The sequence below is a fragment of the Pontibacter mangrovi genome (assembly GCF_006385705.1).
GTDB lineage: Bacteria > Bacteroidota > Bacteroidia > Cytophagales > Hymenobacteraceae > Pontibacter > Pontibacter mangrovi.
Genome location: NZ_VFRQ01000001.1, coordinates 1 through 57,671, shown reverse-complemented (window position 1 = coordinate 57,671; position 57,671 = coordinate 1). Strand labels below are relative to the sequence as shown.

The following is a 57,671-nucleotide window of genomic DNA, read 5'->3' as shown; positions in this document are numbered from 1 at the left end:
GTAATTGATTTTCGAACTCACCTCCATCATTATTCATTATTGATTAATCATTATTAACTATTCATTAAGTTCTTTACTAGTTCTACAGCTTTGGCAGGCACGGCGTTCAAGCCACTTGCGTCTTTGCCGCCTGCTGTAGCATAGAACGGCTGTCCGCCGCCGCCGCCTTTGATCTCCTTGGCCAGTTCGCGCACCATCTGGCTTGCGTTCAGGTTCTTCTCCTGCACCAGGTTATCCGACAGCATCACCGCGATCTGTGGCTTGCCATCTATCTCAGCGGCAAGTATAAGCACCAGGTTCTCCACTACCTGACGCATGTCGAAAGCCAGCTTCTTCAGGTAATCGGCAGAGCTCAGGTCCACGCGCTCGGTGATCAGGTTAATGCCATCCAGCTGCTGCGCTTTCTGAGCCAGAGAATCTTTCAGGCTGCTTAGTTGCTTCAGCTCGTATTGCTCCAGCTGCTTTTGCATGGCCTTCAGATCGTCCTGCATCTTCTGTACCGCTCCTGATACATTGCTCTGCGTGTTTAGCACCTCGCGCACCGCGTTCAGCTCGTTCAACTGCTGCTGCATGTATTCCTCTGCTGCCCCAGCGGTGATGGCTTCAATACGACGCACGCCGGCGGCCACTGAGCTTTCGGAGATGATCTTGAAGTAGCCGATGTTGCCGGTGTTGTGCACGTGCGTTCCGCCGCAAAGCTCCACAGAATAATCGCTACCAAAAGTGATCACGCGCACGAAGTCGCCATACTTCTCACCAAACAAGGCGGTGGCGCCCATGCCTTTTGCTTCGTCAATCGGCACGTTGCGGCGCTCGTCCAAAGGGATGGCCTGGCGCACGCGTTCGTTCACGATATGCTCGATCTGGCGCAGTTCGGCATCCTCTACCTTGGCAAAGTGGGAGAAGTCGAAGCGCAAAATCTTTTCGTTTACCAGTGAGCCGCGCTGCTGCACATGGTCGCCTAATACTTTTCTTAAAGCGGAGTGCAGCAAGTGTGTAGCCGAGTGGTTTTTACGGATCAGGTTACGACGCTCCGCATCGATCTCGGCGACAAAACCAGCCTCCACGTTCTGCGGCAGCTTACTGGTGATATGAAGTATAAGATCGTTCTCTTTCTTCGTGTCCAGCACCTCCACGCGCTCATCGTGCGATACCAGGAAGCCCACATCGCCCACCTGTCCGCCGCTCTCGGCGTAGAACGGTGTTTTGTCCAGCACGATGTGGTACTCGTTTTTATTCTTGGTTTTTACCTGGCGGTAGCGCACAATATGGGAGTCGGTTACATCGCAGTCGTATCCCACAAACTCGTTCACCACGTCCGGCTGAAGTATAACCCAGTCGCTCTGCTCGGTGGCGGAAGCCTTGCGGGAACGGTTCTTCTGCTGCTCCATTTCCGTGGCAAAACCCAGCTCGTCAACTTTCAGCCCCTTCTCGCGGGCGATCAAAGCGGTTAGGTCCAGCGGGAAGCCGAATGTATCATATAGTTCGAAGGCCGTTTTGCCGTCGATGGTGTAGTTGTTCTGCTTAAAGCTTTCCTCCAGCGCATCCAGGCGCTTCAGGCCGTTCTCCAGCGTGCGCAGGAAAGCGTTCTCCTCTTCCTCGATCACGCGCTGCACAAAGCTCAGCTGCTGCTTCAGCTCCGGGAACACATGCGATGTCTGCTCTGCCAGCACCTCCGTTAGCTTGTAAAGGAATGGCTTTTTGAAGTCCAGGAACGTAAAGCCGTAGCGCACCGCACGGCGCAGGATGCGGCGGATCACGTAGCCGGCCTTGTTGTTAGACGGCAGCTGCCCGTCGGCAATGGTAAAGGAAATGGCGCGGATGTGGTCGGCGATTACACGGATGGCAACGTCTGTCTTCTCGTCCTGGCCGTAGGTTACGCCAGCCTCTTTGGCAATAATCTGGATCAGCGGCTGGAAAACATCCGTGTCATAGTTGGAGCGCTTGCCCTGGATGGCCATGCACAGACGCTCGAAGCCCATACCTGTATCTACGTGCTGGGCAGGCAATTTTACCAGCGTGCCGTCGGCCAAACGGTTAAACTCCATGAATACGTTGTTCCAGATCTCCACCACCTGCGGATGGTCGGCGTTCACCAGTGTTTTTCCATCAACTTTGGCGCGTTCCTCCTCAGAGCGCAGGTCGATGTGGATCTCAGAGCACGGACCGCAGGGGCCGGTATCGCCCATCTCCCAGAAGTTATCTTTTTTGTTGCCCATCAGGATGCGGTCTTCGGCGATCATCGTCTTCCAGATGTCATAAGCATCCTGGTCCATCGGCAGGTTCTCCGACGCATCGCCCTCAAACACCGAAACATACAGCCTGTCCTTAGAGAGTTTGTATACTTCCGTCAGAAGCTCCCATGACCAAGCCAGGGCATCCTTTTTAAAGTAATCGCCAAACGACCAGTTGCCCAGCATCTCGAACATGGTGTGGTGATAGGTATCGTAGCCTACTTCCTCCAGGTCGTTGTGCTTTCCACTCACGCGCAGGCACTTCTGCGTATCGGCCACACGCTTGTAAGGCGCGGGTTTGTTGCCCAGGAAGTAATCTTTAAATGGCGCCATGCCCGAGTTGATAAACATCAGGGTGGGGTCATCCTTCACCACGATGGGCGCAGAAGGCACGATCTGGTGCTGTTTGGAAGCAAAGAAGTCCAAGAACTTTTGTCTAATCTCAGCTGAGTTCATGTATGAGTGTTAAGCCTTTAGATACTAAGTGCTATACTTGTTGTTTAAGAGCGAAAAATATCTAATTTTTGCCAAACGGTAATGCCATTAACCTGACACTTACCTACAAGCACATTATAGGCAAAAGTAGCATATTTAGCCGTAATCAGGAACAATTGCTTAAAAATTACGCCTGCATTGCCTTATTAAAGACAGACCATTATGCCATACAAGGAAAAAGAAATAGAGAAGCAATACTATACCATCGGCGAGGTAGCCGGCATGTTCGACGTAGCCCCATCGCTCATTCGCTTTTGGGAAACCGAGTTTGAGCAAATCAAACCGAAGAAGAATAAGAAAGGCAACCGGCAGTATACTTCCAAAGACATAGAGACGCTGCGCACCATCTATCACCTGGTAAAGGAGCGCGGCTATACCATACAGGGTGCCCGTGAGGTGATGAAAAACAAGCCGGTGCAGGCCAAGGACAAGATGGAGATGGTGGAATCTTTGGAGAAGGTAAAGGCGTTTCTGCTGGGCATCAAAGACCAACTGAACACCAAAGCCTAAAAGCTGCGTAGTTCTTTACCTATGGTAGAGGAACAGAATATCTACGAGGTTGCCATTACCCGCATGCCCGGTGTGGGTGCCCAGCTAACGCGCCAGCTCGTGAGCTATTGCGGCTCGCCAAAGGCTGTTTTTGAGGCACCGCCGGCCAGGTTGCAAAAGATCCCGGGCGTGGGGCCCAAACTCATCCAAAGTATAAAAGAGAACGCCAGAGCCACGCTGCTGCAGGCGGAGGAGTGGGTAAAGCGTGCGGAGGAAGAGGAGGTGCAGCTGCTGTTTTATACTTCGCCCAGGTTTCCGGACCGGCTGAAACAAACTCCGGATGCGCCCACGCTTTTATACTTCCGGGGCAACGCCAACCTCAACCAACGCCGCATCATCAGCATGGTAGGCACCAGGCAGATAACCACTTATGGCCAGACGGTAACGGAGCGCATTGTGGAGGAACTGAAGCCCTATAGCGCCATGATCGTGAGCGGACTGGCTTATGGCGTGGACGTGGTGGCGCACCGGGCGGCGCTGCAGGCGGGCTTGCCTACCATCGGTGTGATGGCCAGCGGACCCGAGACGATTTACCCGGCCGTGCACCGCAAGTATGCCGAACGCATGCTCACGCAGGGTGGCTTGATAACCGAAAACCCCTTCGGCACCAAACCCGATGCCCCGCGCTTTCCGGCCCGCAACCGCATCATCGCCGGCATGAGCGACTGCACCATTGTAGTAGAAGCTGCTATGAAAAGCGGCACCCTTATCACCGCCGACATCGCCCACAGCTATGACAAGGAGGTAATGGCTGTGCCGGGCAATATCACTTCTCCTGTTTCGGAAGGTACCAACCACCTGATCAAATCGCTGAAAGCCGTGGCTTATACTTCGGTGCAGGACCTGGTGGAGCTGCTGAACTGGGATTTGGAGGATGAGGCCGCTGCCAAAAAGAAAACCTCCGCCTTCGACCCCACTGAATTTAACGAGGATGAACTCAAAGTACTACAAGTGCTGCAGCAAAGCCGCGAGGAGCACATGGACAACCTGAGTTGGAAGGCACAGGTGCCTATAAGTCTGCTGGCCTCGGTGCTGTTAGGGCTGGAGTTTAAAGGAATGGTAAAGGCGCTGCCGGGTAAGCGGTTTATGCTGTTGTGATTGTTGGTTGTTAGTTGTTGGTTGCTGGTTGTTTCTTGAGTAAATAAAGCACGAAAGCAATAATTAGCACTCATGAAATTCTTACTCTAACTGAACCAACCATTTAACAATCTAACAATTTAACAATTAAAGACCCTTCAGCTCCCGGTATACCTGCTCATAAATCGGCACCTCCACCCTGTACTTCTCGGCCTCCCGCACAATGTAGCCGGTCAGGTTTTCCAGCTCGGTTCTGTTGCCGTCCGCAAAGTCGCGCTCCATGGAGGAGGTAGCCCCCTGCGGCAGTTTCTCCACCACCGCTAGGTTGCGCGCCACCATGTCCTGCGGCAGGTGTATACCTTTGGCTTTTGCCACCTGTACCAGTTCCTGCATCAACTGCTGTAGTTGCTGCCGCAGCGGCTCCTGCTCCATGATCCGGCCCATACTTTGATGCGTAAGCGAGGTAAGGCTGGCCACCGGCGAGATAAACGAGAATTTCTCCCATACCTTCGCCTCTACCTCCTGCTCATAGTATTCGTGATTGATACCGGCATCGTCGAAAAGCCATTTTATATGCTGTAGTTTATCCTGCGGGAGCTTTGGGTTGCCCCACACTAGGCGGTTATACTTGCCCTGCACCTGCACCACGCCGGGTGCTTTGATGCTGGAGATGATGTACACGCAGCCCCACAGCACCTGCGCCTCCGGGAAGCGCCGCTGCAGGTATTCTATACTTTCCACGCCATTCAGCAAGGGCAAAATCATGGTCTCCGAAGTTATACTTGGGGCAAACTGCTCGGCCACCTGCTCCAGGCTGTAGCTCTTCACGCAGAACAGGATGAGGTCGAGTTGTCCGAGCTCTCCAGGCTTGTCCGTCACCACATCTGGGAGCACTGTCAGGGTTTCCTGCTCCAGTTCCAGCTTCAGCCCTTCCTGCTCTATTTTCTCTTTGTGCGCGCCTCTGGCTACAAAGATGATTTCATACTTATCGTCTCCGGCAAAGCGCTGCGCCAGCCTGCCGCCGTAGTAGCCGCCCACGCCGCCAATGCCCACGACAGCTATTCTATACTTTTGATTTTCCATTTAGTACAAGCCATGTTTACGGTCCGCGATCACTTTCTCGAAATCCCACTCCACCCGCTCCCGGAATGGCTGCCGGCGCACCTGGCAATCGGATTTAGTGCACACCGCACAGGACGGCAAAATGCAGGGGTCAGTATGAATGAAGAGCTCTATGCTTGGGTCGATCTTCTCCCGCACCAGCTGCGCCACGGCCTCCACCTCGTCGTGCGCCTCCTGCACGTTCAGGTACCAGGGCACCGTCAGGTGGCAGTCAATGTGGAGCGTGGAGCCATACTTGATAACGCGCAGGTTGTGTATGTCGATCCAGTTCTCGCGGCGGTTTTCGCTCAGGGCCTGCACAATGCGCTGCAGTAGCTCATAGTCTGCTTCATCCATGATGCCTGCAATGGAAGACCTGAGAATGCGGTAGCCGGTAAAGCCGATCATCAGCCCGAAAGCAATCGCCACCACACTATCGAGCCACACCATGCCGGTAATGTATATGAGCAAAAGCCCAATGAGAATACCCACCGTAGAGTAAGCGTCAGTTTTAAGGTGCTTGCCACCCGCAGCCAGCACCAGCGAGTTGTTCTGCCTGCCTTTCCGCTCCGTAATAAATCCTACAATATAGTTTACCAGTCCCGCTGCGGCGGTCAGGATAATGCCCAGGTCCAGTTGGTAAAGCGGGATAGGCTTGATCAGGTTAAGTATGGATTTGACGATAATGGCACCGCCGGCCACCAGAATAAGCGCCCCTTCCAAGGTGGCGGCCACAAACTCGATTTTGCCGTGCCCGTAAGGGTGGTTCTCATCTTTGGGCCGGGCCGAGAGCACCAGGCTGTACAGGGAGAAAGCACCGGCCACCACGTTGATGATTGATTCCAGCGCGTCGGTAAGGATGGCGTTGGAGTTTGTGAGCATGAAGGCCAGGAATTTGGCGATCAGAAGCACCACGCCCACCAGCACAACAAACAGCTGCAGCCGAATATTCTCGCTGAGGTTATTGATTTTTTTTAGCAAAGTAGATAAATCTTAAGAAGGCATACAATGGAAAAGATGCCTTGCCACGCAGACATGGGCAAAGGTAAACAACTGAAGCACCAAAGTCCACTGGAATGCGGCGTTTCGGCGCAAAAGCTGCTAAGCGCAAAGCCGAGCCCTAATCAACCAACGTATCGCTCAGGTCTAGCCAGTTGGGGTTCATCGACTCCACTAGGCGGATGGTGGCGTCGTGGTTGCCCTTTTTCAGCTGCTGCTCGCGGCTTCGCGCCTCCTCCTCCTGGCGGTAATGCTCGTAGTACACCAGCCTTGCCGGTTGAGAAGGCAGGCTACTCTCTGTTGGCAGTGCCATAGTGTGCGACAGTTCCTGCAGGTCTCCTGAAACGCCTATCTCCACCTTCTCGCGGGGTTGGTCGCTAAAAATATACACAAAGTAGTGCGGCTGATGTGCTTGCATAAAATTCCCTTCCGTTCGTTCATACTATACGATCCATAGAACGCAGCGTTAGCCGATAATCGCATGGAATATCCAAACATTCCCTTAGTTTTAGAAAATCTTACCCAATACTTTACACCTATACTTCGCTTACGTAGTAATAATCTATAGAAAAACATCGCACACCTCTTCTGAAAGCCTGCCTATGCTTGTGTTACAAAAAGAGTACGCCACCGTGGAAGTAGAGCCCGGATTAAGCCTGCTGAAGCTTACCTGGCTGAGGCAGCCAACGGATGAGGAGTTTAAGCAAGCTTTTTCGAAAAGTCTGGAGGAATGCCTGGAGCACGGCCTAAGGCTGTTTCTTTCGATCAACAGCGCGGGCATTAGTATGGATGTGGGCCTGCAGCGCTGGGCCTCCGCGTTTGGCGCCGATTTCCTGAAGAGGCTCCGGCTGGAGCGCTATGCGCGCGTGATCCCCTCTGATGCCATGCAGGAACTCATAACCTTGAAGATGTTTGACCAGGTACAGGAACTGCGCCCCGGACAAATCGATCTCAGAACTTTTTACAGCCCTGATACGGCATTTAAGTGGCTAACCAGCGGTGCGTAACTACTTTTACTAAACAGCGGTACACTTACCAGAAGTATAAGATACATATTGATACAACGTGTCACCCATGCCGATCAGCCCCAAACTCGAAAAACTTTTAGAGAAAGTATATGAGCCGCAGCAGCGCTTTGATCAGAAATTCTCCGGAAAAGACATCACGTTTATCACCAACGAACTGGGCGAGCCTGTGACGTTGTTTATAGGCAAACGCAACGAAGACGGAAGTATAGCCGGGGAGCGTTTTGTGCGCCGCATCGTGCGGCAACCACAGGGCAATGTGATCTTAAAAAGCCACTGGGAGAAAAAAGGCAGCGTTAGCCGCGGCTAGGGCTACAGCTCTTCCAGGTCGTAGTCTTTGCCTTTGCCATACTTGATCAGGTCGTTCAGCAGGTATGTCTCCAGCGTCAGCAGGTCCTTTACACGGTACACCTCCTCCTGCGGCATCTCCACCACCTGAAACTCATGGGTTTCGCCATAGTTCGTAAGCCTGTACTTCTTGCCTCTGCGGAGGTTGTCGAGTGAAATCGCCATAAATGCCTTCTGTGCTGTTTAAATTTCAGCAAATATACGTAGCCCGATACAATATGACTGGGAAAGTATAAATAATACGCGCAGCCCCCCTTTCCGGCACCGGAACATGCAACATTTAACATTTTAGAATTATCTTAGCACTTCAACTTTAAAGTATAAGTATAGCGATACAAGATGTCAGAGTATAATTTCAACCAGATTGAGAAGAAGTGGCAGCGTTACTGGGAAGAGAACCAGACGTTTAAAGCCACGGCCACCAGTGATAAGCCAAAGTACTACGCCCTGGATATGTTCCCGTACCCTTCCGGCGCGGGCCTGCATGTGGGCCACCCGCTTGGCTACATCGCCTCTGACATCGTGAGCCGCTACAAGCGCCTGAAAGGTTATAATGTGCTGCACCCGATGGGCTTCGACGCCTTTGGTCTGCCAGCCGAGCAGTACGCCATCCAGACGGGCCAGCACCCGGCCATCACCACCGAGCAGAACATTGAACGCTACGTGGAGCAGCTGAAGAACATCGGTTTCTCTTTTGACTGGGAGCGCGAAATCCGCACCTATGAACCCAACTACTACAAATGGACGCAGTGGATCTTCATGCAGCTGTTTAACAGCTACTACAACTACACTTCTGATAGAGCGGAAAGCATAGACAAGATCATCGCTGCGTTCGAAGCCAACGGAAACGCCAACGTGAACGCTGCCTGCGACGAAGACACCCCCGCCTTTACCGCTGAAGAGTGGAAAAGTATGAACGAGCAGCAGCAGTCAGAAATTCTGCTCAAGTATAGACTGACATACGTGGCCGAAGCCGTGGTGAACTGGTGCCCTGCCCTGGGAACGGTGCTGGCCAACGACGAAGTAGTAGGCGGCGTGTCGGAGCGCGGCGGCTACCCGGTAGAGCGCAAGAAAATGCGCCAGTGGATGATGCGCATCACCGCCTATGCGGAGCGTTTGCTGCAGGGCCTGGAAACTATAGACTGGCCGGAGCCGATCAAGGAGATGCAGCGCAACTGGATCGGTAAATCCGTGGGCGCCGAGCTGGATTTTTCTATAGAAGGCGCAGCGGATAAGATCAAAGTATTTACCACCCGTATCGATACAATTTTCGGGGTGTCGTTTGTGGTGCTGGCGCCGGAGCATGAGCTGGTGGAGCAAATTACGACAGCGGAGCAACGCGCTGCGGTGGAGGAGTACGTGAACGTGGCCAAGAACCGCTCGGAGCGCGAGCGCATGACGGATGTAAAAACCGTAAGCGGCGTGTTTACAGGCGCTTACGCCGTCAACCCGCTTTCCGGCGATAAAGTACAAATCTGGATTGCCGATTACGTACTAGCTGGTTACGGTACAGGAGCCGTCATGGCCGTTCCGGGCCACGATAGCCGCGATTATGCCTTCGCCAAGCACTTCGGCCTGCCGATTCCGCAGGTAGTGGAAGGCGGCAACATTGAGGAGGAAGCCTACGCAGGCAAAGAAGGCAAGATCATCAACTCCGGCTTTTTGAACGGGCTGGAGGTGAAAGAGGCTATCAAAGCAGGCATCGCCAAAGCCGAGGAGCTGGGCGTAGGCAAAGGCCGCACGCAGTACCGCATGCGTGATGCCGTGTTCAGCCGCCAGCGGTATTGGGGCGAGCCGGTGCCGGTATACTTTAAAGACGGCGTGCCGCACCTGATCAAAGTGGAGGAGCTGCCGCTGGAGTTGCCAAAGATCGACCAGTACCTGCCCACCGAAACAGGCGAGCCGCCACTGGGCCGCGCCGTGGACTGGAAGTATGAGAATCAATATGAGTATGAACTGAGCACTATGCCGGGTTGGGCAGGAAGTAGCTGGTACTGGTACCGCTACATGGACCCGCAGAACGACAGTGCCTTTGCCGATGAGGATGTTGTAAAGTACTGGCGCAACGTGGACCTCTACATCGGGGGCTCTGAGCACGCCACGGGCCATTTGCTGTACTCTCGCTTCTGGAACAAGTTTATGTATGACTTGGGGCTGGTAGTGGAACAGGAGCCGTTTAAAAAGCTCATCAACCAGGGCATGATCCAGGGACGTTCGAACTTCGTGTACCGCATCAACGGCACGAACAAGTATGTTTCCTTCGGCCTGAAAGATCAATATGAGACATCGCCGCTGCACGTGGACGTGAACATCGTCGACAACGACGTGTTGGACCTGGAGGCTTTCAAGAGCTGGAGACCGGAGAACGCCGACGCCGAATTTATATTGGAAGATTGCAAGTATATCTGCGGTGTGGAGATCGAGAAAATGTCGAAGTCGAAGTATAACGTGGTGAACCCAGACGACATTGTGGAGCGCCAGGGAGCAGACACGCTGCGCATGTACGAGATGTTCCTAGGTCCGCTGGAGCAGTTCAAGCCCTGGAACACCAACGGCATGGACGGCGTGCACAAGTTCCTGAAGAAGTACTGGAAGCTGTTCTTTGACAAGCAGGGAAACCTGCAGGTAACCGACGAGGAGCCGACGGCTGAGGAGCTGAAGTCGCTGCACAAGACGATCAAAAAGGTGGAGGAAGACATCGAGCGCTTCTCGTTCAACACGTCTGTTTCCACCTTCATGATCTGCGTGAACGAGCTGAACCAGCTCAAGTGCCACAAGCGCGCCATCCTGGAGCCGCTCACCGTCATCCTCTCCCCTTACGCGCCGCACATCACCGAGGAGTTGTGGGAGCAGTTGGGCCACAAGGAAAGCATCAGCTATGCCGAATTCCCGCAATGGAAGGAAGAGTACCTGGTGGAGAACACCTTTGAATACCCGGTATCGGTAAATGGTAAGATGCGCGCCAAGCTTACTTTTGCCCTGGATGCCCCGCGCGAGGAAATTGAAAAGGCGGTGCTGGCCGAGGAACAGGTTACGAAGTTTTTTGACGGGAAAGCACCAAAGAAAATTATTATTGTCCCTAACAAAATCATCAACGTGGTGGTATAAATAATCCCCATTTACCAACTAACGACGTAAAAAGCCGCTTCAGCAAAATGCTGGGCGGCTTTTTTCTTTTAGCAGCACCTGCACTACAACTTGTCTATCAGCAGCTTACGCAGTGCAGTATGAATCCTCTCCCTTTGCTGCGCCGAAGTTATTTTTTCCCTGCCCCGGAGCGACTGGCGCAGTCTTGCATCTTCCACCGACAATACCACCCTGCTCTCCTACCTTGGCATTGCCATACTTCTGTTTGGGGTGGCATCCAACCGGACAAAAATAAAATAGAGGTGACGGAAAAGGTTGCAGCCTCTTCCATCACCTCTTTGCGCTTTAAGGTGAGCAAGTATACTTTAAGAACTAAAGATTGTTAAGCGCTTACAGCTTCCACTGTTGCATTTTCCTCCACTTGTTTAATAGACTGGCGCACTTTGCCAAGCAGCTCTACCAGCGTATCAGCCTCCTCCAGCGTCAGCCCCTGCATCATGGCATCCAGTTGATGCAGGTTTCGTTCGATCTCCTGGCAAAGCCCCTCTCCTTCCGGAGTGATCAGGATATTAACCAAGCGTTTATCAGAAGGGTTTTGGGTAACCGACACGAGGCCTTTGGCACTCAGCCGGCTTACTAGCCTGGATGTGTCCGACATTCTGTCCAGCATCTTCTCGCGGAGAAACGAAGTAGAGACAGGCTTGGGAAACTGGTCTCGCAAAATCCGAAGGGCATTATACTGCTGGCTCGTGATCTTGTGCCTTTTAAAGAAGCTCTCATGCCCGTGGCTCAGAAAGCCATACGTGTAAATGATGCTCAGACTAGCTTTCTGCCACTCGTTCCGAAACGAGTGGATTCCAATTTCTGTGTTAAAGGTCATAGTGTTTAAAGGTGAGTTTCTCAATAATAATAAATTTTATCGAAAAATCTCAGCCTCTGCACAATAATTTAACCTCTAAAACGATACAATATTCCTAAAATCCACAAATAGCTCAATTACAATGGCGCAACAACCATGTCTGCACACTGAGAATGAAGAAAAAAAATTCTCAAACCCTAGGCAAGCCCTATGGAAGCTTTCTGCGCTTTCGTGAGCTTGGCGGCAACCAGCAAGTATGAATCATCTATCCACTGCCGCAGCAACAGATCGGGCAGGCCGCTCTCCGGCTGCACCATGTTCCAGTGCACTTTGCTCATGTGGTGACCGGGCTGCACCTGTGGGTACTGTTCTCTCAGCTCCACAGCCTTTTCAGGGTCGCACTTCAGGTTGATGCCTTTGTTGAACTCAGCAATACTGCACAGCGCATACATTTTACCGCATACTTTAAAAACCAGCGTGTCTTCGTCGAAAGGCATTTCTTCGGTTGTACCAGCCTTTTCTAGACAATAGTCCCTGAGCTCCTCTATGTTCATGGGCTTTAAATGTGGGTGATGATGAAGTATATAGCGCCAGCCAAAAACATCAAGATGGATATTTTATTGATGGTGTGCATGGTGCGCAGGTTGAAGTTGGTCTTACGGTTCGGGTCTTTCTTCCGAAAAAAATATGTAGCCACTTCAGTAAAGTCGAAAAGTCCCTTTTTCATGATACATGGTGTTATGGATGTGAAAAGAAGTATAAAGTGCTGCGGGCACTTTATACTTTTGGTATTGTAAAGCGGGCGCGGGATAAAGAACTGCGGAGGCTTAATAAGTATAAGTTATACTTCCTCCTCCAGCTTCACCGGCTCAATCCACCTGCTGTCTTCTCTAATCAGCTCAATTAGTTCGTCTACGGCACGCTCGGCAGGCACCGACTTCTTTACCACCGTTTGGCCGCGGTAAAGCGCGATCTTGTCTTTGCCCACACCTACGTAACCATAGTCTGCATCTGCCATCTCGCCCGGTCCGTTCACAATGCAGCCCATAATACCGATCTTCACGCCTTTCAGGTGGTCGGTGCGCTTGCGGATCATAGCGGTGGTTTCCTGCAGGTCGAACAAGGTGCGGCCGCAGCTCGGGCAGCTGATATACTCGGTCTTGCTCATGCGCGTGCGGGCGGCCTGCAGTATACCGAAGCTCAGCTTGTTCAGCGTGTCAATGGTTTGCAGTTCTTCCTGTTTCTCCAGCGCCGGCAACAGCTCCGTGCTCAACAGCACACCATCCCCCAAACCGTCAATCAGCAAGCCGCCCACGTCGGTAGCGGCATACAACTGCACCTGGTCCGGCGTCAGCTCACCGTAAGCGCGCTTTATAATGCACGGCGTCTGCACGTCGTTGTTCATCAGGCGCACAAAACATTTCCGAAGCTCCGGCATGGCGTGCTCGTTCTGGGTGTGCAGCACCAGCACAGCGGTCTTGTCCTGCTTCAGTGCCGCCATCAGCTCCGGTGTAATCTCGTGCACGGTGGCAAGTATAAAATTAAGGGTGCTATGGCGCTCGGCATTGCTCAGGTATACTTCTGGGCTCATCAGCGGCTGCCGGTCCTCGCGCCCCTCCGCCTGTAGCCAGGCAGCGTGGTTCACCATCTCCTTCAGGCCGTTTGGCAGCATAAAGCTGATCGGGTGATTGCCGGTATAGATATAGTCTGCGCCCAGGTCGTTCATGTTAAACTTGTCGAGCAGCATGGAGTACAGGTGGCCAACCGACTTCAGGTCGGCATACTTTATATCTTCCAGTCGGCTCAGGTCGGCCACCACGCGCGGCACGTTCAGCCCTCCCAGGTTCTCCACCTCCACCGTTTGTCGGCGGTGGTACTGGAACGGGTCGATCGGGTTCTTGCACAGCGGCTTAATGTACTGCGCCTTTTCAGCGCGGTGGGTATAACGGTCGATCAGGGCCTGCGCCACAGGTGCCTCTGCCTCCGGGGCCTCCGTCAGCGACACGCGCACCGTATCGCCCAGACCGTCCTCCAGCAACGTGCCGATGCCAACTGCCGATTTAATGCGTCCGTCCTCTGCCTCGCCGGCTTCTGTTACGCCCAGGTGCAGCGGGTATGGCTGCAGTCCCTCCTCCTCCAGCTTCTGCACCAGCAGACGGTAGGCCTGCACCATCACCTGCGTGTTCGACGCTTTCATCGAGATCACAATATCATAGTAGCCTTCGTCTTCGCAAATGCGGATAAACTCCAGCGCACTCTCCACCATGCCCAGCGGCGTGTCGCCGTAGCGGCTCAGGATGCGGTCAGACAAAGAGCCGTGGTTGGTGCCGATGCGCATGGCCGTGCCGTGCTCCTTGCAGATGCGCACCAGCGGCATAAAGCGCTCCCGAATCCGGTCCAGCTCCGCCTGGTACGAGGCATCGTCATATTCTATTACCTGGAATTTCTTCTTATCGGCATAGTTGCCCGGGTTCACGCGCACCTTCTCCACGATGCGGGCAGCCACCTCGGCGGCATTTGGGGTAAAGTGGATGTCGGCGATGAGCGGTACATTGTAGCCGCGCCTGTGCAGCTCTTCCTTGATGTTCCGCAGGTTTTCCGCCTCTTTTATACTAGGCGCCGTAATCCGAATATACTCGCAACCCGCTTCAATCATGCGGATGCACTGCTCCACCGAACCCTGGGTATCCATTGTATCCACCGTTGTCATCGACTGCACCCGTATCGGGTTGTCGCCGCCAACCGGCACTCCTCCAATATTAACTACGCGCGTCTTACGGCGCTTATAGGCTACCAGGCTCGGGCAATAAGCCTTGCCTCCCTGATCAAGTTGACATTCCATATGTCTTTAACTAAAGTATCCTCTGCTTTGTTCAAAGGGCAAAATACGCAAATTTCTGCGCAAACTCTCCCTTCCAGCGTCCTTTTCGCATGGCGCGGACCTGTCATTGCTTTGCCAAGGTATAACAGCGTGTGCGCCGACAGCGTTTCGTTTACGTAAAAGAAGTATAAACTGGAAGAAGATGATTTATATGCAACAGTTCATACCCCGCAACGCCGGCCAAAAACTGGAGCGGCTGCAGCAGTGGGCGCGGCTTCGGCAGGAGCAGATGTCGGACGCCATTTACCTGACCAAAAATACGGTGCTGGATTACCTGCTGCACCAGTTGGAGCGCGGCAACTGGCGCGGCGTGCAGGACGTGCTGCACGGCAAGCCCATGACGAGGGCCGGCAAGTTTATGTATAGTGAGCTGCGTGACCGGGTGGTGGGCAGGCTGATCATGCGGCTGGGCCTGCGGAAGGCCATTGCGGTTGTGCTGGCGCTGGTGCTGCTCCCGGTTATTCTGGCGCAGGCGTCTGGAGGGCTTTTCCGTAAGCTGAGGTCATAAAAGAACAGCGGCACCTACTAAGAGGTGCCGCTGCCTTTCAACCTTATTTAAGCTTATTATTAGTGGCGGAACAGTAGCTCGCGGTACTTTACCAGTGGCCAGTCCTCGTCGTCCACCATCAGCTCCAGTTTATCCACGGCGTAGCGGATAGGCTCAAAATAGCTCAGCACCTGCTCGTTATACAGGATCGCCCGCTCCCGGACGTCATCCACCTTGTTGGCAACCTTGCGGGCATTAACCATGTCGCGCACATTTTTCTGGATGGCGCTGATATGGCCAGACATTTTCTTGATGCCCTCTATCGTGCTTTCGGTGTACTCGTCTTCCAGCCCCAGCTCCTTTAATCCGCGGATGTTCTGGATGAGCTTGTTCTGGTAAGCAATAGCGGTCGGGATGACGTGGTTGATGGCCAGATCGCCCATGATGCGCGACTCGATCTGTATCTTTTTAATATATTCTTCGAGCAGGATCTCGTGGCGGGCCTCCAGTTCCACTTCTGTAAAGATGCCGTGGTTGGCAAAAATCTCCTTCACCTCCTGCTTGTCATACACATCAAGCGAAAGCGGCGTGGACTTGATGTTGGAAAGGCCGCGGCGCTCCGCTTCCTCTTCCCACTCTTGGGAGTAGCCATTCCCCTCGAAACGGATGGCCTTTGAAGCCGCCACGTACTCACGAAGAATCTGAATGATCGCCACTTCCTTTTTATTGCCCTGCTCAATCAGCTCATCCACTGACTTGCGGAACTGCTGCAGCTGGTCGGCCACAATGGTGTTCAGCACCGTCATCGGGGAAGAGGAGTTGGCAGAAGAACCTACCGCGCGGAACTCGAACTTATTTCCGGTAAAAGCAAAGGGCGAGGTGCGGTTACGGTCGGTGTTATCGCGCAGCACTTCCGGAATGCGGTCGATGCCCAGCTTCAGGTACATGTTATCGCCTTTCTCGATCGGCACCTTGGAAGTACGCTCAAACTCATCCAGCACGGCCGTGAGCTGCTGCCCTATAAAAACGGACATGATAGCCGGAGGCGCTTCGTTGGCGCCCAGGCGGTGATCGTTGCTGGCCGAGGCTATACTTGCGCGCAGCAGGTCGGCGTGGGTAAACACCGCTTTGATCGTGTTGATGAAGAAGGTCAGGAACTGCAGGTTCTCTTTCGGCTTTTTACCGGGACCCAGCAAGTTTACGCCGGTATTGGTGCTCATAGCCCAGTTGTTGTGCTTACCGCTACCGTTTACGCCTTTAAAAGGCTTCTCGTGCAGCAGCACTTTATAACCGTGGCGCTCTGCTACACGGTCCATGATGTCCATCAGCAGCTGGTTGTGGTCCACGGCCAGGTTGGCGTCCTCAAAGGTTGGGGCGCACTCAAATTGGTTTGGCGCTACCTCGTTGTGGCGGGTTCTTAGCGGAATGCCCAGCTTCAGGGCCGTCTTTTCGAAATCAACCATAAAGGCATGCACCCTGCTTGGAATGCTGCCGAAGTAGTGGTCCTCCAGCTGCTGGCCTTTGGCAGGCGCATGCCCGAAAACGGTGCGGCCGGAAATCACCAGGTCAGGGCGCGCCTCGTACAGGGCTCTGTCTACCAGGAAATACTCCTGCTCTATGCCCAGTGTGGTATTTACTTTGGTTACGTCCTTATCAAAATACTGGCAAACAGGCACTGCGGCATCGTTCAGCAGCTTCAGCGACTTCAGAAGCGGGGTTTTATAGTCCAGCGCCTCGCCAGTGTAGGATACAAAGATAGTGGGTATACAAAGCGTCTTGGTACCCGCGTTCTCAATGAGGAAAGCCGGAGAAGTCGGGTCCCAGGCGCTGTAGCCACGGGCCTCGAAGGTATTGCGGATGCCGCCACTCGGAAACGAGGAAGCGTCGGGCTCCTGCTGCACCAGGGCACTGCCCTTAAAGGTCTCAATGGCCTCGCCTTCGCCGCTCAGGTCAAAAAAAGAATCGTGCTTTTCGGCTGTGGCCCCTGTTAAGGGCTGAAACCAGTGCGTATAATGGGTGGCGCCTTTGCTCATGGCCCAGGTCCTCATGGCTGCGGCCACTGCGTCAGCCAGGTCACGCCCTACTCTGCTACCTTCTTCTACCGTGCGCTGCAGGCGCTTATAATTGTCGCTAGATAACGTAGCACGCAGGGCTTCTTTGCTAAAAACGTTTTCCCCGAAATAATCGGAGATTTTGTGGGAAGGCAGCTGCACCTCACCGGGTTTACGCTGGCTGGCTAGCTCAAGCGCTTTGAATCTAAGTATGGCCATGGGTTTAGGGATGGGTTTAACAACAGTAAAGTTAGAGATAAATTTTTAACACCAAACAAATAGGGTGTAAATTTTAAAGGGTAATTCCAAGAAACATGTAGCTAAAACAACTATACCCCCTATTATACCACAGGCATCTTCTAGATTTTACCTTTAAATTTCGAGCTACCCCTTAAAACAGAAGGGCCGCCCCATAATGCATGAGAACTTACTTTTAGGTTTGGCTGTTACTGCTGCCTGAGATATAGTTTATATTTGTGGCGTGAAAAATCGCATCCTCTTTCAACCTTTATACTTTCTGTTCTGGCTCCTATACTTTGTAGTAGCCAGGGCCGTCTTTCTCCTCTATCACCTCGACCGAAGCGCAGAGCTTACCTCCCACGAAGTGATCAACACCTTTATCTATGGTCTGCGGCTGGATGCCTCGTTTGCGGCTTATATCTGTATACTTCCCTTTCTGCTGCTCTTGCTCACCAGCCTGTGGCAACTTTCCTGGGTAAGCAAGGCCTTGCGCTATTATACATATGTGTTGCTGGGGCTGCTCTCCTTTCTGCTTTCCGTGGACCTGGAGCTTTACAGCCATTGGGGATTCCGGCTGGATGCCTCCCCGCTGCAGTACCTGCATTCTCCTGCCGAGATGGCCGCCTCTGCCGCCGGTGCGCCGCTTTTCCTGCTTTTTATAGTAACACTGGCCATTGCGGCCTCTTTCTCTCTGCTCTACCTGCGCCTGTTCGACCTTGGCAAGTATAAGTTTTACCCGAAAAAATGGCTGGCAAGTGTATTGTCGCTCGTTTTTGCTGCTTTGCTGGTGTTGCCGCTGCGCGGGGGCTGGCAGCAGATTCCGATCAACCAGAGCGTGGTATACTTCTCTGACAAGCCTTTTGCCAACCATGCCGGCCTAAACATGCCCTGGAACCTGATGCATGCGATGCTGAAGTATGACAAGTCGGCCAGCAACCCTTACCAATACATGCCGGAGCAGGAGGCAAAGGAGCGCGTGGCGGCGCTTTACAACGCTGTTTCAGCCGATTCTGCTGCGCAGCTGCTAAGGGTACGTAAGCCCAATGTGCTGTTTATCATCCTGGAGAGCTATACAGCCAAGTTTGTCGGGAGCCTGGGCGGGGAGAAAGGCGTAACGCCCAATTTGGATAGATTAGCCGCTGAGGGCATCAGCTTTACCAATATCTACGCCGGCGGCGACCGGAGCGAGAAAGGCATGGTGGCTCTTTTAAGCGGATACCCGGTGCAGACCACCACCTCGATCATCAAGTACCCGCAGAAAACCGAGAAGATGCCGCAGCTAAGCCGGGTGTTCCGGCGTCAGGGCTACAGCACCAGCTACTACTATGGCGGCGAGCTGGAGTTTGCCAACATTAAATCATACTTGCGCAACGGCCACTACAACCGCCTGATCGACAAGTATGATTTCGACCCGAGCACTTATAATTCGAAGTGGGGCGCGCACGACCATGTGCTGTTTGAGCGTGTGCAGCGCGACCTGAAACAGGAACAACAGCCGTTTTTCAGCACGGTTTATACCTTAAGCAGCCACGAGCCTTTTGAGATTCCCATTCCGGCTGCGTTTCCGGGCACGGATGAAGAGGCGCTGTACCGCAACAGTGTGCACTACACGGATTGGGCACTGGGCAAATTTATTAAAGAAGCCAAACAGCAGGAATGGTGGCAGCAGACGCTCGTTATTATTACCGCCGACCATGGCCACCGCTTGCCGGGCAACGACCCGAACCATGCACCTTCCAAATTTCGGATTCCGTTTATACTTACAGGAGGCGCTTTGGCAAAAGGCGGCGTCATCTTCGAGGGCATCGGAAGCCAGACAGATATTGCGGCCACCTTGCTGGCGCAACTGCAGTGGCCGCACCAGCAGTTTACCTGGAGCCGCAACCTCTTAGCCCCGACCACCACTCCTTTTGCCTTCTATGTTTTTAACGACGGCTTTGGCTTTATCACACCGCAGGGCGTGCTGACGTATGACAATGTATCGAAAAAGCCCATTTTAAAAGAAGAAGGCGTTACGGAAGAGCAGCTGGAAAACGGCCAGGCTTACATGCAGGCCTCGTTTGAAGACTTTGTGAAGAAGTGATATCGATTTGAAGATGTGAAGGTTTGGAGATGATAACACAAGTATAAAGTATGGATCCAAGTGTAAAGTTAAAGTATAGCCTAAGCTCCTAAACGATTAGATACTTATGCCATACTTTGGCTAACTAACCATACTTTGGCTAACTAATTAAGAGCCAGCAGCATATTTCCAGATCCTCAACGCGCCACATCTACAAATTAATTTTGTAACTTTGCCCCCTGATTATGAAGAAAGTAGCTTTTTATACCTTAGGATGTAAGCTTAACTACTCCGAAACCAGCACCATCGGGCGTATCTTCCAGGAGCGCGGTTTTGAGAAGGTAGAGTTTACCGATAAACCGGATATCTACGTCATCAATACCTGTTCGGTGACGGATAATGCTGACAAGAAGTGCCGTAAGATTGTGAAGGAGGCGCAGAAGCACGCTCCTGATGCCTTTATAGCCATTCTGGGCTGTTATGCGCAGCTGAAGCCGAAGGAAATCTCCGAGATTCCGGGCGTGGACGCCGTGCTGGGCGCTGCCGAGAAATTCCAGCTGGTGGACATACTGGAGACGTTTGAGAAGAAGGATAAGGCGGAAATTTACGCCAGCCCCATCTCGGAGGCCAACACCTTCCATAACTCCTACTCCTTCGGCGACCGCACCCGCACGTTCCTCAAAGTTCAGGACGGCTGCGACTACTCGTGCACCTTCTGCACCATACCCTTGGCCCGTGGCAACAGCCGCTCCGACAGCATAGAAAACGTGGTAAGGTCTGCTAATGAAATAGCTGAGTCTGGTGTGAAGGAGATCGTGCTGACGGGCGTGAACACCGGCGACTTTGGCCTGCAGGACGGCCAGCGCGTGGAGTCGTTCTATGAGCTGGTGCAGGAGCTGGACAAGGTGGAAGGCATTAACCGCTTCCGCATTTCCTCCATTGAGCCAAACCTGCTCAAGGATGAGATTATTGAGTTTGTAGCTAACAGCCAGCGCTTTATGCCGCACTTCCACGTGCCGCTGCAGTCAGGCTCCAACAAGATCCTGAAGCTGATGCGCCGCCGCTACCTGCGCGAGCTCTACGCCGACCGTGTGGCCAAGATCAAATCGCTGATGCCGCACTGCTGCATCGGTGTGGACGTGATCGTGGGCTTCCCGAGCGAAACGGAAGAAGACTTCCTGGAGACCTACAACTTCATCAATAACTTGGATGTAAGCTACCTGCACGTGTTCCCGTACTCTGAGCGCGAAAACACGCTGGCCCCTGAAATGGAGGGCAAGGTAAGAATAAAAGACCGCAACCGCCGTGCTGATATGCTCCGCATCCTCTCTGAAAAGAAAAAGCGCCACTTCTACGAGCAGAACATTGGCCGCGAGTTTACCGTGCTGTTTGAGGATGACGTAAAGGACGGCCAAATGGAGGGCTGGACAGAAAACTATGTGCGCGTGGTAGCCAAGTATGACCCGGTGCTGGTAAACGAAACCAAGCACGTGCGCCTGACCCAGATCGATGCGCAGGGGCTGATGGAAGCCGAGGAAACTTACCAGGAGTTGCTCAAGCATTAGGTTTTTGCCTGGGAAATGATTTATATTTAGGCTGCGAAATCTTCCAACCAAACTAATTAAGATAAAGCGTGAAAGTTTTAAAAATGACATTAGGTCTGGCTGCCGCCTCTGCCATGATGGTAGCCTGCAACCAAAATGGCGGCTCAACAGCCGCTTCTTCTAACACTGAGATTGCCGCTGGCAAGCCAGACATTGTTTATGTAAACTCTGACTCACTGCTGGCTAACTACGAATATTTTAAGGATGTGCGTGAGCGCCTGCAGACTAAAGCCGAGCAGAAGGAAAAAGACCTGCGTGCACAGGCCGAGTCTTTCCAGAAAGAAGTAGAGCGTTTCCAGCAGAATGCCCCTAGCATGTCGCAGCGCCAGGCCGAGAGCACGCAGCAGCGCCTTATGCAAAAGCAGCAGCAACTGCAGGCCCTGCAGCAGAGCTCAGGCAATGAGTTGATGAGCGAGGAGTCGGAGGAGATGAAGAAGATCTACGACCGCGTGGAGGAGTACCTGAAGCAGCTGAGCGGCGAGGAAGGCTATAAAATGGTGCTGACTTACCAGCGCGGCAACAGCGCCATTCTGTACGGCGATTCTACCCTGGACATCACCGAGAGCGTGGTTACTGCCCTGAACAAAGCGTATGACTCTGAGAAAGCAGAGGCCGACACAGCGAAAAAGGAAGAAACTGCCGATAAAAAAGAAGAAAAGAAGAAGTAAGCTTCATTCTTGCATACTAACAGAAGAGGTCTGCCAACTAATTTTGGCAGGCCTCTTTGTTTTGAAGTATAACTATGGAAAAGCCAGGTGTTATTCCCTGCTGGAAGCAAGTGAAGTATCAAACAAACGCTGCACCCAAAGCTTCTGCCGCAGTGTTATTCATAGCGCAGCGATTCTATCGGGTCGAGCTTAGAGGCTTTGTAGGCAGGGTAATAACCAGACAAAACGCCCACCAGCACACAAATCGACAAGCCAGTAAACACCCACACCCACGGCACAAAGAAACCTGCGCCATCCGCAATTAAAGAAGCGATTCCGTTGCCCATGGCGATACCGAGTAAAATCCCAACCAGCCCTCCCAGCACACAGATTACCACCGCCTCAATCAAAAACTGCTGCCTGATCTGCAGTGAAGTAGCGCCTAGCGCCTTGCGCACGCCAATCTCGCGGGTGCGCTCGTTCACCGATACCATCATAATGTTCATCAGGCCAACGGAGGCACCCAAAAGCGTAATAAAACCGATCACGCCGCCGCCCAGTTTCAGGTAGCCCGAGATTTCATCCAGGCTCTGCACCAGCGAGTCTGATCGCCGGATCTCAAAGGAGTCTTCCTGCCCTAGCCCGTCTTGGCGAATATTGCGCATGGTGCCCGTTGCCTCGCCCATTACATAGTTTAGCTCGTCGGCTCTGAAAATAGCTGTCTTGATGTCGAAGTTAAGCTCAGAGTTTCCGTTCCTTGGTATTTGCCGGCCCGTTTCCAGGGGAATAAGTATGCGGCGGTCGCTGCTGCCGCCCATGCTGCTACCGGCTTTCTCCATCTGGCCCACAATTTTAAACCTCCTGCCTAAAAAAGTGATATACTCGCCGATGGCGTTTTTCTTTTTAAAAAGCGTGCTTGCTATCTCATCCCCCACGACGGCCACATTGGTACCCTGTTCCTGCTCAAAACTGGAAAAATCGCGGCCCTTCTCCAGGTTCAGGTTGTTGTTGACCATGTAGTTTTCGTCGGCACCCACAATGCTAATGTTCGGGTTGGTCTTATCGGTTTCGCTTTTTACCACAGTGGCCCCAGAAATAAAGGCAGAAAGGCTCACGCGTGCCTCGTCCTTCATCAGGTCTTTGTACTGCGTGGCCTGGTCATAGGAAATGTTAGGGTATACTTTCTCGATGCGCCCGCCCTGGCTGCCTCTGTTGTTCATGCCTTTGCGACGGATGTCGAAAGAATTGGCGCCCAGGTTCGAAAAAGTCTGCGTTAGCGAGTACTTCATACTGTCCACTGCCGTAAGTATACCCACCAGCGACATGATGCCGATAGAAATGATCAGGCCCGTCAGCACTGTGCGCAACAGGTTACTTTGTATGGCTCTCAGGCCTTCCAGTATGTTTTCTATCAGATTCATACGTTAAAGAGATGCGCGCATTTCATTTGTTTACGTTATGTATAAAAACCGGCGCACTGCTTCTAAGATAGTAGCATTTTCTGAAAAAATAAGCACTTTTATACCTTCGACTGTATTTTAAAGACAAACCCGATGTTTTTCCGTATTACCGCTCTTCTGCTCTGCCTGTTCACGTTCTGCCTGCCTGCCTTGGCCAGCACCATTCTTATCCCGATGGATGAGACACAGAAAGACCATCTGAAATCTTACGGCGTGGCTTATTGGGTGCTGAGCAAAGAGATACCCGTGGACTGGCTGCTGAATTACCGCGGCGGCAGCTTCGCCTTTCAGCACCTGCCACAGCTAGAGAATGAGCTGATTGTGCGGGGCGTGAGCTACACCGTTATTTCGGACGCGCAATACAACAGCATCCTGACCGAGGTAGCCGCCCCGGACGCAAACATGGACATCATGAAGCTGGAGAAAGTGCCGAAGGTGGCGGTATACTCACCGAAGTCCAAAATGCCCTGGGATGACGCCGTGACGCTGGTGCTGACTTATGCCGAAATCCCCTACGACGTTATTTACGACAAAGAGATCATCCAGGGAGAGCTGCCCAAGTATGATTGGCTGCACCTGCACCACGAGGACTTTACGGGCCAGTACGGTAAGTTTTACGCCAGCTACCGCCATTACCCCTGGTACCAGGAGCAGCAGCGGGAAGCAGAAGAGTCGGCTGCAGAGCTTGGCTTTAAGAAAGTGTCGGAGCTGAAACTAGGGGTGGTGAATAAGATAAAGGAGTTCACGGCCGGGGGCGGCTTCCTGTTCGCCATGTGCTCTGCCACGGATACCTATGACATTGCCCTGGCCGCCGAGGGCCTAGACATTGTAGAGGCCATGTTTGACGGCGACGCAGCCGATCCTAACGCGCAGCAGAAGCTGGACTACAGCAAGACTTTCGCCTTCAAGGATTTCAGGATATCGCGCAACCCGCTGGAGTATGAGTACTCTGATATTGACATGCAGCCGCAGGAGCGCCCCGTAACGGAGGCAAACGACTATTTTCAGCTGTTCACCTTCTCTGCCAAATGGGACCCAATCCCCACCATGCTCACACAGAACCACGCCAAAACTATCAAAGGCTTTATGGGCCAGACCACTGCTTTCAGAAAGAGCCTGGTGAAGCCGGAGGTGGTGATTATGGGCGAGAACAAGGAGTTAGGCGAAATCCGCTACATGCACGGCACGTACGCCCGCGGCACCTGGACCTTCTACGGCGGCCACGACCCGGAGGACTACCAGCACCTGGTGGGCGAAGACCCAACCGACTTGGCGCTGCACCCGAACTCTCCCGGTTACCGCCTTATCCTCAACAACATCCTCTTCCCAGCCGCCAAAAAGAAAAAGCAGAAGACTTGATTGTTGGATTGTTAAATTGTTGTTTTTCTACTTTGTAGAGGCTAATAACACTTGGAAATTTCAAGCCATTGGAAGGTTAAGCTTATTATCTCTCCAGCGCGTGGTATAAGGTTCTCAGATATAGAACCAATAACAATACAACAATCAACAATTAAACTAATGCATCCTATCCGGGCGGGGCTCCAGGGTGCGTATGATGTCGGCTTCGATAGCCAGCAGTTCTTTCAGGCGGGCATCTACTTCTTCGGCAGGCATGTACTCTTTGGCCAGCTTCACAAAGCCCACATAATGCCCCGCTTCCGAGACCATCAGTTCGTAGTAAAACTTCTGCAGCTCCTCGTCCTGGATGTTCTTCCAGAGCAGTTTAAAGCGCTCGCAGCTGCGTGCCTCAACCAGGGCGTTCACCAGCAGGTGGTCCATCAGCTGGCGCTCCCGCTTTCCTCCTTTCCGAATGTGCTTCGTCAGCTCCACCACGTACTCGTCGGGCCGGTTGCGGCCAAGGCCATACCCGCGCTTCTTCAGCTGCTCCATCACCCGCTCAAAATGGCTCCACTCCTCAGCAACCAGCTCGGTCATCTCCTCTACCAGCCGTTCCTTGTCGGGGTACTTCACTATCAGCGAGATGCCCGAGGTGGCGGCTTTCTGCTCGCAATAGGCATGGTCTACCAGAATCTCCTCAATGTTCTTTTCAGCAATGTTTACCCAACGCGGGTCGGTGGGCAGCTCCAGGCGAAGGATGGTTTTGGTTGGTTGTGATGCAGTAGACATGGGTGCGTAAATTTAAATAAGCGAATCTGGGTATGAGCAAGTTGTCGGTGCTTCCCCTCCTGTGCCATCACCGCTATATATTAAAATTAGAAAGTATAAAGCCTCAGATTAAAGTATAAGATTCCGAGTGTTTAACAATTAACAATTAACAATCATCAATTAACAATTGCCTGTCATTAATCAAAGAAGCGCCATTTCAGGCCGAACACAAAGCTGCGGCGCATGGCTGGGTAGAGCGGCGTCAGGAAATAAACCGGCTCGCCAAGGCCTAGGTTGGCATGGCTCAGTTTCAGAAAGAGGTTCACGGTTTTGATATCGGCATTCAGAAACAGATCCAGCACCGGGTAATCCTGCACCATAAAACCGTTCTGCAAATAGAACTGCTGCGTTACCGGCATGTAACCGTAAGCCTCATAGCCTGTGGCATAAGTACCCTGCACGCCTATCTGCATATAAAGCGCATTTTTAAACAGCGGCCCCTGCAGGTACAGCTTAGACTCTACCAGCCAGTCGGGCATGCGGATAGTAGATGCTTCATCGGTGTTGTTATAGGACACCACATTATCGAAATGCAACGGACCGAAGAAGATCCGGTGCTCCAGGCTGCCGCCCCAGAAGCGCTGGTTGGTGTTGGCCTGTGCTGGCTCGGCATCCTGGTTAAAGTATACCCAACGCTTGATGTTGTTGTAGTAGGCGTCCAGCTTCAGGTACTGGCGCTTTCCAATTTTCTGATGCAGCCCGGCCTCAAACCTGTCAATGACAATGTTCCCAAAGTCTTCGTTCCACTTGTAGTGGTTGCTCAAAATGTACTGCTGCATCAAGGTTGGAGAGAACAGCACCCGCTCCAGGGAGCCGTAGGCGCCGCCCAGACGTGCCATGCCTTTAATTCGGTAGTCGCCGGCCAGTTGGTACACTGCCTGCCCGGTAAGCTCGGCCAGTTCTTTGTAAAACACCCGCACGTTGCCCCCTATCAGGACCTGGTTATACTTGCTATCCTGGCCGATGCGCTGAAACACGTCGCCAGAATTCAGCACCGAATCTGGCAGTTCTGCGGCATTGCGGATCGAGTCGATGGCCGTATAGGTGATCCCGGCGTTCCGCAGCTTCAGGTAAGCAGTGTAGGAAGAAAGCTTGTTGTTACCAGTCAAGCCAAAGGTGTTTTCCAACTCGCTATACTCGGTGACGTCATTGGTTTTGGAGGTGCTGTACCTGAACTGCGGGTATAAGTAGGAGGTTCCTTCAACCGGCATATCCTCTAACAGCGGCGATGGCTCCACCAGGCCTTGCGGAATGGCGTCATCCGTATACTCGTTCCGCTGCCGGTAATAATCAAAAGTATGGTATACTTTCAGGTTTTCTTTTGCCAGCCGGAAGATGTGGGTCAGGTGCAGGTTGTTGCGCGACTCCTCGTTCATGGCCTGCGTTAGGTAAACCGGCGCCTCTTCATACTTCTCCAGCACCTCCTGGCCACCGGCTGTCGTGTCAATTCCACCGGACTCCACCTGCTCCACCTTCATAAATGTGTAGTTAAAGAACAGGTCGTAGCGTTCATTCTCAGAGCGATAATGGGTAAAAGCCTTTACCGCCTGATTGTCGAGAAAGCCTTTGGAACGGCTCTGTGAGCCGGGCCCTATCTGCTGGTCGGCGGAGAGGATCTGGTAGGCCACGCCGAAGTTCCAGCGCGGGTTGATGTTACGGGTGTGCAACGCCTCAAACACCTGCTCGCCCTGGCCTCCCTGCACATAGTATAAATGCGTGTAAGGTGAGCGCGTATCATAGTAATTGATGCGCTGTGGATCGTAGGCATAGCGGTCGAAGATGGTTTTTCCGAGCCGAACCCCTATTTTTTTTGGAACCTGAAAAAGCAGGGGCGTGGCGGCGGTGCCCACGTTGCCCAGGTGCTGGTAAAAGATGGTGTCGTTAAACCAGAAGCGCTCGTTGTGCAGGTTATTCAGCGAGGTGTCTATGGGAGTGGCCTCGTAGCGCCCTTCCAGCACATCCTGCTCGTACAGGCGCAGCACCGTGGTAGGCCCGTAAATTGTCTTGGTCGTGTCGTCAATAATCTGTGCAGACGCGGCAATGCTCAACAGCATCAGCCCCTGCACGAAAAGTATGTAAGCAAACAGTCTTTTTTTCACGTTCCAAAAATAGGCAAATATTACAGGAATTTCGCACCCTTAGCCTTGCAGGCGTTTTTGCACATGCTGCAGCACCAGTTCGTCGAGCCGTTTCCCCCCTTCTGTAAACTGTACTTCTATCGGCACAAAAAAGATGGGCAAGTTTCTGGTGAGGGGCAGCAAAGGCTTATCTGTGAGTTTTACGGCATCTTTTCGGGTGGTGATGACGGAGGCGCCTGAAAAAGCCGGCCGCTGCAACAAGTCTGCCAGCTTATCTATATCCAGCCGGGTATACTGGTGGTGGTCCGGAAAGTCCAGGTGCTCCAGGATCGTATAGCCCTGCTCCTGCAAGTATACTTTTAGCGGCTCAGCATTGGCAATTCCGGTCAACAGCACTATCTTTTTCTTAGAAAATGATGCCGCATCTCCAATGGCCACCGGTGAGCCGTAGGCAAAAGTGGAGAAAAAAACGGGCGTATTCGGCAAGGCATACCGCTGCACCTGCGCCAGTATCCTCTCCCGCTCCTGCTGCCCTATGCCAACTGGACACTTGCTCACAATCACAACATCAGCACGCCGGGCGCCGCTTCTTGGTTCCCGCAGCCTGCCCGCCGGCAACACATAATCCACGTAAAATGGGCGGTTGTAATCTGTTATCAGGATGTTGAGCGAGGGCTGCACAGGCCGGTGCTGCATGGCATCGTCCAGCACCACTACCTGCAGGTTCGGCACCAGCTCTTGCAGTTGCTCGATACCTTTCACGCGATCCTCGCACACAGCCACAGCAACATCCTTAAAATCAAGATGGTATTGAAATGGCTCATCCCCAAGTATGGCAGTCGTGGCGGAAGCATCAGCAAGTATAAATCCTTTGCTCTGGCGCTTGTAGCCGCGGCTAAGCGTGGCCACTTTATACGAGTGCAACAGGCGCAGCAGGTACTCCACGTGCGGGGTTTTCCCGGTGCCTCCCACCGTCAGGTTACCCACCGCGATAACCGGCAGACCGAACTGCCGCGAAGGCAGCAGCCCTTTGTCGTAACCCAGGTTGCGAAAGTGCATGATGCCCCCGTAAAGCTGCGAAAAAGGCCAAAGCGGTATCTGTAGATAGCTGTGCATGGTTTTGAATCGCGTGCAATTTACGTTAATTTTAGCGAGCAAAAGCCACGCATACGACGAAAGACGAGAACGATGACAAAAATAAAGGACATAACAGCCCTGCTGGAGCAGCTTGCCCCGCTCCGCTACCAGGAAAGCTACGACAACGCCGGCCTGCAAACCGGCGACGCCAACGCAGAGGTAAGCGGCGTGCTCGTAACCCTGGACTGCACCGAGGAAGTGTTGGAGGAGGCATTGGCGAAAGGCTGCAACCTGGTGGTGGCGCATCACCCGGTCATTTTTAAAGGGCTGAAACAGCTCACGGGCCGCAGCTACGTGGAGCGCACCATCATCAAGGCCATCCAAAACAACATCGCCATCTACGCCAGCCACACCAACCTAGACAACGTGCTGCACGGCGTGAACACCAAGATCGCCGACAAACTGGGCCTTCGGCAGCAGCGCATCCTTGTCACGAAGCCCTCAACCCTGATGCAACTGGTAACCTTTGTGCCAGTGGAGCAGACAGATGGGGTGCTGGCAGCGCTGCATAAGGCGGGAGCGGGCAATATTGGCGAGTACAGCGCCTGCAGCTTCAGCGTTACCGGCACAGGCCGTTTTACCCCTTCCGAGCAGGCAAACCCGGCTATTGGCAGCGCCAACCAAGCTGAGCAGGTGCAGGAAAACCGGCTGGAGCTTCTGTTTCCGGCGGTGCTGCAGGGCAGAATTATGGCAGCCCTTAAAGAGGCGCACCCCTATGAGGAGGTGGCGCATTACCTCTACAACCTCGAAAACCAGAACCAGGAAGTTGGCATCGGCATGATCGGGGAACTGGAGCAGGAACTGAGCGAGGAGGCGTTTCTGAGCTATTTGAAAGAGAAAATGAAGCTGCAGGGCCTGCGATATACCTCAATCGGCAACCAAAAGGTAAAGCGGGTGGCCGTGTGCGGCGGCGCCGGCAGTTTCCTGATAAAAGACGCGCTGCGCCAAGGCGCCGACGCCCTTGTAACAGGCGATGTGAAATACCATGAATTCTTCGATGCAGAAGGCCAGCTGATGATCGCCGACATCGGCCACTACGAAAGCGAGGTATACACAAAGGAGATATTTTATGACGTTATTTCAAAAAGTTTTCCTAATTTTGCAGTCTTAATATCAGAAGTAAACACTAACCCCGTCAGATACACTTTTTAATACATGGAAAGTACTGTAGCCAGCAAACTGGAAGCGCTAAATAAGCTTCAAAGCATCGATTCACAGCTTGATGAAATAAGACGCGTAAGAGGAGACCTGCCGGAAGAGGTGCAGGACCTGGAAGATGAGATTGAAGGCTATGAAGTGAGGGTTCGTAAGTTTGATGATGAGGTAGCCGCCCTGAACGATTCTATCGCGCAGCGCAAACAGGCGATCAAAGACTCGGAAAGCCTTATCCGCAAGTATGAGGATCAGCAGCAGAATGTTCGCAACAACCGCGAGTATGACGCCATCACCAAAGAAATTGAGCTTCAGAAACTGGAGATCCAGATCTCTGAGAAGAAAATTAAAGAGGCCAATTACCAGATAGAGCAGAAAAATAGCGAAATAGAAGGCACCAAGCACCGCCTGGAAGAACGCCGCAAGGACCTGGAAAATAAGCAGAAAGAGCTGGAGCAGATCGTAGCTGAGAGCCAGGAGGAGGAGAAAAAGCTGGAGGATGAGCGCCAGAAGGCCGCTTCCGGCGTAGAAGACCGCCTGCTGAGCGCCTATACCCGTATCCGCAAGAACGTTAGAAACGGACTTGCCGTGGTATCTGTAAAGCGCGATGCCTGTGGAGGCTGCTTCAACACGGTTCCGCCGCAACGCCAGGCCGATATTGCTGCCCAGAAGAAAATCATCGTTTGCGAGCACTGCGGCCGTATACTTGCCGGTGTAGAACTGCGCGTAAGCTAATACCCACGTATCAATCTTGAGCGAGAATCGCTTGCATACAATAAAAAAAAGGATGGCTAACCCCCATCCTTTTTTTATGCTGCTGCTTCTGGCGCTGCTCCATTCGGCTGCCGTGGCCTCTCCCGTGTTCACTGCCCGGCACAACGCTGTTTACCAGGAGCTGCTCAAACTGAAAGTAGCCCGCGGCAGAACGTTGCTAAAACCGCACCTGCAGCAAGAGCCCCAAAACCCCATCAACCTGCTGCTGGCAAACTACGCTGACTTCCTGGAGCTGTGCGTGCAACAGGACCAGCAAAAGTATGATGCGCTCCTGGAAGCGCAGGAGAAGCGGCTACAGACGCTGGAGGATTTACCTGTACAGGAAGTATGGGCGAAGTATGGCCAGGCAGAAGTTAGACTTCAGGTCGGGCTTTCTAAAGTTCTATTCGGCAACCGCTTATCTGCTGCGTGGGACATCCGAAAGGCTTACCTGAAGTATAGAGAGATCGGAGAGCAGCACCCTAATTTTACCTCTTATAAAAAGAGTCTTGGCGTGCTGCAGGTGCTCATCGGGTCGGTGCCGGACAAGTATAAATGGTTCCTAAGCATTATTGGCATGCAGGGCAGCATCAAGCAAGGCATGGAAAACCTCCGGCTAGCCGCTACGGCCAATGCCCCGTTCAACCAGGAAGCAGAGCTGCTGCACACGGTGATGCTGCACATGACGGCCCCGGACCAGGAGCGACAGGCGCTGCGGCAGGTTGAGGCCATAGCTACCCGGCAGCCGGACAACCTCCTGTTCCAGTTTGCCGCAATGCACCTGCTCAAGAAAACGCAGTCTAGCGAGGCAGCGCTGAAAACATACTTAAACCGGCCCAAGAGCCAGGAGTACCTTTCTTTCCCGTACCTGCACCACATGGCTGCTGACCTGTACCTGTTCCGGGGCGAGTATGCGCAGTCTGTGCGGGAGAACCGGCTGTTCCTGCAGCTGCACAAGGGGCAGCACTACCTGAAGGCCGCCAACTATAAACTGTACCTAGCATACGCGCTTAATGGCCATATACCGCAGGCGCAGTGGTTTTTGCAGCAAATTCCTGAAGTTGGACTTGAGGAAACCGAGGAAGACCGCTACGCCGCTAAGTATGCCCTAAGGCAGGAACCGCTGGTAAAGCCGCTGATGCAGGCACGCCTCCACTCCGATGGGGGTTACTATAAGGAAGCCCTGCAGGCGCTCGGGCAACTGCAGGTAAACAAATTCACCCTGAAAGCTGTGCAGGCAGAGTATTACTACCGCAAAGCCCGCATCCTCCACGGCACCGACTCGCTGCGCCAGGCGCTGCCGCTATACCAAAAAGCCATTGCCCTGTGCCAGGGCACAGACTTATACTTTGCGCCAAGCGCCTGCCTGCAGTCAGGGTATATTTACCAGGAACTACGCCAGCCTGACAGAGCCCGCCAATACTTTAAAAAGGCGCTTAGCTATAGGCAGCACGAATACAAGAACAGCATCGACTCCAAAGCAAAAATCGCATTGTCAGATTTATAACATCATGTATAAGAAAGAGATACAGCTTCGTGATTTACCTATAAGTATGGATGCGTTCCGGCTTAAAGCCTTGGCCTGGGCTGATGGACATGCGCTGGCAGCCTATTATACCTGCAACGGCATTGCTTACCCGCACCAGGGCTTTGAGGATATGCTGGCAGTTTCGAAGGCCGATGTGCTGCCAGTGCAGCAGGAGAATGCCTTTGAGAGCCTACGCGGGCTGTTGCAACCACCGCACGGACTGTTATGCGGTTATTTGAGCTACGACCTGAAAAACCAGACGGAGCAACTGAGCAGCCAAAACGAGGACGGGCTCGGGTTTCCGCTGTTGACATTTTTCGCCCCGGAGGCATACTTATACTTTAACAGCAACAGTATAACGGTCTATTCCTTAAGTAAAAACACAGATACCATACTTGCGGATATACTGGCTACGCCCAAGCCCTCGCCGGCCGCTCCCCAACGTATAAACCTGCAGCAGCGGGTTTCAAAGAAACGGTACATAGCCCAGGTGGAGCAGGTAAGGCAGCACATACTGGAGGGTGATGTGTACGAGCTGAACTACTGCATGGAGTTCTTTGCTAAGGAGGTAAAACTAGAGCCCCTGCCCCTCTACCTGGCACTGAACCAGGCCTCTCCCACGCCTTTTTCCGGATACCTGAAACTGCACGACAAATACCTGCTCTGCGCTTCTCCTGAACGCTTCCTGAAAAAGGAGGGTCATAAGCTAATTTCCCAGCCCATCAAGGGCACCATCCGCCGCGGCAGCACCCCCGAGGAAGACCTGCAGCTACAGCACCAGCTCCGCCACGACGAAAAAGAGCTGGCCGAGAACATGATGATCGTGGACCTGGTGCGCAACGATTTAAGCCGCTCCTGCGCCACCGGAACCGTGCGGGTAGAAGAAATGTTCGGGATTTACGGCTTCCGGCAAGTATCGCAGATGATCTCGACGGTGGTGGGCGAATTGAGGCCGGAAAAGGACCTGGTGGATGCATTGCTCGGCGCCTTCCCGATGGGAAGCATGACCGGAGCGCCCAAGATCAGCGCCATGCAACTCATAGAGGAGTTGGAAGACACCAGGCGCGGGCTTTATTCCGGGGCCTTCGGCTACATCAAGCCCAACGGCGACTGCGACTTCAACGTCGTGATCCGAAGCATGCAGTATAATGCCAGCCAAGGCTACCTCAGTTTTATGGTCGGCAGCGCCATCACCTACGACTCTGACCCTGAACGGGAGTATGAGGAGTGCCTGCTGAAAGCCAAAGCCATGCTGCAGGTGCTGGGGGTTTAGGAGAGAGAGCATGATAGTGCAGCCGTAAAGTATAAAACAGAGTTAAAACTCCTTGGCTAGACGCTTTTCAGGCATTCCAGATAAGTAAGGCAGAAGGAAAGTGTTTTGGAAGTATAAATTTTAGAGCCGGCTTCTCATCCTAATCAATTTGTGAATCAACGGGTAGTAAACATGCAGACAATTACAATTCCGCACTCTTAAAATTCGGCAATACTTCCCTGCCATTCTGTCACATTTTAGAGAACATTATAGTATATTTGCAGCTATAATTGAGGTAACATGGATCCAATAGTAGACTTAGACTTTATAGATAACCGCACGCCCGAGCAGGCCGCCGCCTGCGACACGAAGGTGACGGAAGAGACAAACACCGGAAAATCACGCAAGCTGTACATCGAGAGCTACGGCTGCGCCATGAACTTTTCAGACAGCGAAATCGTGTCGTCGATCATGTTTGACCAGGGCTTCGACACCACCTCTGAAATTGAACAGGCAGACCTGGTTTTCCTGAACACCTGCTCTATACGCGAAAAGGCCGAGCAGACAGTGCGCAACCGCCTGGGCCAGATCAACTACTATAAAAAGAAAAAGCCGGAGATGATGATCGGGATACTGGGCTGTATGGCCGAGCGCCTGAAGAAATCCCTTCTGGAAGAAGAAAAGATCGTGGACCTGGTTGTTGGCCCCGACGCCTACCGCGACCTGCCGAACCTGGTGAACAACGTGGACAGCGGGCAGAAAGCGGTTAACGTGCTGCTTTCCCGCGAGGAAACCTATGCCGACATCAACCCTATCCGCCTGAACAGCAATGGCGTGAGTGCTTTTATCTCGATTATGCGTGGCTGCGACAACATGTGCTCTTTCTGCGTGGTGCCCTTCACCCGTGGCCGGGAGCGCAGCCGTGACGCCTACTCCATCGTGCGTGAGGCCGAGGCGCTGGTAGCGCAAGGTTATAAAGAGGTAACGCTGCTGGGCCAGAACGTTGACTCTTACAAATGGGCCTCAGAAGACGGAGCTGAAACTGTGAACTTCGCGCAGCTTTTAGAAAAAGTGGCGCTAGTTGCCCCTAACCTGCGCGTGCGTTTCTCTACCTCCCACCCGAAAGACATTACCGATGAGGTGCTGCATACGATGAAAAAGTATGATAACATCTGTAAGTATATTCACCTGCCGGCCCAGAGCGGCAACTCCCGCGTGCTGGAGCTCATGAACCGCACCTACGACCGCGCGTGGTACATCAACCGCGTGGACGCCATCCGAAATATACTTGGCGAGGACTGCGGCATATCTTCCGATATGATTGCCGGCTTCTGCTCAGAAACCGAGGAAGAGCACCAGGACACGCTTTCACTGATGGATTATGTGCAGTACGACTATTCTTACATGTTCTTCTATTCTGAGCGGCCGGGCACCCTGGCAGCGCGCAAACTGGAGGATGATGTGCCGCTGGAGGTAAAGAAGCGCCGTCTGGCCGAGATTATCGAAAAGCAGCGCGAAACCTCATTGGCCCGCAACCAGCGTGATGTGGGTAAGGTGCACAAGGTGCTCGTGGAAGGCTTCTCCAAGAAGTCGGAAGAGCAATTGAGCGGCCGCAACGACCAGAACAAAGTGGTGATCTTCGATAAGAAGCACTACAAAAAAGGCGATTACGTGAACGTGTTTGTGCACGACTGCAGCGTAGGCACCCTGTTCGGGGAAGCGGTAGATTAGATTTGGAAATATGAAGATGAGAAAATTTGAAAATCAAACATTACCATCTTCAAAACCCTGCATTTCCAAATCTTCAAATCTAAAAAACATGCGCAACATCGATCTACAAAGTATAAAACAGCGCTTCGGCATCATCGGCAACTCGCCGCTGCTGAACCACGCCATACAGGTGGCAGCGCAGGTGGCCCCTACCGACATGACGGTGATGATCACCGGGGAGAGCGGCAGCGGCAAAGAGTCTTTTTCTAAGATCATTCACCAGCTTAGCCCGCGCAAGCATGGCCAGTTTATCGCCATTAACTGCGGCGCCATCCCGGAGGGTACTATCGATTCGGAGCTTTTCGGACATGAGAAAGGCTCGTTTACCGGAGCGCATGACACCCGCAAAGGCTATTTTGAGGTAACCGACGGGGGCACTATCTTTCTGGATGAGATTGGCGAAATGCCGCTGGGCACCCAGGCCCGCCTGCTGCGGGTGCTGGAGAACGGCGAGTTTATTAAAGTAGGCTCGTCTAAAGTACAGAAAACGGATGTGCGCGTGGTGGCAGCCACGAACGTAAACCTGATCAAGGCTGTAGAAAAAGGCACTTTCCGGGAGGACCTGTACTACCGCCTGAACACGGTTCCGATTACGGTGCCTCCACTGCGGGAGCGCGGGGACGACATTCACCTGCTGTTCCGCAAGTTTGCCGCTGATTTTTCGGAGAAGTATAAAGTGCAGCCTGTGCAACTCACTCCGGAGGCGGTGCAGGAACTGCAGGCATACCGCTGGCCAGGCAATATCCGCCAACTGAAGAATATCGTGGAGCAGATATCCGTGCTGGAGTATGACCGTGAGGTAAACGCACAGAAACTGCGCCAGTACCTGCCGAAGGAAACAACTTCTTCCCTGCCTGCCGTGCTGGCCAAGGAAGGAGGCGCCGAAGGAACGGTGTCGGAGCGCGACCTGCTTTACAAGGTGCTTTTTGACATGCGCCGCGATGTATCCGAGCTCAAGAAGCTGGTGTTTAACATGCTGGCCCACCAACCCAATGACGAGGACCTGCTACGGCAGCACAGCCACCTGTTCGAGAACATGGAGCAACAGCAGTACAATGGCAGATCCTATAAGCAGGAACCGCAGCACGTGCCCGGCGAGCCTTACTATTTGCCCATCAAGCACAGCGATGCAGAAGAGTATCAGGAGGACAAAGTAGAGGATATTCCGCATGAAACCGAGGAAGAAAGCCTATCTTTAGAGGATAAAGAAAAGGAGCTTATCCTGAAAGCACTGAAGAAGCACAACAACAAACGCAAGTATGCCGCACAAGACCTCGGCATTTCGGAGCGCACCCTTTACCGCAAATTAAAGCAGTATGATATCGAAGATTAGCAACCGCCTGGTTACCGCCGCACTCCTGCTGCTGCTGGTTATGAGCAGCGGCTGCGGCATATATTCCTTTACAGGCACCACCCTATCGCCGGACATCAAGAGCATTTCCATACAGAACATTGAGAACAGCACCGGCGAGGGCCCTTCCAACTTAACGCAGGTAGTCACCAACAGCCTGAAAGACTACTACCGCCGCAACACAAACCTGGTGATTGTGCAAGGCGAAGGGGATTTGCAATTGGAGGGGCAGATTGTTAGCTTTACTTACTCTCCGGCGGCTATACAGCGCGAGGGGCAGCAGGACATTGCCTCGCTTAACCGCCTGACGCTTGGCGTGCAGATTCGTTTTGCCAACGTGAAGCAGCCGGAAAAAGACTTTGAAAGAACCTTCACCATCTCGCAGGACTTCCCGCAGAACGTGGACGTGACACAGCTCTCTACTGCTCAGATCGAGCAGCTGTCGGAGCAGCTGGTGGTGGATGTGTTTAATAAAACCGTGGCAGATTGGTAAAGCTGTCTTACATTAAGGATATAGACCGGCATGAATAAATCCGCTTTTCTACAACTCATTCAGCAGGCTGCCAACATCTCCGACCAGCAGACGGAGGAGTTGGAGAAGGTGGCCGCTACTTTCCCCTATTGCCAAACGGCACACTTGCTGCTGGCAAAATCCGCTTACGATAAGGGGAGTATGCTGTCTACGCAGCGGCTGCGCCGGGCCTCAGCCTATGCTACCAACCGCCAGAAGCTGAAGCGAATCATCTATACCGCACCGGTAGCAGTACCTGAGTTCGACGAGAGCGCCCTGGAAGAGGCGAGCGTACAACCAAAAGAAGCAGCTACGACTGCACTTACAGTAGTACCTGAAGAACCAGCTGCCATACTTCCTGTAGCAGAAACACTTACGCAAGCCAACAATGCGACAGATCAGCCACCAGCGGAGACAGCATTAGCGTTAGATACAGTTACTGAAACCGAAGGAACAGCTGCACCTGAAGAAGCGGCGGCAGAGTTGCCTGCGGCAACAGCAATAGAATCGGAAGATGCAGCTTCTGGAGGTGCTGCACCTAGTAGCACCGAAACTAAAATGGCAGATGAAGAGGGTCCGAGCGAGGAAAATGTCAGCGCCATAACTCCTGATAAGAGTATCCTGGAGCAGCCCATGGAGAAACTGGACTCTGAGCTGGCCCTGCTCCTGACGATCAAGAGCCTTAGCCCATCGTTTACGGACTTGCTTGCCCAAAAGCCTGACCCGGCACCGGAGGCCGCCTCTCCACAGTACACAGCTCCTCCCCTTGCCCTTCCTCCAGCCCAGGAGCAGCCTGAAGATAAAGATAAAACTGAACGGCAGGAGGCACAGCAGCATGACCCTTCCAAAACAGAGGATGATCTTGCCAGCCTTATCTCAGCTGAAGTAGCCGCTGCCGCCAAATCATACTTTGAAACTGCAGAAACGGCTGAGGAGCCGGTACCATCTCCGGAAAGTGCCCCTGAACCCGAGGAGGCTGAGGTAAAGTATGCTTTTGATGAAATTGACCAGATGTACCAGCAGGATACGCTCGGCTACTGGATGTCGTCGAGCCGCATGGGCGAGGTGCTGCAGTTAAAGGAGGACAATGAGCTGACGCGGGAACGCCCAGCCGCTTTCCACCCGGAGCTTATCCTGGAGTACAGCAAGACACACGAGCTTGTAGCACAGGAAGCGCAATCCTCCGCACCGCTGCACCAACAGCTCGACATCATAGATCAGTTTCTGAAACTTAACCCGCGGCTAAAAGCCTTGAATAACGTTAAGATGAAGCCAGAGCCGCAGGAGGATTTGTCTTTAAAGAGCACCAAGATAAAGCGCGGCGTGGCTTCCGAAAGCCTTGCCAACATCTTCCTGAAACAGGGCAAAGCGAAAAAAGCCATTAAAATATATGAGCAGCTCATTTTGAAATATCCGGAAAAAAAGAGTTACTTTGCCGAACAGATCGAAAAATTACAAAACCTAAGTTAACATGTATATCGCCCTTATTAGTATCATTATCTTTATCTGCGTGCTGCTTGTATTGGTTGTACTAGCTCAGAACCCTAAGGGAGGCGGACTGTCAAGCCAGTTTGGCGGTAGCACCAGCCAGCTAATGGGCGTTAAGCGCACCGGCGACCTGCTGGAGAAACTGACCTGGGGCTTTGCAATTGCCCTGGTTGTTCTTACCCTGGCCACGCACATGATCGGAAACACTGGCGACGGAGCGGTAAGAAGCGTGAATGAGGAGCGTGCGCGTCAGTCGCAGATGCCAGCCGCCCCTGCCGGCGCATTGCCAGGTGCAGCCACTGACACAACTGCCGCTATACCGGGTGCTGGTGAGATACCAGCGATGGTAGACACTGCCACACAAGAATAGAAAAAATATTCCCGCTACGGGGAGAAAGCCGGTCCTGACAAAGGGCCGGCTTTTTTGTTTGCTTCGCCCCGCCCCAAAGTATGACAGATTTACAATAAAGTTCCCGCCAAAGGCCATTAATGACAAACCTGACAGGCAAAACGGCGTTAGAGACTGAAAAATTGGCTTACTATGCCGCCTTTCGCAACTTGGCACAGGAAATGATAATGCACAGGTGTTATTTCAGATTCATAACAACAAAACATAACTAAATAACCAAAAACTATGTCAATCAACATCAAACCATTAGCAGACAGAGTAATTGTGGCTCCGGCCGCAGCAGAAGAGAAAACCAAGTCTGGCATCATCATTCCGGACACTGCTAAAGAGAAACCACAGCGTGGCGAGGTGGTAGCCGTTGGCGAAGGCAAGGTATCAGAGCAGGGTGCCCTGATGAAGCCACAAGTAAGCGTTGGCGACACTGTGTTGTATGGCAAGTATGCCGGTACTGAGATTTCCGTAGACGGTAACGACTACCTGATCATGCGTGAGTCAGACATCCTGGCAGTTCTTTAATAGCAATCCAATCAAGTCAAACCTAATCCATAAATATTTTAAACTATGGCTAAAAACATCACATTCGATACAGACGCCCGCAACAAGATCAAATCTGGCGTGGACAAACTGGCAAATGCCGTTAAAGTAACTTTGGGCCCTAAGGGTCGCAACGTGATCATCGACAAGAAATTCGGTGCTCCAACCATCACCAAGGACGGTGTTTCTGTAGCGAAAGAGATTGAGCTGAAAGACGCGATCGAGAACATGGGCGCGCAACTGGTGAAAGAGGTTGCCTCTAAAACCGCTGACCAGGCTGGTGACGGTACTACCACCGCTACTGTGCTGGCGCAGGCTATCTATACGGCCGGTATCAAGAACGTGGCTGCCGGTGCCAACCCAATGGACCTGAAGCGCGGTATTGACAAGGCTGTAGACGCTGTGGTAGCTAACCTGAAGTCCCAGTCTAAGACAATCGACAATTCTTCAGAGATTGCGCAGGTAGGTACTATCTCGGCCAACAACGACCCGGAGATCGGTAAGATGATCGCTGACGCGATGGACAAAGTTGGTAAAGACGGTGTGATCACTGTGGAAGAAGCGAAAGGCACCGAGACGGAGGTGAAAACTGTGGAAGGTATGCAGTTCGACCGCGGTTACCTTTCTCCATACTTTGTGACGAACGCCGAGAAAATGGAAGCCGACTTCGACAACCCCTACATCCTGATCTACGACAAGAAGGTTTCTACCATGAAGGAGCTGCTGCCAGTGCTGGAGCAGGTTGTTCAGACTGGCAAAGGACTGGTAATCATTGCTGAAGACGTAGACGGTGAGGCGCTGGCTACACTGGTAGTTAACAAACTGCGCGGATCCCTGAAAATTGCCGCTGTAAAGGCCCCAGGCTTCGGCGACAGAAGAAAGGCCATGCTGGAGGATATCGCTATCCTGACTGGCGGTACTGTGATCTCTGAAGAGCGCGGTTACAAGCTGGAGAACGCTACCCTTGACTACCTGGGCCAGGCTGAGAAAATGATCATCGACAAAGACAACACCACTATTGTAAACGGTGCCGGTACAAAAGATGACATCACAGCCCGTATCAACCAGATCAAGGCGCAGATGGAAACTACTACATCTGACTACGACAAGGAGAAGCTGCAGGAGCGTCTGGCGAAACTGTCTGGCGGTGTGGCTATTCTTTACATCGGTGCCTCTACTGAGGTAGAGATGAAGGAGAAGAAAGACCGCGTGGATGATGCGCTGCACGCTACCCGTGCCGCTGTGGAAGAAGGTATCGTAGCCGGCGGTGGTGTTGCCCTGATCCGTGCTATTGAGGCGCTGGAGAATGTGGCCGTAGAAAACGCTGACCAGAAAACTGGCGTGCAGATCATCAGAACCGCTATCGAGTCTCCGTTGAGAACGATCGTGGCTAACGCTGGTGGCGAAGGCTCTGTTGTGGTGCAGGCTGTACGCGAAGGCAAGTCTGACTTCGGTTACAACGCCCGCGACGACAAGTATGAGAACATGTTTGCGGCCGGTATCATCGACCCAACTAAGGTTACACGCCTTGCTCTGGAAAACGCAGCCTCTATCGCTGGTCTTCTGCTTACTACTGAGTGTGTAGTTTCTGAGGAGCCAACTGAGGAAGGCGCTGCTCCGGCTATGCCAGCTGGCATGGGCGGCATGGGCGGCATGATGTAATCGACCCCACATTACATAAGTATAAAAAGTCCCGGGCCGTGTGGTCCGGGACTTTTGCTTTATACCTGGCAATGAACTATTCTAGGTCTTTGATGAGAATGGTAACGTCATGCGGGGCCGTTTCGTCGCCACCGAAGTATGGGTAGAGCTGGTAACCCGCGGACGGCCCCTCACAGGCGCGTGGCATGCTTACCTCCTGCCCGTATAGTTTAAAAGTATAGCTTCCATCCTCCATACGCAGCTCCAGCGGCACTTTCTGCCCGATCGGCACAGCGCCCAGCAGCTTGTAATCCCAAGCTTTGTTTAAGTATGTATAAGCTAACAGCTCCAGCCGGTTATTATACCAGCGCCAGCCAAACCGGGCACTGTTCGTGTGGTGGCTGGTATTGCAGTCTGACAAGCCGTAAAGCTTGTTGATATCCGCCTGGTTGTTGGCCGTGGCCGAGGTATAGATGGCCGAGCTGTCAAACGTAACCTCGAATTTTAAGGCGCTTACATGCAGCTCTTTCAGGCTGTTTTTGTCGGCGTAGTGCTGCCCCTCACGGATAGTATAAACAATGCCTTCCTCCTCTTTCACGGTATTTGGGGCAACTTCTGTTACACTTTTGCAGGCAACAAAACCCAGCACCACACCAAGCTGCAAAGCCTGGAGCGTTCTCCTCGCTAAAAACATTTAGGTAAAAGTATAAATTGATTAAAACCTATATTGGCTAAATAGTAAGCTCTAAACTATCAGGCACTTTAGGAAGTTCAAAAGTATAAATTTTAAGATAAAAAAAGCCTTTGGTGCCGTAGCGCCAGAGGCCTTTTACAAGAATTATTAAACAAAACGAGGACTTAGCTCATCTCAGCTTCTAAGAGTTGGCCCGTCTGAGCTTCCTCTTCATCCATCTTTTTGTCCTCCATTCCATGCGTTAGCTTGTTGATGCGCTTGGTAAGCACCATCAGCACAATACCCAGGAAAATGGTGAAGCCGGCAATGTACATGAAGATCTCCAGCTCGCCCAGGCGAACCGCCCAGATACCGATCCAGGAGGCAACGTAGTTACCGAGGCCAGTCACCGCAAAGTATAAGCCCATCATGGAAGCCACAATACGCTTCGGTGCCACTTTGGTGATGAATGAAAGAGACACAGGAGAAAGTGCCAGCTCGCCTAAGGTATGGAACAAGTAGGCAAACACCAGCCAGTGCAGCGAAGAGAGCTGGTCGGCAGACGAGTTGCGCTGCAGTGAGGCAAACACCATGAAGATAAAGCCGATACCAAGTATGGCGGTGCCCAATCCCATTTTAAAGATAGAAGGCGGATTTTTGCCGCGCTTCGCCAGGGCAATCCAAATAGCGGCCACAATACCGCCCGTCGTCAGGATAAAGAAGGAGTTAAGGCCCTGTAGCCAAGCAGTGGGCACTTCCCAGCCAAACACCACACGATCCGTGTACTGCAGCGCATACAGGTTCATCAGGCCACCCGCCTGCTCAAACGACGCCCAGAACACCAGCACAATAACAAAAGAGATAAGTATGGCGAAAATTCGGTCCCACTCGTTTTTTGAGAAGCCCAAAAAGCCAGTATGAGCAGGTTGTACAACAGCCTCTTTCTTCGTGAATATCTTGTCTTCTGATGTCTCTTTTACCAGGTTGCCTACACCGCGCAGGAACTTGCGGCCCCAGATAAACACCACCTGCCCCAGCATCATACCGAATCCAGCCAAGCTAAAGCCATAGTGCCATCCGTACGTTTCGCCAACATACCCCACGATAAGCGAAGCCAGCAGCGCGCCCAGGTTAATACCCATGTAGAAGATAGTGAAGCCTGAGTCGCGGCGGGTATCGCCCTCTTTATACAAGCCACCTACCATGGTAGAGATGTTAGGCTTCAGCAAACCGGTACCGGCCACAATCAAACACAGGGCAGTATAGAATGCCCATTGCGGCGGGTAGGCCATTAGTAAGTGACCGGCCACTAGCGTAAAGCCGCCAATAATTACAGCACGTTTCTGGCCCAGCACTTTATCTGCCAGTATACCGCCCGGGATCGACATCAGGTATACAAACATGGTGTAGATACCGTATAGCTCCAGTGCCTCTTCATCGGTCCAGCCATAGCCGCCCTTGGTGGTAGAAACCAGAAACAGCACCAAGATGCCACGCATGCCATAGTAGCTGAAGCGCTCCCACATTTCGGTGAAAAACAGGACCATAAGCCCCTTCGGATGGCCAAACAAAGTGCCCTGCTGCTCTATAAAGCTAGGTGCCCTTTCGCCAGAAACATTCTGAGATTTTGACATAAAATGATTGGATCTATTTAAACAGTTTGCGCAATGTAAAACTAAAAATACGAGTCTTAAACGAACTATACAAATTTTAGACAGTCCTGTGTTAGCTAAAGTATAGCCTGGAGCCGCTGCAAACAACGCAGCTACTCTTACCAATCACCTGATAACTCTAAAACCGGCGGCGGCATCAAAAGCTGCAGAAGGTTTGAAATACAAATATCGCTATATCGTTTTATTTTGAGCAAGGGGTAAAACTTGCCTCACGCTGCCTCGTAAAAAACATAGGTGCGGCTGCCTCATTTTCAAGAGCCGCTTTTGTTGATTCTTTACTATAATTACGGGCTGTAGCACTGGTTTCTTTTTATTAAGTTAGTGTATTGCCTCACTACTAGGTGATTAAGCACTCAACGAACACATTAAACACCTAAACTCTAAAAGGATATTCTAATTTTTCTATTTTTGTAGCACAATTGCAAAAACCTATCAATAAACTAAATCAAAACCCAAAATTTTCAATGAAAGAATCTGGAGATAAATCTAATGCAGCAGGTCTCGAGAGCATCGGCATCAAGGAGGCGCAGGAGGTGCTGTGGAACCTGACTCCTGCCGAGTTGGTGGAGGAAGCCATCAAGAACGGAGAGGGCGTGCTGACAGACAACGGGGCACTGATGTGCGACACCGGCAAGTTCACCGGCCGTTCCCCAAAGGACCGTTTTATCGTGAAGGATGCCAATACCCAGAATTCAGTGTGGTGGGGCGACATAAACATTCCCTTCGATGCAGATAAGTTTGACCAGCTGCACGCCAAGATGGTGGATTTCCTGAAGGACAAGAAATTATACGTGCGGGACGCGTACGCTGGCGCTCACCCAGAGTACCGCCTCAACCTGCGCATCGTGAACACCCAGGCCTGGCATAACTTATTCTGCAACAACATGTTTCTGCGCCTGAGCAAGGATGAACTGCAGCACCACAAACCGGGGTTCACCATCATCTGCGCGCCTGAGTTTGAGGCCGACCCTGCCGTAGACGGAACGCGCCAGAGCAATTTCGCCATCATCAACTTCACCAAAAACATGATCCTGATTGGCGGCACAGGCTATGCTGGCGAGATGAAAAAAGGAATTTTCGGCGTGCTGAACTACATCCTGCCGCACGAGCGCAACACGCTTTCCATGCACTGCTCAGCCAACATCGGCGAAGACGGCGACACAGCCATATTCTTTGGCCTTTCCGGCACCGGCAAAACGACCCTTTCCGCAGACCCTCACCGCGGCCTTATCGGCGACGATGAGCACGGCTGGACCGAGGACAGCGTGTTTAACTTTGAAGGTGGCTGCTATGCCAAGGTGATAGACCTTACCCGCGAAAAAGAGCCGCAGATCTGGGATGCCATTAAGTTTGGCTCCATTGTAGAAAACACCCGATTTATACCCGGTACCCGCACCGTAGACTATACCAACAATGCCGTAACGGAAAACACCAGAACGGCCTACCCCATCAACTACATCGATAACGCCGTGGAGCCATCCAGAGGCGGCGTTCCCAAAAACATCTTCTTCCTGACAGCCGATGCCTTTGGCGTGCTCCCTCCTATTTCGAAGCTGAACTCAAGCCAGGCCATGTATCACTTCATCTCCGGGTATACCGCCAAGGTGGCCGGCACGGAAGTGGGCGTAACGGAACCGCAAACCACTTTCTCCGCCTGCTTTGGAGCAGCTTTCCTGCCGCTGCACCCAACCAAGTATGCTGAGATGCTGGGCAGAAAGATGGAGGAGAACGACGTGCACGTGTGGCTGGTAAATACAGGCTGGACCGGCGGACCTTATGGTGTTGGCCACCGCATGAAGCTCCCTTATACCAGAGCCATGATCACAGCCGCCCTGAAAGGAGATTTAAACCACACCTCCTATACCAAACACCCGATCTTCGGTGTAGAAATGCCAAACTCGTGCCCTAACGTGCCGGAGGAAATCCTTAACCCGCGCAACACCTGGGCAAACAAGGAAGAGTATGATGCAAAAGCGACAGACCTGGCTTCTAAATTTGTGAAAAACTTCCAGAAATATGCTGATTTCGCAAATGACGAAATCATGGCTGGCGCTCCGCAAGTGGAGGTCACGATTGATTAAGCAGGCGCAAACAGCAAGTATAAACTCCTCCCTGCCTTAGTGCAGGGAGGAGTTTTGCTTTAACTTCAGCCAGAGGATTTTCCCGTCAGCATACTTCTCTTCCCGCACTACCTCGTACTGCTGTAGTGTATCCTTTAGGATAGTATGAAGCCTCTCCGCGTTATCTACTGTGCTAAACCAAATCAGCAGTTTTTCCTCTGTTGTATATTGAAACGCATCTGTCAGGTCGAGCCGGTAGTCTACATTCGTTTTCCTAATCCCCAGTAAACCATAGTAATAGAGCTTTTCAGGAGCATTGGTAAAGGCGATTTCCCTTTGAACATAAGGTGCCAACCAGTCACTTTGTTGCAAAGCGTGCACCAGCGGGGAGTTTCTGGAAGCTTTGTCACTATGTCCACTTAGTCCGGTTGTTATTCCTTGGCGGATATACTGTACATATTTCGGGAGGTTGAATAACAGTAGCACAGCCACTACTGCTGCAACAGCTGTTTTGAAGAAGGCATTTCCGTTTCTGACCCAGTAACTTACAATACTTATCAGCACAAGAACAAAAGAGAAGAAAGCAGGTGAAGTAAGCCTGGCATTTGGGAACTCGCTGGAGCGGAACAGCGCCGTAATAAAGTTTAAAAACAAGTATAAAAGTGTACTGGCGAATAAAATCATGAGTAAGCGCCGCTCAACGAAGTGCCGCCGGTACATGGTTGCTACAGCAAAAGCAAGTAAGGTGAATACAGATGCACAGGCCACTATAGTTAGCATGCCCGCAAAAGTATAGGGTGGAAAAGGGAGGAACCATTCCCACACAGCTTTGGCAGTGGTGACAACAGTATAGCTAAAATGAGACAAGGCTACCGTACGCCCGGCCCCTGTGAGGGTGGAACTAATCAAGTAATTCCGGTAAAACCATCCTGCAAGCGGAAATAACGCAACAGAAACGAAAAGTAAGGTAGGCTTAAGCCTTTTCACAAGGCCCCCATTGGTATAAACAAATAAAAAAAATGCCCCGATGCCTATATTGACGACACCCGCGTAGCGCACCATAATGCTTAGGCTCGCAGCCACCGCCGTAAACAGTAAGATTCCGAACTTTTGCTCCCCCAGGCATCTGTCCAACCCCACCAGAAACATTATAGTAAACAAAATAAAGGGGGCTTCCGACCACAAATAAGAAAAGGAAATAAAGGTTGGAGGCCCAGCAACAAAGATAACCATGCCCAAAGCTGTATAAAGCCTGGAGCGAGTCAGCCGGTAGGCCAGGCAGCCAAAAGTATAAACAACAGCAAAGTACAGGAAGACAGCGACTATGCTATAGGTAAAAAGTAAATGATCAACTTTGATAAAGTATAGAGATGAGAGAAGGATGCTAAACAGCGGCGGCCAATCGGTATAATAGTTCTCCCGGTAAGGCAGAAAGAATCGCCCTTGGGTATAAAAGCTTTTGGCAGCGGCCATGTAGGCAACTGAGTCGTTTGTGAGGCCTAAACCGTATACAGAAATGGCTAGCACCAAGCACGCAGTAGCAAGCAACGCTATAATTAGCACCAAAAGGTTGACTCTGTTGCTTTGTGAAAGCATAAATATTTGCTTGGTTTGTACAAATTTACATAACTACAAGTTTAAGTAAAAAATGCACCTTTTCTATACGCCTGATATTACGAGCGAAATCTATACGTTGAACGAGGAAGAGTCGAGGCACTGCACCCGGGTGCTGCGGTTAAGCCACGGCGATACCGTGTACCTTGTAGATGGGGTTGGCGGCATGTATACAGCCATTATCCAGGATGCACACCAGAAGCGATGCCAACTGCAGGTGGTTGACAAGCAAATAGAGTATGGCAAGTTGCCATACGTGTCGCACATTGCAGTGGCCCCTACCAAAAACATAGACCGCATGGAATGGTTTGTAGAAAAGGCCGTAGAAATAGGAATCAGCGAGATAACCTTTCTGCAATGTGAGCACTCGGAGCGCCGGAACCTACGCCTGGACAGGCTGGAGAAGATTGCTGTGAGTGCCATGAAGCAGTCGAAGAAAGGCTACCTGCCCCTGCTGAACGACTTGACGCCTTTTCACAAGTTTATTCAGAAAACAGTACCCGAAAGCACTTTTATTGCTCACTTAGAAGATGATGCCACCAAGACCATAAAGGATTACTACAAGTTTGGCAGACCGCACTGTATCCTGATTGGCCCCGAAGGCGATTTCTCTAAAGCCGAGATTTCATCGGCCTATGAGGCGGGCATCAGGCCGGTAACCCTCGGGCACAGCCGGCTCCGCACCGAAACCGCTGCTTTGGTAGCCTGCCATACCTTAAACGTGCTGCACGATATCTTTGCCCCCTTATAAAGTATAAAACCGAAGCAACTAGCCATGAAACGCCTCCTTTTCATACTTCTTATACTTGCCACTGCCCTTCCGGCCGTGGTGGCGCAAACGTATAGCTTTAAAATAGCCAAACTAAAGTATAACGGCGGCGGTGATTGGTACGCTAACAAAACATCGTTGCCCAACCTGATTCGTTTCTGCAACCAAAACCTGAACATGAACATAGCAGCCGAGGAGGACGTGGTGGAAGTGGGAAGCCCTGAGTTGTTCGCTTACCCTTTTGTGCATATGACCGGACACGGCAACGTGGTGTTTTCGGACGCAGAGGCTCAGAACCTGCGCAACTACCTTTTAAGCGGCGGCTTTCTGCACATCGACGATAATTATGGGCTAAACGAGTTTATCCGAAAGGAAATGAAGAAGGTGTTTCCGGAACATGAGTTCGTGGAGCTGCCCTTTGACCATCCCATTTACGGGCAGAAGTATGCTTTTTCGCGAGGTCTACCTAAAGTGCATGAACACGACAACAAACCGCCGCAGGGCTTTGGTATCATTCACGAAGGGCGCTTGGTGTGTTTTTACACGTATGAAACAGACTTGGGCAACGGCTGGGAAGACCAGGAAGTATATAACGACCCCGAGCCGATCAGGCAGCAGGCGCTGCGCATGGGCGCCAACATTCTTACTTTTGCGCTAACGCAGGAGTAGTAGAGGTAGGAAAGCCCCCTCGGAAGCTGCCGTAAACTTTATACTTCTACTCATACTTCCTTTTAAAGATTTCAGACAGCACAAAGGCCTCTCTGGCCGTGGCGGGATTGCGCAGCATTTCACCGTACCGATTGGCTTTTGGCAACCGCTCCAGATCATAGGGCTTAAAATGCTCATGCCCCCTGAGTTTTGACTTTTTGGCAGCCTCTATAGCCTCCGCTCTTTTTTCCCAGGAAAGTACTTTGGGAGCAGCATCTTCATAAGATTTATACTTGGCTGCTGGCGCTGGCGCCTGTTGCAATGCTCGGCCGGCTTCTTCCAAACTGCGCTCCTTTTGCTGGCGCACCACTTCTCTCCCCCGCTCTTCTGCCTGTTGCATTTTAGGCTGCAGTTCCCTGAGGATGTCCTCAAAAGAGGTAACCGGTTTTGACGGCTGGCTCGTACGGGGCCTTACGGGCAGTTCCTTTTCCTCTTGGTCATCCCTATCATCCCCCGAAAAAGCCTTACGCCACTGCGAGAACAGGAAATAAGCCACTGCGGCCAGTATATAGATGATGATCTTAAAGTCGTCCATTGCTTTATCTTGTTAACCAAATGTAACAAAATAAGCTGTTATATAAAGGCTATAATCATTAATTATAGCTATGCAAGAGCGGGCAAAACGAAATTTCGTTTTATTTTTGAAGATAGAACACAGAGTTTCCGCAGACGCGAATGCAAGTTTCAAAATTAGAGATCAAAGGGTTTAAAAGTTTTGGCGACCGCGTCGTCATTAACTTTGACAACGGGATTACCGGAATTGTGGGGCCGAACGGCTGTGGCAAATCCAACATTGTGGATGCCATACGCTGGGTGCTGGGTGAGCAGAAGACGCGTAACCTCCGCTCCGATAAGATGGAGAACGTTATTTTTAACGGCTCCAAAACCCGCAAGCCGGTGCAGATGGCTGAGGTATCCATCACCTTCGACAACAACAAGGGCATCCTCCCAACAGAATACTCACAGGTAACGGTGACGCGCAAGTACTACCGCACCGGCGAGAGCGAGTACATGCTGAACGGCGTCACCTGCCGCCTGAAAGACATCAACGAGCTTTTCCTGGACACGGGCATCGGCTCCGACAGCTATGCCATTATCGAGCTGAAGATGGTGGACGAGATTCTGAACGACAAGGAAAACTCGCGCCGCTTGCTGTTTGAGGAAGCTGCCGGCATCTCCAAGTTCCGGGTGCGCAAAAAGCAGACGCTGAAGAAACTGGAGGAAACCGACGCCGACCTGGAGCGCGTGGAGGACTTGCTGCACGAGATCGGCAAGAACATGAAAACGCTGGAACGCCAGGCTAAACAGGCAGTTAAGTACTTCAACCTAAAGGATGACTACAAGAAGCACAGCCTGGAGTTTGCCCGCCGAAACATTTCCCAGTACCAGCAAACGTTGGAGCGCCTGGAGCAGGATGTACGGCAGGAAGCCTCGCTGAAAGAAAACTATATTACTGTAGTAACAGAGGCCGAAGAGGCCATCGCAGGGCAGAAAGAAGAGCTGAACGAGACGCAGGAAAGATTGGCAGAGATGCAGCGCACCATGCAGGTGCAAACGGCCAAGCTTCGGCAACTGGAGAACGATATTAAGCTTAAATCCGAGCGCAGCACCTATCTGAAAGAGCGGCTGCAGCAACTGCGCCAGCAGATAAGCCAGGACACGGCCAACGTGGAGCACACGCAGGAAAGCATCTTGGAACTGCGCGACGAGTTGATGGCGGTGCAGGATAACTTTGCCGAAGCCGAGGAGCAGGTAGCCGCCATGAAAGAGCAAATGCAGGAAGCCAACGAGCAGAAGGCGGAGCTACAGGAGGCTTACCAGGAGTTGGTGCAGCAGCAGAAAACCAAGCAGAACGAAGTATACCAACTGAGCAAATCACTGGAGATAAGCCAGGTACAGATACAAAACATCAACCAGGAACTGGAGCGCCTGCAGCAGCAACAGCTAACGGCCGACGAAGATGGCCGTGCCTTGCAGGAGCAACTGCAGGAGGCACAGCAGGTGCTAGAGGAGCGCACTTCGGAGATGGTGCGGCTGCAGGCCAAAGAAGAAACGCTGCAGCAAAGTATAGAGGCCACAGAAGCCAATATTGTGGAGCTGAAGGGACAGCTCGTAGAGCTAAACCGAACGCTCGACTCCAAGCAGAACCAGTACAATCTCACCAAGTCATTGGTAGAAAATATGGAGGGCTTCCCGGAGGCGATCAAGTTTTTGAGCAAGTCCGACAGCTGGAGCAAGCCGGCCCCTCTCCTCTCCGATATCCTGGTTTGCAAAGCTGACTACAAGCCACTTATTGAGAGCTACCTGGAGCAGTACATGAACTACTTTGTGGTGGAGGAACTGCAGGACGCTGTTGACGCCATTGCCCTTCTGAAAGAGGAAAACAAAGGCCGGGCTAACTTTATCGTGCTCTCGGAGATCGAGGAACTGGAGCCAACTGCTACCTTTAGCGAAGGCAACCTGGAGGCGGCCTACGAAATGGTGTCGGCAGACAAGAAGTATAGCTGCCTTTTAAAGTACATGCTCCGCAACGTCTATATCACCGATGATGCCGAGGAAGAGCTATACGGCCATGACTACAAAACCATCATACTCAAAGATGGCAGCGCCATTCGGAAGCCGCTCAGCCTGACGGGTGGCTCCGTGGGCGTGTTTGACGGAAACAGACTGGGCCGAAAGCAGAACCTGGAGAAACTGGCCGAAGAAGTGGCCGAGCTGCAGGATCAGGTGGAGCGGATGCAAAGCCGCATCAACACACAGAACCAGATCCTGCAGAACCACCGAAGCGAGTCGGAGAAGGATACTATAAAGGGCCTTGAGAAAGAGGTTAGCACGCTGCAGCAGAACCTGCTGACCGTGCGCATCAAGCATGAGCAGCACCAGCAGAACATCCGCAACTTCGACCAGAAGCGCGACGAGCTGCACGAGCGCCTGCTGGAACTGCGCGAGCAAAGTATGGAAGTATCACCGCAGGCAGAGGCAGACCAAAAGGAACTGCAGCGATTGGAGGAGGAAATCGCCGTTTATACTTCTAACCTGGAGCGCCAGCAGGAACAGATCGCCGTTATCTCCGGCAGGTATAACCAGGAGAATATCCAGTTCCACCAGCTTAAGAACCGCTTTGCCAGTCTGCAGCAGGAAATCAGCTATAAGCAAAAGTCGGTAGAAACGAACCAGGAGCGCATTGAGGGGCTGAAGCAGGAGCTGCAGAAATCGGAACAGGAAATTACGGAGGCGGATACGTTTATACTGGAGAACCAGGAAGTGGTGGAAAGTATGAATGAGGCGCGCCAAGCCTATGCCGAGGAACTGGAGGAAATCGAAAAGGAATACTTTACCCTGCGCGGCGACCTGGACGAGAAAGAGAAAAGTATACGCGAGATGCAGCGCAAGCGCCAGAACTCTGATGAGCTGTTGATGCGCATGCAGCAGGCCAAAAGCGACACGCAGCTGAAGCTGGTGGCGATTAAAGAGCGTCTGGCCGCTGAGTTTAACATCTCGGATGAGGACTTTGCTAGCCCGGTGCCGGAGGAGGATCTGCTGATTCCGCTATCCAATGAAGAGCTAAGCCAGCATATTGCCACGGTGAAAGGGCAACTGGATAAGATGGGACCGGTAAACGCCATGGCCGCGGAGGCTTACGCCGAGATCGAGGAGCGCGAGAAGTTTATCACAGAGCAGCGCAACGACCTGGTAAACGCCAAGAACGCTCTGATTGACACCATCAACGAAATTGACACGGTGGCCAAAGAGAAGTTCATGGACTCCTTCAACCAGATAAAAGACAATTTTAAGCACGTGTTCCGCAGCCTCTTTACCGAGGAGGATAACTGTGACCTGGTGATTTCTGATCCGAAAAACCCGCTGGAGGCAAAGATCGAGATCATGGCACAGCCAAAGGGCAAGCGTCCGCTCACGATCAACCAGCTTTCCGGCGGAGAGAAAACGCTGACAGCCATCTCGCTGCTGTTCGCCATTTACCTGCTCAAGCCGGCTCCGTTCTGTATTTTTGACGAGGTGGACGCACCGCTGGATGACGCCAACATCGACAAGTTCAACAACATCATCCGCAAGTTCTCCCACGACTCGCAGTTTATCGTGGTAACGCACAACAAGCGCACCATGTCCTCTACCGACGTGATGTATGGCATTACGATGATTGAGGCGGGCATATCAAGAGTTATACCTGTAGACCTTAGGCAGATAGCCTAGCAACAGCCGTAAGTATGGACTTAAAACGAGAGGGAGCCGCTAAAGTTAGCGGCTCCCTCTCGTTTTATACTTTCTGGTAAACCTAAGTCTATCGCACTCCTTGCTCAGGGTATTTGCCTTTTTTGGTTCGGTAGAAAGCCATGATCTTTTCCATATCGGCCTCTATGTCGCCGGAGGGGATGATGGTGGGCCCGATGCCGGCTTCTTTTTTAGAGTAGTCCAGGTAGCCCAGCACAATCGGCACGTTGGCCCCCAAAGCTACATAGTAAAACCCCCGGCGCCAGCGCGGCTGGTACTTCCGCGTTCCTTCCGGTGTTACCATCACGCAAATGTCGCCCGGCGTTTCCTCAAAAATACGCACCATGGCATCTACCATGCGTGTGTTTTTGGATCGGTCTATGGGAATGGCGCCAATTTTCTTTAGAATCGGCCCAAACGGAAACTTCATGAATTCTTTTTTGATCGTGTACCGGATAGGCGCATCCATTAGATAAAAAGCGGCCCGGGCAAAAATAAAGTCCCAGTTGCTGGTGTGTGGCGCCGCCACCATAACGCTGCGCCGGTCTTGGGGGGCCAGGTTGCCGTTTAGTTTCCAGCCAGCCGCCTTAAAAATAAGCTTGGATATGAACTTTCCGATCATGTACTGTAGAGGGTGTAAAGTAAAAAAAGTAGGCACAAGTATAAGCTGCCTACTTCGTGGGTTTATGAAAGTGTATAGTTACACACTTCTTCGCTGTTTTACAAGGCCTCTTTGATGATCTGAGATGTTTTGCGTAGCAGATAAGCCTGAATACCGACGCCAATGACCGGCCCTAGAGACACATTTGCCTCACTGCCCTGCCACTCGCGCGAGTAGCGGAAAGACAGCATAGGTTCGACGGCAATCTTTTCATTGACGAACCAGGCGTAGCCTACACCTGCATTGCCCACAAACAGGTTTGTCTTATCGCCTGTTGAGAAGTTTAGAAGGCCGCCTTTCAGGCTGAGTTCCCCAAACACGCCATTATCCAGATAGTACCGCGCAAAAGGCCCGCCCAGCAAGTAAGTCCTTCGGAAGGTGTCCTTCCCTCCTTCAATGGAGACGCTGTAGCTCTCATGGTTGATGCCTAAGTCCACTCCCAGTGCGACATCATGGATTAAGAAATAGCCGCCTTTGAAGTTTAAATTAGCCATTATACTGGTGCCCTCCTCCGGGCCGAGCGGCTGGTTTAGCTCTTTGGTCGTTTTATAGATGGAAGCATCTGCATTGCCACCTATAAGCACTGAACCGTGCTTTACCTTTGCCTTCCACATAAAACTCTTGTTTTCCTGTGCCAGGGCAGATGCACACATGCAGATAAATAGCAAGAAAAGACTTAATCGCGGCATGTTATATGTGATTCCTTATACTTCTCTATTACGGATAGGAAAGTATAAGTTTCACTTATATTAATATTTTATTTAAAAATATTTAAATTTCATTCACAAGCTTTCTAATGTGCCGCTCCATGTCCATGGCATATCGGTAACCTACTTCAAATATCTCATCGGCTTTGCGGAAGCTAGTCAGGCGGAATGCTTTGAGCCCCTGAGGCTCCAGAAACAAATCGCACTGGTTGATGCGCAGCTTTACATTGCTGTTAATGGCTAACATGGCGGTGCGCTCTACCATGCCCCTAATAGACGTGACCTGGGCCTGGTGGTTGATCGGGTTTACATGAACCGCTATTTTAACGTCGCAGTTTCTGAACAGCGGCTCTACCGGGAGGTTGTTCAGAAGCCCTCCATCACTAAGTATTTTACCGTTTAGGTGAATTGGCTGGTAAAGTATAGGAACAGCCGACGAGGCCAGTAAAGGCTTGATTACTTCACCGGATGAAAAATATGCGGTAACGCCTTCGTTCATCTCCGTGGCGCTCACCACAACCGGTATCTTTAAATCCTCGAACTTGAGATGTGGCCCGAGGTATTTATGGTACAGCTTTTCCACTTCCTCCAGATGCAAGAGCCCCGGCTTGCCAAATACCGGGCGCACCACCTGAAAGACGCTGAGCTCCTTTATCAGTTTCAGTATTTCGTCGGGCGCATACCCATAGCCGTAAAACACCCCGGCTATAGCGCCAGAACTAACCCCTGAGATAATACTGATGTTAATGCCCTGTTCATCCAATGCTTTTAAAACGCCTAAATGCGCAATGCCTCTGGCCCCGCCGCCAGATAAAGCTAAGCCAATCCGCATGCTTAAAGGTCGGCTAAACTAAAAGTTTCTTTCAGCCGCACGCCTTTCTCGGTATGCTGCACGGTGCAGCACTGGTTTACAGCGTCATGCTCAAAAAACAAAACTATTTCTTCATCGGCGGCCATTTTAAGAAACCGGGCTTTCTCGTCCAGGGTGAGCAAGGGGCGCGTGTCATAGCCCATCACGTATGGCAGCGGAATGTGCCCTGCCGACGGCAAAAGATCTGCCATGTAGGCCAGTTTGCGACCTTTATACTCCATCACCGGAATCATCATCTTATCTGTGTGGCCGTCGGCATAAAAGATATCGAACTGCGGAAATGGCGAAGGGGCGTTAGGGTCAATAAATTTAAGGTGGCCGCTTTCCTGCATCGGGAGTATGTTCTCTTTCAGGAAGGAGGCTTTTTCACGTGCGTTTGGTTTGGTCGCCCACTCCCAGTGATCGGCATTGGACCAGTAAGTGGCATTCGGGAAAACGAGTTCTAAAGCGCCGTCGCCGTTTTTATACTCTACGCCACCACCGCAATGGTCGAAGTGCAGGTGCGTGAGAAACATGTCCGTCACATCCTCCGGCGAAAAGCCTGCCGCCTTCAGCGAGCCTTGTAAGGTAGCGTCGCCGTGCAGGTAATAATGGCTGAAAAACTTCGCATCCTGTTTGTCCCCGATGCCATTATCGATTAAGATCAGCCTGTCACCGTCTTCGATCAGCATGCAGCGCATGGCCCACGTGCACAGGTTGTTCTCGTCAGCCGGGTTAGTGCGCTGCCAAAGGGTTTTCGGCACCACGCCAAACATGGCGCCGCCGTCTAACTTAAAAAATCCCGTGTCTATTACGTGTAGGTTCATGTCCAATGCGATTTGGTGGTGATACTACTTGATGTGTATAAAATATAAAATGAATTAGAGTAGAGATCCAAAGCCCCTCCTCTAATTCATTTCCAAGAAGTTAGGCAGAAGCTATCCTTCTACCACAACGCCCATATTGGAGAACTTCTCAATGCGTTCCATGATACGTTCTTCAGCGTCCATAGTTCCCACTTCGTCTATCAGCTTTACAAGCTCCTTCTTAAGCGTCTGCATCATCTTGTCCGGGTTCAGGTGCGCACCCCCAAGCGGCTCCTTAATAATGCCGTCAATGAGCTTGTTCTGCAGCATGTCTTTGGCCGTCAGTTTAAGTGCCTCTGCCGCCTGTTCTTTGTAGTTCCAGCTGCGCCAAAGTATAGATGAGCAAGATTCAGGGGAGATAACCGAGTACCAGGTATTCTCCAGCATCATCACGCGGTCGCCGATGGCAATGCCCAACGCACCGCCCGAGGCTCCCTCCCCAATGATGATACAGATAACCGGCACCTTCAGCATGAACATCTCCTTCAGGTTACGGGCAATCGCCTCACCCTGTCCGCGCTCTTCCGCCTCCAGCCCAGGAAAGGCGCCTGGGGTATCTATAAAAGTAACGATGGGCTTGTTGAACTTCTCGGCCATTTTCATCAGGCGAAGCGCCTTACGGTAGCCTTCCGGGTTGGCCATGCCAAAGTTACGCATTTGGCGCTGCTTGGTGTTTCTGCCCTTCTGCTGACCGATAAACATCACGCTGCGGCCATCTACTTCACCAAAGCCGCCTACCATCGCCTTGTCGTCGCTTACGGTTCTGTCGCCATGCAACTCTACGAACTTATCGGTGATGCCATGAATGTAGTCAAGTGTATAAGGCCTTTCCGGGTGCCTGGAAAGCTGCACACGTTGCCAGCGCGTGAGGTTGGCATAGGTTTCCTTTTTCAGGGTCTTTATTTTCTCCTCCAGGGTCTTAACCGCTTCTGACACATCTACCTGGCTTTCATCGGCCAGTTTTTTCATCTCCTGCAGTTTGCCCTCCAGGGCAGCAATAGGCTGTTCGAAATCTAAAAGCATACGTTCTTAGCTTGTGTTTAGCACCACAAATTTAAGCTTTTCCGCCAATGCACGTAACAATAGCTTGCATTTATACTTCCTCAAAAAATTAATTTACCTGTAAATGAAGCTGTTCTCTTGCAGAGAATAAAATATAGGCCTAAAATGATGCTAAGGATTTGCACATTTAGTTCCGGGAACATACCTTTGCATCACTTTAACACAAACGGTTTAAAGAAAGTATTGGTCTGGTAGTTCAGTTGGTTAGAATGCCGCCCTGTCACGGCGGAGGTCGCGGGTTCGAGTCCCGTCCAGACCGCAGGTAAAACTGCGGTAGACGCAAGCAGCGCAAAAGGCTCTGCAACATCAAAAAGAATTGGTCTGGTAGTTCAGTTGGTTAGAATGCCGCCCTGTCACGGCGGAGGTCGCGGGTTCGAGTCCCGTCCAGACCGCAGATTAAACCCCTGCGGTTATTTATAGAGCAAGAGGCTCTGTAGCATCAAAAGTATTGGTCTGGTAGTTCAGTTGGTTAGAATGCCGCCCTGTCACGGCGGAGGTCGCGGGTTCGAGTCCCGTCCAGACCGCTCTCTTAAAAAGAGCTTGTGTGAAAACGCAAGCTCTTTTTTATTGCCCATACTTTTGAGCCGAAGTATAAAGAAGCAGAAGTATAAGAAGGAAAAGCCGGCTGAACTGAATCAACCGGCTTTCTTTGCGTTATAAGTATAGCTTATATGGCTTTATACTTTCTACTGCAGCTCGTGGTAGTTGTAGACCTTGTGTCCACCCTGGGCCAGGTAGCTGTCGCGCTTGAAGAGCTCGATGTCGTTGTGCATCATGTCCTTGACCAGGGCCGGCAGGTCGTACTTCGGCGTCCAGCCCAGC

General features: G+C 52.0%; 48 protein-coding genes and 3 tRNA genes. 28 read left to right on the top strand and 23 right to left on the bottom strand.

Annotated elements, in window-relative coordinates:
• Positions 1 to 53 precede the first annotated feature (53 nt).
• Positions 54 to 2,690: an alanine--tRNA ligase gene (alaS, locus tag FJM65_RS00255; RefSeq protein ID WP_140618152.1), complete on the bottom strand. Its 2,637-nt coding sequence runs from the start codon at positions 2,688 to 2,690 to the stop codon at positions 54 to 56.
• Positions 2,691 to 2,891: 201 nt separating this feature from the next.
• Here alaS and FJM65_RS00250 point away from each other — a divergent pair, with 201 nt between their 5' ends.
• Positions 2,892 to 3,239: a MerR family transcriptional regulator gene (locus FJM65_RS00250; RefSeq protein ID WP_140618150.1), complete on the top strand. Its 348-nt coding sequence runs from the start codon at positions 2,892 to 2,894 to the stop codon at positions 3,237 to 3,239.
• A gap of 21 nt (positions 3,240 to 3,260) precedes the next feature.
• Complete coding sequence (gene dprA / locus FJM65_RS00245; protein WP_239022773.1) at positions 3,261 to 4,376, top strand: DNA-processing protein DprA; 1,116 nt, start codon at positions 3,261 to 3,263, stop codon at positions 4,374 to 4,376.
• 126 nt (positions 4,377 to 4,502) lie between these two features.
• On the opposite strand, the gene FJM65_RS00240 is transcribed toward dprA, so the two are convergent.
• From FJM65_RS00240 to FJM65_RS00230, 3 genes are all read right to left on the bottom strand, one after another.
• Positions 4,503 to 5,438: a ketopantoate reductase family protein gene (locus FJM65_RS00240; RefSeq protein ID WP_140618148.1), complete on the bottom strand. Its 936-nt coding sequence runs from the start codon at positions 5,436 to 5,438 to the stop codon at positions 4,503 to 4,505.
• Positions 5,439 to 6,437, bottom strand: a complete 999-nt coding sequence (locus FJM65_RS00235) for a cation diffusion facilitator family transporter (protein ID WP_140618146.1) — start codon at positions 6,435 to 6,437, stop codon at positions 5,439 to 5,441.
• 139 nt (positions 6,438 to 6,576) lie between these two features.
• Positions 6,577 to 6,873, bottom strand: coding sequence for a GIY-YIG nuclease family protein (locus tag FJM65_RS00230; protein ID WP_140618143.1), 297 nt, complete (start codon positions 6,871 to 6,873; stop codon positions 6,577 to 6,579).
• Between the two features lie 184 nt (positions 6,874 to 7,057).
• Between FJM65_RS00230 and FJM65_RS00225 the strand changes: the two genes are divergently transcribed.
• Together FJM65_RS00225 and FJM65_RS00220 are read left to right on the top strand one after the other, a co-directional pair.
• A complete protein-coding gene (locus tag FJM65_RS00225) occupies positions 7,058 to 7,462 on the top strand; it encodes a hypothetical protein (RefSeq protein ID WP_140618141.1) in 405 nt (134 codons plus the stop codon).
• 67 nt (positions 7,463 to 7,529) lie between these two features.
• Entirely contained in the window at positions 7,530 to 7,790 is a 261-nt protein-coding gene (locus FJM65_RS00220; protein ID WP_140618138.1) for a hypothetical protein, read from the top strand.
• Between the two features lie 2 nt (positions 7,791 to 7,792).
• On the opposite strand, the gene FJM65_RS00215 is transcribed toward FJM65_RS00220, so the two are convergent.
• On the bottom strand, positions 7,793 to 7,993 hold the full coding sequence (locus FJM65_RS00215; RefSeq protein ID WP_140618136.1) for a hypothetical protein: 201 nt from the start codon (positions 7,991 to 7,993) through the stop codon (positions 7,793 to 7,795).
• A gap of 174 nt (positions 7,994 to 8,167) precedes the next feature.
• Between FJM65_RS00215 and leuS the strand changes: the two genes are divergently transcribed.
• Positions 8,168 to 10,936, top strand: coding sequence for a leucine--tRNA ligase (gene leuS, locus FJM65_RS00210; RefSeq protein ID WP_140618134.1), 2,769 nt, complete (start codon positions 8,168 to 8,170; stop codon positions 10,934 to 10,936).
• Positions 10,937 to 11,297: 361 nt separating this feature from the next.
• Here the strand turns inward: leuS and FJM65_RS00205 are convergent, their stop codons facing one another.
• The 4 genes from FJM65_RS00205 to ispG form a co-directional block, all read right to left on the bottom strand.
• The gene (locus FJM65_RS00205; RefSeq protein WP_140618132.1) at positions 11,298 to 11,795 is read right to left on the bottom strand and encodes a MarR family winged helix-turn-helix transcriptional regulator; all 498 of its coding nucleotides are present in this window, start codon (positions 11,793 to 11,795) and stop codon (positions 11,298 to 11,300) included.
• 176 nt (positions 11,796 to 11,971) lie between these two features.
• Positions 11,972 to 12,328 carry an MmcQ/YjbR family DNA-binding protein gene (locus tag FJM65_RS00200; protein ID WP_140618130.1) on the bottom strand — a complete coding sequence of 119 codons (357 nt, stop codon included), beginning with the start codon at positions 12,326 to 12,328 and terminating at the stop codon, positions 11,972 to 11,974.
• 5 nt (positions 12,329 to 12,333) lie between these two features.
• Complete coding sequence (locus FJM65_RS21125; RefSeq protein WP_181163598.1) at positions 12,334 to 12,501, bottom strand: DUF6728 family protein; 168 nt, start codon at positions 12,499 to 12,501, stop codon at positions 12,334 to 12,336.
• A gap of 114 nt (positions 12,502 to 12,615) precedes the next feature.
• Positions 12,616 to 14,616 carry a (E)-4-hydroxy-3-methylbut-2-enyl-diphosphate synthase gene (gene ispG, locus FJM65_RS00195; RefSeq protein ID WP_140618128.1) on the bottom strand — a complete coding sequence of 667 codons (2,001 nt, stop codon included), beginning with the start codon at positions 14,614 to 14,616 and terminating at the stop codon, positions 12,616 to 12,618.
• A gap of 181 nt (positions 14,617 to 14,797) precedes the next feature.
• Between ispG and FJM65_RS00190 the strand changes: the two genes are divergently transcribed.
• Positions 14,798 to 15,163, top strand: a complete 366-nt coding sequence (locus tag FJM65_RS00190; RefSeq protein WP_140618126.1) for a hypothetical protein — start codon at positions 14,798 to 14,800, stop codon at positions 15,161 to 15,163.
• A 59-nt stretch (positions 15,164 to 15,222) separates the two neighbouring features.
• Here the strand turns inward: FJM65_RS00190 and FJM65_RS00185 are convergent, their stop codons facing one another.
• A complete protein-coding gene (locus FJM65_RS00185; RefSeq protein ID WP_140618123.1) occupies positions 15,223 to 17,412 on the bottom strand; it encodes a glutamine synthetase III family protein in 2,190 nt (729 codons plus the stop codon).
• Between the two features lie 262 nt (positions 17,413 to 17,674).
• Between FJM65_RS00185 and FJM65_RS00180 the strand changes: the two genes are divergently transcribed.
• The 3 genes from FJM65_RS00180 (at position 17,675) to FJM65_RS00170 (ending at position 21,767) form a co-directional block, all read left to right on the top strand.
• Positions 17,675 to 19,516, top strand: a complete 1,842-nt coding sequence (locus tag FJM65_RS00180; protein WP_140618121.1) for an LTA synthase family protein — start codon at positions 17,675 to 17,677, stop codon at positions 19,514 to 19,516.
• A gap of 224 nt (positions 19,517 to 19,740) precedes the next feature.
• A complete protein-coding gene (mtaB, locus tag FJM65_RS00175) occupies positions 19,741 to 21,060 on the top strand; it encodes a tRNA (N(6)-L-threonylcarbamoyladenosine(37)-C(2))-methylthiotransferase MtaB (RefSeq protein ID WP_140618119.1) in 1,320 nt (439 codons plus the stop codon).
• Between the two features lie 68 nt (positions 21,061 to 21,128).
• Positions 21,129 to 21,767 carry an OmpH family outer membrane protein gene (locus FJM65_RS00170; RefSeq protein ID WP_239022772.1) on the top strand — a complete coding sequence of 213 codons (639 nt, stop codon included), beginning with the start codon at positions 21,129 to 21,131 and terminating at the stop codon, positions 21,765 to 21,767.
• A 155-nt stretch (positions 21,768 to 21,922) separates the two neighbouring features.
• Here the strand turns inward: FJM65_RS00170 and FJM65_RS00165 are convergent, their stop codons facing one another.
• Positions 21,923 to 23,167: an ABC transporter permease gene (locus FJM65_RS00165; protein WP_140618117.1), complete on the bottom strand. Its 1,245-nt coding sequence runs from the start codon at positions 23,165 to 23,167 to the stop codon at positions 21,923 to 21,925.
• Between the two features lie 132 nt (positions 23,168 to 23,299).
• Between FJM65_RS00165 and FJM65_RS00160 the strand changes: the two genes are divergently transcribed.
• On the top strand, positions 23,300 to 24,565 hold the full coding sequence (locus tag FJM65_RS00160; RefSeq protein WP_140618114.1) for an asparagine synthetase B: 1,266 nt from the start codon (positions 23,300 to 23,302) through the stop codon (positions 24,563 to 24,565).
• Between the two features lie 156 nt (positions 24,566 to 24,721).
• Here FJM65_RS00160 and miaE read toward each other — a convergent pair whose 3' ends face one another.
• The 3 genes from miaE to lpxK all read right to left on the bottom strand — a co-directional run bounded on the left by miaE (position 24,722) and on the right by lpxK (position 28,566).
• Entirely contained in the window at positions 24,722 to 25,333 is a 612-nt protein-coding gene (gene miaE / locus FJM65_RS00155; RefSeq protein ID WP_140618112.1) for a tRNA-(ms[2]io[6]A)-hydroxylase, read from the bottom strand.
• 176 nt (positions 25,334 to 25,509) lie between these two features.
• The gene (locus FJM65_RS00150) at positions 25,510 to 27,471 is read right to left on the bottom strand and encodes a putative porin (protein ID WP_140618110.1); all 1,962 of its coding nucleotides are present in this window, start codon (positions 27,469 to 27,471) and stop codon (positions 25,510 to 25,512) included.
• A gap of 39 nt (positions 27,472 to 27,510) precedes the next feature.
• The gene (gene lpxK / locus FJM65_RS00145) at positions 27,511 to 28,566 is read right to left on the bottom strand and encodes a tetraacyldisaccharide 4'-kinase (RefSeq protein WP_140618108.1); all 1,056 of its coding nucleotides are present in this window, start codon (positions 28,564 to 28,566) and stop codon (positions 27,511 to 27,513) included.
• Positions 28,567 to 28,638: 72 nt separating this feature from the next.
• Between lpxK and FJM65_RS00140 the strand changes: the two genes are divergently transcribed.
• The 11 genes from FJM65_RS00140 to groL all read left to right on the top strand — a co-directional run bounded on the left by FJM65_RS00140 (position 28,639) and on the right by groL (position 40,997).
• Positions 28,639 to 29,739 (top strand): Nif3-like dinuclear metal center hexameric protein, encoded by a 1,101-nt coding sequence (locus FJM65_RS00140; protein ID WP_140618106.1) that lies wholly within the window; start codon positions 28,639 to 28,641, stop codon positions 29,737 to 29,739.
• A gap of 3 nt (positions 29,740 to 29,742) precedes the next feature.
• Positions 29,743 to 30,474: a zinc ribbon domain-containing protein gene (locus FJM65_RS00135; RefSeq protein WP_140618103.1), complete on the top strand. Its 732-nt coding sequence runs from the start codon at positions 29,743 to 29,745 to the stop codon at positions 30,472 to 30,474.
• Positions 30,475 to 30,550: 76 nt separating this feature from the next.
• Positions 30,551 to 31,999 carry a TTC39/IML2 family protein gene (locus FJM65_RS00130; protein ID WP_239022771.1) on the top strand — a complete coding sequence of 483 codons (1,449 nt, stop codon included), beginning with the start codon at positions 30,551 to 30,553 and terminating at the stop codon, positions 31,997 to 31,999.
• Between the two features lie 4 nt (positions 32,000 to 32,003).
• Entirely contained in the window at positions 32,004 to 33,293 is a 1,290-nt protein-coding gene (locus FJM65_RS00125; protein ID WP_239022770.1) for an anthranilate synthase component I family protein, read from the top strand.
• 279 nt (positions 33,294 to 33,572) lie between these two features.
• Positions 33,573 to 35,003, top strand: coding sequence for a tRNA (N6-isopentenyl adenosine(37)-C2)-methylthiotransferase MiaB (gene miaB / locus FJM65_RS00120; RefSeq protein WP_140618098.1), 1,431 nt, complete (start codon positions 33,573 to 33,575; stop codon positions 35,001 to 35,003).
• Between the two features lie 88 nt (positions 35,004 to 35,091).
• Positions 35,092 to 36,375, top strand: a complete 1,284-nt coding sequence (locus FJM65_RS00115; RefSeq protein WP_140618096.1) for a sigma-54 interaction domain-containing protein — start codon at positions 35,092 to 35,094, stop codon at positions 36,373 to 36,375.
• Positions 36,359 to 36,886, top strand: coding sequence for an LptE family protein (locus FJM65_RS00110; RefSeq protein WP_140618093.1), 528 nt, complete (start codon positions 36,359 to 36,361; stop codon positions 36,884 to 36,886). The genes FJM65_RS00115 and FJM65_RS00110 overlap by 17 nt, the downstream gene beginning before the upstream one ends.
• A 30-nt stretch (positions 36,887 to 36,916) precedes the next feature.
• A complete protein-coding gene (locus FJM65_RS00105; RefSeq protein WP_140618091.1) occupies positions 36,917 to 38,374 on the top strand; it encodes a hypothetical protein in 1,458 nt (485 codons plus the stop codon).
• Between the two features lies 1 nt (position 38,375).
• Positions 38,376 to 38,762: a preprotein translocase subunit SecG gene (secG, locus tag FJM65_RS00100; RefSeq protein WP_140618088.1), complete on the top strand. Its 387-nt coding sequence runs from the start codon at positions 38,376 to 38,378 to the stop codon at positions 38,760 to 38,762.
• Positions 38,763 to 39,026: 264 nt separating this feature from the next.
• On the top strand, positions 39,027 to 39,317 hold the full coding sequence (groES, locus tag FJM65_RS00095; RefSeq protein WP_139307869.1) for a co-chaperone GroES: 291 nt from the start codon (positions 39,027 to 39,029) through the stop codon (positions 39,315 to 39,317).
• Between the two features lie 45 nt (positions 39,318 to 39,362).
• Positions 39,363 to 40,997 (top strand): chaperonin GroEL, encoded by a 1,635-nt coding sequence (gene groL / locus FJM65_RS00090; protein WP_140618085.1) that lies wholly within the window; start codon positions 39,363 to 39,365, stop codon positions 40,995 to 40,997.
• A 76-nt stretch (positions 40,998 to 41,073) separates the two neighbouring features.
• On the opposite strand, the gene FJM65_RS00085 is transcribed toward groL, so the two are convergent.
• Both FJM65_RS00085 and FJM65_RS00080 read right to left on the bottom strand, forming a co-directional pair.
• Positions 41,074 to 41,670, bottom strand: a complete 597-nt coding sequence (locus tag FJM65_RS00085; protein WP_239022769.1) for a hypothetical protein — start codon at positions 41,668 to 41,670, stop codon at positions 41,074 to 41,076.
• Between the two features lie 164 nt (positions 41,671 to 41,834).
• Positions 41,835 to 43,283, bottom strand: coding sequence for a peptide MFS transporter (locus FJM65_RS00080; RefSeq protein WP_140618083.1), 1,449 nt, complete (start codon positions 43,281 to 43,283; stop codon positions 41,835 to 41,837).
• Positions 43,284 to 43,786: 503 nt separating this feature from the next.
• On the opposite strand from FJM65_RS00080, the gene pckA reads away from it, so the two are divergent.
• Complete coding sequence (gene pckA / locus FJM65_RS00075) at positions 43,787 to 45,403, top strand: phosphoenolpyruvate carboxykinase (ATP) (RefSeq protein WP_140618080.1); 1,617 nt, start codon at positions 43,787 to 43,789, stop codon at positions 45,401 to 45,403.
• A gap of 36 nt (positions 45,404 to 45,439) precedes the next feature.
• Here pckA and FJM65_RS00070 read toward each other — a convergent pair whose 3' ends face one another.
• Positions 45,440 to 46,978 carry an ArnT family glycosyltransferase gene (locus tag FJM65_RS00070; protein WP_140618077.1) on the bottom strand — a complete coding sequence of 513 codons (1,539 nt, stop codon included), beginning with the start codon at positions 46,976 to 46,978 and terminating at the stop codon, positions 45,440 to 45,442.
• A 52-nt stretch (positions 46,979 to 47,030) separates the two neighbouring features.
• Here FJM65_RS00070 and FJM65_RS00065 point away from each other — a divergent pair, with 52 nt between their 5' ends.
• Together FJM65_RS00065 and FJM65_RS00060 are read left to right on the top strand one after the other, a co-directional pair.
• A complete protein-coding gene (locus tag FJM65_RS00065) occupies positions 47,031 to 47,747 on the top strand; it encodes a 16S rRNA (uracil(1498)-N(3))-methyltransferase (protein WP_140618075.1) in 717 nt (238 codons plus the stop codon).
• 24 nt (positions 47,748 to 47,771) lie between these two features.
• The gene (locus FJM65_RS00060; RefSeq protein ID WP_140618072.1) at positions 47,772 to 48,434 is read left to right on the top strand and encodes a DUF4159 domain-containing protein; all 663 of its coding nucleotides are present in this window, start codon (positions 47,772 to 47,774) and stop codon (positions 48,432 to 48,434) included.
• Between the two features lie 46 nt (positions 48,435 to 48,480).
• On the opposite strand, the gene FJM65_RS00055 is transcribed toward FJM65_RS00060, so the two are convergent.
• Complete coding sequence (locus tag FJM65_RS00055; protein WP_140618070.1) at positions 48,481 to 49,008, bottom strand: hypothetical protein; 528 nt, start codon at positions 49,006 to 49,008, stop codon at positions 48,481 to 48,483.
• Positions 49,009 to 49,148: 140 nt separating this feature from the next.
• Here FJM65_RS00055 and smc point away from each other — a divergent pair, with 140 nt between their 5' ends.
• Positions 49,149 to 52,685, top strand: coding sequence for a chromosome segregation protein SMC (smc, locus tag FJM65_RS00050; RefSeq protein WP_140618068.1), 3,537 nt, complete (start codon positions 49,149 to 49,151; stop codon positions 52,683 to 52,685).
• A gap of 88 nt (positions 52,686 to 52,773) precedes the next feature.
• Here the strand turns inward: smc and FJM65_RS00045 are convergent, their stop codons facing one another.
• The 5 genes from FJM65_RS00045 to FJM65_RS00025 all read right to left on the bottom strand — a co-directional run bounded on the left by FJM65_RS00045 (position 52,774) and on the right by FJM65_RS00025 (position 56,810).
• Positions 52,774 to 53,325, bottom strand: a complete 552-nt coding sequence (locus FJM65_RS00045; RefSeq protein ID WP_140618066.1) for a 1-acyl-sn-glycerol-3-phosphate acyltransferase — start codon at positions 53,323 to 53,325, stop codon at positions 52,774 to 52,776.
• A gap of 98 nt (positions 53,326 to 53,423) precedes the next feature.
• Positions 53,424 to 53,978, bottom strand: a complete 555-nt coding sequence (locus FJM65_RS00040) for an autotransporter outer membrane beta-barrel domain-containing protein (RefSeq protein WP_140618064.1) — start codon at positions 53,976 to 53,978, stop codon at positions 53,424 to 53,426.
• 157 nt (positions 53,979 to 54,135) lie between these two features.
• Entirely contained in the window at positions 54,136 to 54,903 is a 768-nt protein-coding gene (locus tag FJM65_RS00035; protein ID WP_140618062.1) for a patatin-like phospholipase family protein, read from the bottom strand.
• 2 nt (positions 54,904 to 54,905) lie between these two features.
• The gene (locus tag FJM65_RS00030; RefSeq protein ID WP_140618059.1) at positions 54,906 to 55,748 is read right to left on the bottom strand and encodes an MBL fold metallo-hydrolase; all 843 of its coding nucleotides are present in this window, start codon (positions 55,746 to 55,748) and stop codon (positions 54,906 to 54,908) included.
• Between the two features lie 111 nt (positions 55,749 to 55,859).
• Positions 55,860 to 56,810, bottom strand: a complete 951-nt coding sequence (locus FJM65_RS00025; RefSeq protein WP_140618057.1) for an acetyl-CoA carboxylase carboxyltransferase subunit alpha — start codon at positions 56,808 to 56,810, stop codon at positions 55,860 to 55,862.
• Between the two features lie 224 nt (positions 56,811 to 57,034).
• Between FJM65_RS00025 and FJM65_RS00020 the strand changes: the two genes are divergently transcribed.
• The 3 genes from FJM65_RS00020 (at position 57,035) to FJM65_RS00010 (ending at position 57,373) form a co-directional block, all read left to right on the top strand.
• Positions 57,035 to 57,108 (top strand) — tRNA-Asp (locus FJM65_RS00020).
• A gap of 59 nt (positions 57,109 to 57,167) precedes the next feature.
• Positions 57,168 to 57,241 (top strand) — tRNA-Asp (locus tag FJM65_RS00015).
• Positions 57,242 to 57,299: 58 nt separating this feature from the next.
• A tRNA-Asp gene (locus FJM65_RS00010) sits at positions 57,300 to 57,373 on the top strand.
• Positions 57,374 to 57,671 lie beyond the last annotated feature (298 nt).

What these genes read in the sequence shown, in the direction of transcription:
- alaS (WP_140618152.1), bottom strand. Translation starts at nt 2,690, where the DNA reads ATGAACTCAGCTGAGATTAGACAAAAGTTCTTGGACTTCTTTGCTTCC.
- FJM65_RS00250 (WP_140618150.1), top strand. Translation starts at nt 2,892, where the DNA reads ATGCCATACAAGGAAAAAGAAATAGAGAAGCAATACTATACCATCGGC.
- dprA (WP_239022773.1), top strand. Translation starts at nt 3,261, where the DNA reads ATGGTAGAGGAACAGAATATCTACGAGGTTGCCATTACCCGCATGCCC.
- FJM65_RS00240 (WP_140618148.1), bottom strand. Translation starts at nt 5,438, where the DNA reads ATGGAAAATCAAAAGTATAGAATAGCTGTCGTGGGCATTGGCGGCGTG.
- FJM65_RS00230 (WP_140618143.1), bottom strand. Translation starts at nt 6,873, where the DNA reads ATGCAAGCACATCAGCCGCACTACTTTGTGTATATTTTTAGCGACCAA.
- FJM65_RS00225 (WP_140618141.1), top strand. Translation starts at nt 7,058, where the DNA reads ATGCTTGTGTTACAAAAAGAGTACGCCACCGTGGAAGTAGAGCCCGGA.
- FJM65_RS00220 (WP_140618138.1), top strand. Translation starts at nt 7,530, where the DNA reads ATGCCGATCAGCCCCAAACTCGAAAAACTTTTAGAGAAAGTATATGAG.
- FJM65_RS00215 (WP_140618136.1), bottom strand. Translation starts at nt 7,993, where the DNA reads ATGGCGATTTCACTCGACAACCTCCGCAGAGGCAAGAAGTACAGGCTT.
- leuS (WP_140618134.1), top strand. Translation starts at nt 8,168, where the DNA reads ATGTCAGAGTATAATTTCAACCAGATTGAGAAGAAGTGGCAGCGTTAC.
- FJM65_RS00205 (WP_140618132.1), bottom strand. Translation starts at nt 11,795, where the DNA reads ATGACCTTTAACACAGAAATTGGAATCCACTCGTTTCGGAACGAGTGG.
- FJM65_RS00200 (WP_140618130.1), bottom strand. Translation starts at nt 12,328, where the DNA reads ATGAACATAGAGGAGCTCAGGGACTATTGTCTAGAAAAGGCTGGTACA.
- FJM65_RS21125 (WP_181163598.1), bottom strand. Translation starts at nt 12,501, where the DNA reads ATGAAAAAGGGACTTTTCGACTTTACTGAAGTGGCTACATATTTTTTT.
- ispG (WP_140618128.1), bottom strand. Translation starts at nt 14,616, where the DNA reads ATGGAATGTCAACTTGATCAGGGAGGCAAGGCTTATTGCCCGAGCCTG.
- FJM65_RS00190 (WP_140618126.1), top strand. Translation starts at nt 14,798, where the DNA reads ATGATTTATATGCAACAGTTCATACCCCGCAACGCCGGCCAAAAACTG.
- FJM65_RS00185 (WP_140618123.1), bottom strand. Translation starts at nt 17,412, where the DNA reads ATGGCCATACTTAGATTCAAAGCGCTTGAGCTAGCCAGCCAGCGTAAA.
- mtaB (WP_140618119.1), top strand. Translation starts at nt 19,741, where the DNA reads ATGAAGAAAGTAGCTTTTTATACCTTAGGATGTAAGCTTAACTACTCC.
- FJM65_RS00165 (WP_140618117.1), bottom strand. Translation starts at nt 23,167, where the DNA reads ATGAATCTGATAGAAAACATACTGGAAGGCCTGAGAGCCATACAAAGT.
- FJM65_RS00160 (WP_140618114.1), top strand. Translation starts at nt 23,300, where the DNA reads ATGTTTTTCCGTATTACCGCTCTTCTGCTCTGCCTGTTCACGTTCTGC.
- miaE (WP_140618112.1), bottom strand. Translation starts at nt 25,333, where the DNA reads ATGTCTACTGCATCACAACCAACCAAAACCATCCTTCGCCTGGAGCTG.
- lpxK (WP_140618108.1), bottom strand. Translation starts at nt 28,566, where the DNA reads ATGCACAGCTATCTACAGATACCGCTTTGGCCTTTTTCGCAGCTTTAC.
- FJM65_RS00140 (WP_140618106.1), top strand. Translation starts at nt 28,639, where the DNA reads ATGACAAAAATAAAGGACATAACAGCCCTGCTGGAGCAGCTTGCCCCG.
- FJM65_RS00135 (WP_140618103.1), top strand. Translation starts at nt 29,743, where the DNA reads ATGGAAAGTACTGTAGCCAGCAAACTGGAAGCGCTAAATAAGCTTCAA.
- FJM65_RS00130 (WP_239022771.1), top strand. Translation starts at nt 30,551, where the DNA reads ATGCTGCTGCTTCTGGCGCTGCTCCATTCGGCTGCCGTGGCCTCTCCC.
- FJM65_RS00125 (WP_239022770.1), top strand. Translation starts at nt 32,004, where the DNA reads ATGTATAAGAAAGAGATACAGCTTCGTGATTTACCTATAAGTATGGAT.
- miaB (WP_140618098.1), top strand. Translation starts at nt 33,573, where the DNA reads ATGGATCCAATAGTAGACTTAGACTTTATAGATAACCGCACGCCCGAG.
- FJM65_RS00115 (WP_140618096.1), top strand. Translation starts at nt 35,092, where the DNA reads ATGCGCAACATCGATCTACAAAGTATAAAACAGCGCTTCGGCATCATC.
- FJM65_RS00110 (WP_140618093.1), top strand. Translation starts at nt 36,359, where the DNA reads ATGATATCGAAGATTAGCAACCGCCTGGTTACCGCCGCACTCCTGCTG.
- FJM65_RS00105 (WP_140618091.1), top strand. Translation starts at nt 36,917, where the DNA reads ATGAATAAATCCGCTTTTCTACAACTCATTCAGCAGGCTGCCAACATC.
- secG (WP_140618088.1), top strand. Translation starts at nt 38,376, where the DNA reads ATGTATATCGCCCTTATTAGTATCATTATCTTTATCTGCGTGCTGCTT.
- groES (WP_139307869.1), top strand. Translation starts at nt 39,027, where the DNA reads ATGTCAATCAACATCAAACCATTAGCAGACAGAGTAATTGTGGCTCCG.
- groL (WP_140618085.1), top strand. Translation starts at nt 39,363, where the DNA reads ATGGCTAAAAACATCACATTCGATACAGACGCCCGCAACAAGATCAAA.
- FJM65_RS00085 (WP_239022769.1), bottom strand. Translation starts at nt 41,670, where the DNA reads ATGTTTTTAGCGAGGAGAACGCTCCAGGCTTTGCAGCTTGGTGTGGTG.
- FJM65_RS00080 (WP_140618083.1), bottom strand. Translation starts at nt 43,283, where the DNA reads ATGTCAAAATCTCAGAATGTTTCTGGCGAAAGGGCACCTAGCTTTATA.
- pckA (WP_140618080.1), top strand. Translation starts at nt 43,787, where the DNA reads ATGAAAGAATCTGGAGATAAATCTAATGCAGCAGGTCTCGAGAGCATC.
- FJM65_RS00070 (WP_140618077.1), bottom strand. Translation starts at nt 46,978, where the DNA reads ATGCTTTCACAAAGCAACAGAGTCAACCTTTTGGTGCTAATTATAGCG.
- FJM65_RS00065 (WP_140618075.1), top strand. Translation starts at nt 47,031, where the DNA reads ATGCACCTTTTCTATACGCCTGATATTACGAGCGAAATCTATACGTTG.
- FJM65_RS00060 (WP_140618072.1), top strand. Translation starts at nt 47,772, where the DNA reads ATGAAACGCCTCCTTTTCATACTTCTTATACTTGCCACTGCCCTTCCG.
- FJM65_RS00055 (WP_140618070.1), bottom strand. Translation starts at nt 49,008, where the DNA reads ATGGACGACTTTAAGATCATCATCTATATACTGGCCGCAGTGGCTTAT.
- smc (WP_140618068.1), top strand. Translation starts at nt 49,149, where the DNA reads ATGCAAGTTTCAAAATTAGAGATCAAAGGGTTTAAAAGTTTTGGCGAC.
- FJM65_RS00045 (WP_140618066.1), bottom strand. Translation starts at nt 53,325, where the DNA reads ATGATCGGAAAGTTCATATCCAAGCTTATTTTTAAGGCGGCTGGCTGG.
- FJM65_RS00040 (WP_140618064.1), bottom strand. Translation starts at nt 53,978, where the DNA reads ATGTGGAAGGCAAAGGTAAAGCACGGTTCAGTGCTTATAGGTGGCAAT.
- FJM65_RS00035 (WP_140618062.1), bottom strand. Translation starts at nt 54,903, where the DNA reads ATGCGGATTGGCTTAGCTTTATCTGGCGGCGGGGCCAGAGGCATTGCG.
- FJM65_RS00030 (WP_140618059.1), bottom strand. Translation starts at nt 55,748, where the DNA reads ATGAACCTACACGTAATAGACACGGGATTTTTTAAGTTAGACGGCGGC.
- FJM65_RS00025 (WP_140618057.1), bottom strand. Translation starts at nt 56,810, where the DNA reads ATGCTTTTAGATTTCGAACAGCCTATTGCTGCCCTGGAGGGCAAACTG.